Raw genomic sequence first — 55,100 nt, 5'->3', positions numbered from 1 at the left:
GTCTAGACTGCGCTCAGCGGCTCGCTTGCCGGAAAGTGTTGCGCCCGGCCGCCTTGGCCTCGTAGAGCGCGGCATCGGCGCGCGCCAGCAGCTCGGCCGCCGTGATAGTTCCGCCCTGGTGCTGGGCCAGGCCGATACTGGTTGAGACCTGGAGCTGCTGGCCTTGAAGCTCGAACGGCGGGCCCATTACCTCGACGATTTTGGCAGCTACGGTGGTCGGCTCGGCATCGCTGCCCAAGCCTTCAAGGATGATGACGAATTCGTCGCCGGCTAGCCGCGCCACCGTGTCGGTGCTGCGCACGCTGCGCTGCAAGCGGCGCGCGAATTCCTGCAACACCGCGTCGCCCATCGCGTGGCCCAGGCCGTCGTTGATGGACTTGAATCGGTCGATGTCCAGGAAAAGCAGTGCCAGTGCGCTACCCCCACGCTGGGCACGCCGCAACGCCTGGCCCAGCAGTTCGTCGAAGTGATGGCGGTTCGGCAGGCCGGTCAGGCTGTCGTGCCGGGCCAGCAGCTGCAGCTCGCGCTGAACCGATTTCAGTGCCGAGACATCCTGGCTGAGCGTATAGAGGCCTTGCACAACGCCGGAGGAGGCGATGTCCGGCAGGTACTCGTTTTTCAGCGAGCGGCTCACCCCCAGCGTGTCGGACTGCAGCTCGAAGCTGACCGCCTCGCCGGCCAGCGCGCGGCGCAGCCAGGGCGCTCGCTGCGCATACAGCGTCTCGCCGATCACCTCGCGAAGCGGCCGCCCCATCGCCGCGCCGGGCGCGATACCCAGCCAGTCCTTGAAGGTGGCGTTGACGAAAAGCAGGCGCTCCTGCGCGTCGAGATAGCCAATCAGCACTGGCAAGTGGTCGGTGATGTCGTGCAGGCGCTTTTGGGCCGCGCTCAAGGCCTCCTGCGTGTCCAGCATGGCCTGTTCGCGGCGGCGCTCTGCCGTCACATCGCGGCTGGTGATGGCCACGCCGTCGCCTACCGGCACCACCTGGTGCTGCAGCACCAGGCCCGCGGCTGGCGGCGTCTCGATGACGAACTCATTGCGTAGCGGCTGGCCGCTTTCCAGCACCTTGGCATACATCTCGAAAAATCGCGGGTCGCGAGCGGTCTTGAATACCTCGGCGCGGGTGTGCCAGAGAATCTGCTCCTTGGGCCGACGCAGCAGCTCTGCACCGCGGTCATTGCAGTGGGTGAAGCGGAAGTCGAGCAGGCGGCCGTCGGCGGCACGCTCGGCGCGCAGGATCCAGAAAGCGTCCAAGCTAGCATTCGAGGCCGCTTCGAACTGGGCGCGCGCCCGCTCGCGCGAGGACTGGCTGCGCCGCAGCGTGATGGCCGCGAAGCTCAGGCCGCCGAAGGCCAGCATCAGGGCAAGGCTGGCCAGCCCAGTGCCGCGCAGCGCGGCGGCGCGCCGCGCTTGGTAGGGCGCCAGAGCCTCGGGCAGGCTCAGGCCGGTGAAGACCACCATTTGGTACTCCTCCAGCGTCTGGTAGGTCATGCGGCGGTGCACACCGTCGAGCCGGCTGGTGGCAAGGTAGCTGCCCTGGGGCCAGCGCGCCAACTGATGGATCAGGCTGCCCCTGCCGGAGACCTCGCCGAACCAGACTCGCTCACCCGAGCGCCGCGCCCGCAGCACCCAGTCCTGGCCGAGCAGGCCCACGACTCCGTGGTCGCCGAACTGACTGGCGCGGTAGAAGTCGGTAAAGTAATAAGGGTCCATCACAACGCCGACGATGCCGGCAAAGCCACCGTCTGCACGCTGCAGCCGCCGAGTCAGATGAAGGCGCCACGAGGGGTCGCCGGCGATCTGCTCGGGCGTGCCGATATGCAGGCCCCGGCGCTGGCCCTCCCGGTGCACCAGGAAGTGCGGACGGGCCGCGATCTCGCCCGGCGGCTGCGAGCTGCTCAGCAGCCGGCCCTGGGCATCGGCGATATAGAGCGATTTGACGCCCGGCAGATCGTCCAGTCCCAGCCTGAGCAGTCGGGCCAGTCCGGCTTCGGCCGCGGCGCGCTCTGTGCTGCGGCCCAGGCCGCTCTCCAGATCGCTGGCGACAAAGGCGGTGATCTGGTCGATCTGCTGCAAGCTGCGCCGCGTGTGTTCCGAGAAGGTCTGGTTCAGCCCGCTGCCGCGCTGCTCGATCTCGCGCTCGACCAGCGCGCGCTCGCCGTCCAACGTCTGCAGCACCATCCACCAGAGCGCGGCCATGATGGCCAGGCCCAGGGCCGGCAAGGCCCAGATGAGCAAATCAAGCTTGCTGACGGACCGGGCCGGGGATGGCAAGCGCATGAGCGCTCCTGCTGCTGGCGTTGCATCCCTGGCGATGCAGGCTTGGCGAAAGAGTACGACAGCCTGATTTGTGCAATTAGCATACGCCGGCGCCTGAGCGCCGTGAAGTTCGGGCAACAGCCTAGATGGGGGGGAGCGAGCCCCGGCGCCGCGCGGCGAAGTCGCAGAACCAGTCGACACAGCCGGCATTGGCCATCGCATCGCGCTTGAATACCGTCTCGGGCGCCGCACCCAGCAGAAGTTTTTTGACTGGCAGCTCCATTTTTTTGCCCGACAGGGTGCGCGGGATCGCCGCCACCTGCCAAATCTCGTTGGGCAGATGGCGGGCTGACAAGGCGCTCCTGATCGCTTCTCGTAGCCGCTGCGTCAGCGCCTCATCGAGGGTCAAGCCCTCGCGCAGCACGAGGAACAGCGGCATATAGCTGTCGCGCCCCAGGTATTCGAGGTCCACCACCAAGCTGTCCAGCACTTCGGGGAACTTCTCCACCGCGCGGTAGAGCTCGGCCGTGCCCATGCGTATGCCGTGGCGGTTGATCGTTGCATCGGATCGGCCGTAGATGATGGCGCCGCCCTCGGGCGTGATACGCAGCCAGTCTCCGTGGCGCCAGATCCCCTCGCCCTCGGGGCCGCGGTACATCTCGAAGTAGCTCTCACGGTAGCGGCTACCGTCGGCATCACCCCAGAAGCGCAGCGGCATCGACGGCATAGGCCGAGTACAGACGAGCTCGCCGACCGCATCGCTCAAGGCCTGGCCTCGACCGTTCGCATCGGGCTCGCCATAGGCGTAGACCGCGGCGCCCAGGCAGCGGCATTGCATCTGGCCGCGCCGCAGTGGCAGCGTCGGCAGGCCGGCCAGGAAGGCGCCGGCGAAGTCGGTGCCGCCGCAGATGCAGGCGATCCAGATCGGCAGCCCGTCGACCTTGGGCAGGCGTTGCCAGATCCAGTCATAGCTCTCGTCGGCCAGCGGGCTGCCGGTGGCACCGACCGCGCGCAGCGCCCTCAGATCGCCGACCTCCGGCGGCCGCACATCAGCCTTCAGGCAGCTGGCGTAGAAGGCCGCGCCCGCGCCGAACCAGCTGACCTTGGCCAGCGCCGCGAAGCGCCAAAGCGTGCCCCAGTCCGGCCGTTCTCGCGGGCCGCCCGGACTGCCGTCGAACAGGCAGATCGTCGTGCCGCCCAGCAGCGCATTGACCTGGCAGTTCCACATGATCCAGCCGGTCGAGCTGTACCAGTGAAAGCGGTCCTCGGGCCGCAGGTCGTTGTGCAGCACCCCGCCCTTGAGCGCCTCCAGGACGATGCCGCCATGGCCGTGCACGATGGGCTTGGGCAGGCCGGTGGTGCCGCTGGAATAGACGATCCATAAGGGATGATCAAAGGGCAGAGGTTCGGGCGCCACCGGGGCCAGGTCCTTGCGTGAGAGCAGCGTGTTGAAGTTCAGCGCGCCAAACGCGGTCGTGTCCGCCTGCGGGTCCAGCCAGGGCAGCAGCACCAGTTGCTGCAGGCTGGGCAGCCCGGCGCGCAGCTCGCCCAGCAGCGCTCGGCGGTCGACCGCCTGGCCGCCATAGACGTAGCCGTCCACGGCAACCAGCACGGTGGGCTCGATCTGACGGAAGCGGTCCAGCACCGCCATCGCTCCCATGTCCGGCGAACAGACCGACCAGACCGCGCCGAGGCTGGCTGCGGCCAGAAAGGCGATGGCGGTCTGTGGGATATTGGGCATATAGGCGACGACCCGATCGCCACGCTGCACGCCCAGCGCGCGCAGCGCCGCCGCGAAGGCACCAACCTGGCTGCGCAGTTCGGGCCAGCTGAGCTCGGCCACTTCGCCGCGCGACAGCATGGCCTCTGTGCTCCAGACGATGGCCGGCCGCTCAGTGCTGATCTGGGCATGGCGCAGCGCCTGGTCCGCCAGGTTCAGCGTGGCTCCCTCGAACCAGCGCGCGCCGGGCATGCGGTCATCGAGCAGGGCGCGCTCGAACGGCGCCGTCGAGCGCAGCTCGAAGAATTCCCACAGGCTCAGCCAGAAGGCATCGAGCTCGGTGATGGACCATTGCCACAGGTCCTCGTAGCGCTCGAAGGCCAGGCCGCGCGACTCGCGCAGAAATCGCTCGTAGCGGCGGATCTGGGGCTCGGAGCTTGGGCTGTCGTGCGTGTGCATGGGTCGATGATGCCTCTTCAGTCGCGCAGCCGGTGTCATGCAGGTGCCAAGCCCTGCACGAAGCGGCGCGACTGTCACGGCGCCGTCACGCCGCAGCCACAAAGCCTCTCCAGCATGCGGCTCTCGCTCTCCGCCCGCCCATGCCCTCTTCCACCGACGCAGTTCTTCGCAAGACCGACGCCGCCCGGCGCCTGCTGGCCGGGCCACGCCAGGCCTTGCCGGCGGGTCTGCGCATGCTGCTGATCATGGTGGACGGGCGCCGCAGCCTGGGCGAGCTGCAAACCCTGGCCCAGGGACTGGGTCTGGCGCCGCATCAGGCCGTCGAGCGGCTGCTGGCCCAAGGACTGGTGAGCGGGGCGGTATCTGAGCCGGCGGCTGCGCCGGCCGGCGCAGCCGCAGCCGCTCGGTTGATGCGCGCCAAGTTCTTCGCGCTGGACCTGGCCGCTCGCATGCTGGCCGGGCGCGACGCGGCGCTGCGAGAGGCTGCCCGTACGGTGGACTCCGAATCAAGATTCGTCGCCTGGATGGACCACTGCGCAGCCGAGATCGCCCTCGCCGCAGACGCGGAGCGCGCCGCGCTGTTCAGGGAGCGGGTGGGGGCGGTGCGGTGAGGGTCGCCGGGCTCGCTTCAGACATCGCTGCTCAACCGATCTGCACAAACCGCCACCAGTCGCGCGCGAACGGATGGCGCCAAAACCCATGCACTCCGGGCTGGCTGACGTCGGTGCGCAGCGCATGCCAGTGCGGCAGATACGGGACGTAGGCAAGCAGCAGGCGGTTGGCCTCGCGCATCAGGGCCAGACGCTCGGGGCCGTCGGGCAGCGCGCGCTGGGCCTCGTAGAGGCGGTCGTAGGCGGCCAGCTTGAAGCGGGCGTCATTGCTCTGGTCAGCATTGGGGCCGTAGGCCATGCCGAGGAAGAAGTCGGCATCGGGGAAAGAGATGTTCCAGGAGAAGCCCCAGATCTGCAGCTGGCCGGCCAGCGACCTCTTGATCAGCTCGCCGAAGGTGCCGGTCTCGAAGACCATGCGCAGACCGACGGCGTCCATGCGCTTTTTCCACAGCTCGTCGAGCGCGCGCTGGCGCGAGGTGTTGACGCCGGCCATACGCAGCAGCAGCTTGGAGCCGTCAGGGTTCTCCAGATAGCCATCGCCGTCGACATCCTTGTAGCCCCATACATCGAGCAGCGCGCGGGCGCGCGGCAGATCGGGTGTGCTCATCTCGCTCTTGAGCAGCGGGTCGTGGCCATAAACGGCCGCCGGCAGCAGCGACTGGGCCGGCACGCCCTGGCCCTTGTAGACCTGCTGCAGCTCGACTTGGCTGTCATAGGCCAGCGCGATGGCGCGGCGCAGTGCCACCTTTTCCGGCGTGTAGCCGCCGACCTGCGGGTCGTTGAAGTTGAAGAAGGAGAAGCGCACATCGGCGCCCAGCGTGCTGCGCGCTGTCACGCCCTTGCGCTGCAGCGCCGGCGCCAGCCTTCCGCCCGGCAGGGCCAGCGGTGCGACGCCGGGCGGCATCTCGACGACGTCCAGCTCGCCGCCCTCGAAGGCCAGCCAGCGCGGCTGATCCTCCTCGATGATGCTGACCTGCACTTGGTCGACCAGCGGCAGGCGCTTGCCCTTGAGCCGCTCGGCCAGCAACTGCGCGGCCGGGTCGTCGGCTGGGGCCTGGCTGTCGAACCACTGCTCGCGAAACTGCGGGTTACGCGCCAGCAGCACTTGCGAGCCGCGCCGCCAGCTGGCAAGCCGGAAGGGGCCGGTGCCGATCGGATGGGCCATGATGTCGGCGCCATAGGCCTCGACCACCTCGCGGGCGACTGCCGCGCTCAGCCCGGCATTGGCGAACACATAGATGAAACGCGGATCGCTTTGCGCCAGCCGCACTTCGAAGCGGTAGCGGTCCAACGCGCGCAGGCCCGCCACCGGCGTGTCGTAGTCCAGCCCAGTCTTGGCCTGCAGGGCGCGCTGGCGCAGCTCGCTCAGACCCAGGACCTTGGCGCCCTCGAACTGGTAGAGGTGCTCGGTCTTGATGCGCGGGTCGTAGTAGCGCTTGATGCTGTAGACATAGTCCTCGGCCACCAGCTCGCGCGGCTTGCCCTTGAAGGCCGGATCGTCGCTGAAGAGCAGGCCGGGCTTGAGTGTGAAGACGAAGCGGCGGTAGTCGTCGGTGATCTCGGGCAGCGCAGCGGCCGTCTGCGGCCGCAGCTCTACCGGCCGGGCCAGGCAGTCGAAGGTCAGCGGCGACTCGAAGATGTGCGCGTTGATGATGACCGAGGTCTGGTCAGAGACCTGAGGCGGATCGAAGCCGACCTCGGCAGCGTTGAAGGCGGTGCGCAGGGTCTTCGTTTTCTTGCTTACGGGCTGGGCCTGCAGCAGGGCCGGCGCGGCACCCAGCGCGGCGGCCGCGCCCAGCAGATCTCGGCGCTTCATGGCTTCGTGCGCGGCAACACGTCGATCAGATGCCAGAACTCGTTGCGGAACAACGGCCGCCGGTAGCCGATCAGCCAAGGCTGGGCGATGTCGTTGACGATGCGGTGCACATGGGTCTTGGTGGGCATATAGGCGGTCTGCAGGCGCTTGGCCTGCAGGAACAGGGCCTCGCGCTCGGGGCCATCGGGCAGGGCCTGCATGCGCTCGTACAGCGCATCGAACTCGGCGCTTTTGAAGCGCGACAGGTTCTGGTTGCCGGCTTGCGGGCCGTAGAAGCGCTGCAGGGCCTGCAGGCCGTCGGGCGCGTTCGCGGTGGTGCCCATCATCCACAGCTGCAGCTTGCCGGCGCGAGCGGCCTTCAGCTGCTCTGGCCATTTGCCGGCGAAGAACTTGGTGCGGATGCCGACACGCTTGAAGTTGATCGTCCACAGCTCGTCATATTGACGCGACAACGCGTCTGGCTGCGTTGCGACCTCCAGCGCCAGCTGGCCGCCATCGGGTTGGTCGCGCCAGCCGTCACCGTCCTTGTCGACATAGCCATACATATCAAGCAGGGCGTTGGCGCGGGCCGGGTCAAAGTCACCGTTCTCGCTCTTGAACTCAGGGTCGTAGCCGCTGGTGTGAGGCAGCAGCGGCGACTGTGCGGGAATCGCTTGGCCGCGCCGCACCAGGCGAATCTCGCGCTCCACGTCCAGTGCCAGCGACAGCGCGCGGCGCAACGCTACCCGCTCAGGCGTGTAGCCGCCAATCACCGGATCATCCATATTGAAGTAAGTGAAGGCGCTGTCGGCATTGATCAGGCGACTCAGCTGCATGCCCTGCTTGGCGAGGTTGGGCGCCAGCTTGCCGTGCGGCAGCGCCACCGCCACGAACTCGGGCGGCACGCGGTCGATCAGCTCATGTTCGCCGCCCAGAAAGGACAGCCAGCGCGGCTGCGATTCCTCGATGATGCTGACCTCGACGCGATCCACCATCGGGATGCGCCGGCCCTTGAGTTGGGCCAAAATCGCCTGGCCCTCGGCGTCGTCGGCGCGTGGCTGGGCCTCGTAGACGCGCTCGCGGTAGCCTGGGTTGCGCTCCAGAACGATCAGCGAGCTGCGCCGCCAGTCCTTCAGCACATAGGGGCCGGTGCCGACCGGGTGGGCGCTGACTTGCTCGCCATAATGCTGCACCACCTCGCGGGCCACGGCACCGAACAGATCATTGGCGGCCAGCATTTCGAGCAGACGCGGGCGCGGGCTCTTGAGCCTGATCTGCAGCGTGTGGCGATCCAGCACGCTCAGGCCTTCGATGTGGCTGTCGTAGTCGAAAGGGGTTTTGTTCCTCAGCGCGGCCTCGCGCCGCTCGGCCAGGCCCAGAATGCCTCGCTCCTCGACCGACGCCCACATGGGGCTCTTGACGGCCGGGTCGGCAAAGCGCATCAGGCTGAAGACATAGTCCTGGGCTACCAGTTCGCGTCTCTTGCCTTTGAAGGCTGGATCGTCGGCGAAGAAGATGCCGGGCTTGAGCTTGATGGTCCAGCGGGTGAACTCGGCATTGACCTCGGGCAGAGCCGCCGCTGTCAGCGGCACGATCTTGACCGGCAGGGCCAGCGGGTCGTAGCCGTAGAGCGCCTCGAAGATGTGGGGCGTGACGGTGCGCGAGTAGGTGTCGCTGACCTGGGCCGGATCGAAGCCGGTCTCGGCGATCGGGAAGGCATAACGGAAGGTCTTGGGCTCGACGCCGGCCGCCACCTGGCACAGGGCGGCCAGCATGACCAGGACGATGCGCTTGATCATGGGCGTTGGCTGGGGTCGACGTCCACCCACTGCCAGAACTGCTGGCTAAATGGCGGCCGCTTGTAGCCGATCAGCCAGGGCTGGCTGAGGTCGCTGATGACGCGGTGGACCAAGAACTTGATCGGCATATAGGCCGTTGTGAGTTTCTGCGCCTCGCGAAGCAGGGCCAGGCGCTCGGGGCCGTCGGGCAGGGCCTGCATCTGCTCGTAGATCGCATCGAAGCGCGCCAGCTTGAAGCGGCTGAAGTTCTGGCCGCCGGCCGATGGACTGTAGAGCAGCTCCAGACCCGGCTGCACATCGGGCGAGTTGGAGCTGAAGCCCAGCTGCCACAGCATCAGCTGGCCCGCGCGCGCGGCCTTCAGCTGCTCTGGCCATTTGGCCACCTTGACCTCCAGGCGTATGCCCAGCGCGTCGAGGTCGCGCTTCCACATCTCCTCGAAGGAGCGCGAGCGCGCATCGGGCGAGCTGGCATAGCGGATCACCAGCGGCTTGCCGTCCGGCAGATCGCGCCAGCCGTCGCCGTCACGGTCGACATAGCCGAACAAGTCCAGCAGGGCTTTGGCTCGGACCGGATCATGGTCGCTGTTGGGGCTCTTGTACTCGGCATCGAAGCCGAAGGTGTAGGGCGCGACCACGCTTTGCGCCGGTACTGCCTGGCCGCGCCAGACATTGCTGACCTGGCGGCCCACATCGGTGCCAAGGCCGATGGCGCGGCGCAGCGCCACCTTGTCGGGCGTGTAGCCGCCGACCACCGGGTCCTTCATATCCCAGTAGTACATGAAGCGGTCGGAGGCCAGCACGCGCTCTAGCTGCATGCCCCGGCGCGCCAGATTGGGCGCGAGCTTGCCGTGCGGGATGGCCTGGTTGGCGAATGGCGCGGGCAGCACCCACGAGAGTTCGAACTCGCCGTTCAGAAAGGACAACCAGCGGGGCTGGTCTTCCTCAATGATGGCCACCTCGACCCGGTCCACCATGGGTAGACGCCGGCCCTTGAAGCGGGCCAGCAGGGCCTGGCCTGCCGCATCGTCGGCGCTGGGCTCGGCATCATAGAAACGCTCGCGGTAAGCGGGATTGCGCTCGAACACCATCAGCGAGCTGCGCCGCCACTGCTTCAGCACAAAGGGGCCGGTGCCGACCGGATGGGCGCTGATCTTGTCGCCGTAGAACTCCACCACCTCGCGCGCCAGCGCGCCGAACAGGTCGCCGCTGGCCAGCGTGAACAGCAGCCGCGGGCGCGGCGCGGCGAGCTTGAGCTGCAGCGTGTAGCGGTCCAGCGCCCGCAGGCCCTCGACGGGGCGGTCGTAGTCAAAAGGTTTCTTGTACTTCAGCGCGTCCAGGCGCAGCTCGTCCACGCCCAGCATGCCAACGTCCTTGAGCGTCGAATAGATCGGGCTCTTGGTCGCGGGGTCGAAGAAGCGCTTGAGGCTGTAGACGAAGTCCTCGGCCACCAACTCGCGCCTGGCGCCCTTGAACGCCGGGTCGTCGGCAAAGAAGATGCTGGGCCGGATCTTGATGGTCCAGGTCCGGAAGTCGGCCGAGTGCTCGGGCATGCCCTCGGCGACATTGGGGCGTATCTTGTAGGGCCGGGCCAGATAGTCGTACTCGTACAGCCCATCGAAGATGTGGCTGGTCATGATGCGCGAGTACAGGTCGTTGAGCTGGGCCGGGTCGAAGCCTGTCTCGGCCGCGTTCAGCGCATAGCGCAGCACCTTGGGCTCGGCGGCCTGCTGCGCCCGTGCGGGCTGGGCCACTAGCATCACCAGGGCCAAGCCGCCGCCAAGCAGCAGGCGGGCGATCATGGCTTCTTCACCGGCTCGATGTCCACATAGCTCCACCAGTCCTGCTTGAACGGGTGGCGGCGGTAGCCGATCAGTTGGGGCTGGGCCAGATCGGTGATGAAGCGGTGGGCCTTATGCTTGTAAGGCATGTAGGCTGTCATCAGGCGCTCGCTCTCGCGGAACAGGGCCGCGCGCTCGGGTCCGTCGGGCATCGGTGCGGTCCGCTCGAACAGGCGGTCGGCCGCCGGCAGGCGGATGCGCGCGAAGTTCTGGCTGCCGACATAGATGGAGGAGAGACTGCTCAGGAAGTCTTGCGGATCGGGCATCGATGCCGAGGTGGCCAGGCTCCAGATCTGGAACTTGCCGGCCCGCAGAGCCTTGTAGTTTTCGGGCCATTTGCCCGGCTTGAACGTGACCCGCAGGCCGACCTTGGCCAGAGACTTCTGCCACAGCTCATCGATCTGGCGCTGCGAGCCGTCCGGTGTGGTCAGGCTTTCGAGCACCAGCGGCTTTCCATCGGGCTGGTCACGCCAGCCGTCTGCGTCCTTGTCAACATAGCCATACATCTCGAGCAGGGCCTTGGCGCGGGCCGGGTCGTAGTCGCTCATCTCGCTCTTAAATGCGGGGTCGTAGGCGCTGGTGCCGGGCGGATAGATCGACTGCGCGACGATGGCCTGATTGCGCCGGGCCACACGGATCTCCTGCTCCATATCGGAGGCCAGCGAGATCGCACGGCGCAGCGCGATGCGCTCGGGCGTGTAGCCGCCGATCACCGGGTCTTCCAGATTAAAGACCCAGAAACCCACGTCCGGGCTCAGCACGCGGTACCCGTGCATGGCTCTCTTGGCCAGATTCGGCGCCAGTTTGCCGTTGGGCATGGCTTGGCTGATGAACTCGTTGGGCACCCGCTCCAGCAGGTCGAACTCGCCGCCCAGGAATGCCAGCCAGCGTGGTTGACCCTCCTCGATGATGGACACCTCGACGCGGTCGATCATCGGGATGCGTCGGCCTTTAAAACGTGCCAGCAAGACCTGACCCTCGGCATCGTCGGCGCCGGGTTCGGCTTCGTAGAAGCGCTCGCGGTAGCCGGGGTTCTTCTCCAGCACGATGCGCGAGCTGCGCCGCCAGTCCTTCAGTACAAAAGGGCCGGTGCCGACCGGGTGTTCCATGGTCTTGCCCGGATAGGCCTCGACCACCTCGCGCGCCATCGCGCCGTAGAGGTCGGTCTGCGCCAGGGTCTGCGGCAGGCGCGGACGCGGCTTGTCCAGGCGCAGCTGCAAGGTATAGCGGTCCAGGGCGCGCAGGCCCGCGATGGGTCGGTCGTAGTCGAAGTTCTTATTGCCGCCGCGCAGCTCGGCGCGGTACTCGGCCAGGCCCGTGATGCCCAGCGCCTCGACCTCGCTCCAGTGGCTGGAGGCCACCTCGGGGTCGGCCACCCGCTTGATTGCGTAGAGATAGTCCTCGGCCACCAGTTCACGCTTGTTGCCCTTGAAGGCGGGATCGTCGGCGAAGAAGATGCCGGGCTTGATCTTGAAAGTCCAGGTGCGGAAGTCCTCGCTGTGCTGCGGCATACCGTCTGCTGTCAGCGGGATCAACCGGGCCGGCCGCGCCAGATGGTCGTAGCTGTACAGGCCCTCGAAGATATGGGCCGTGATGATGCGCGAATAGATATCGCCGATCTTGGCCGGGTCGAAACCAGTCTCGGCGATCTGGAAGGCGTAGCGCAGGACCTTGGGCTCGGCGGCGAGCGCCGAGCCCGTCATCAACATGGCGGCCAGGGCTGCTGTACCCCAATGCTTCAGTTTCATGATGCGATCTTCTTCTTTTGGCTCGTGTCGATCTCGACGTACTGCCAGAACACATTGCCGAAGATCGGCCGCTTGAAGCCGATCAGCCAGGGCTGGGTCAGGTCATTGATGATGCGGTGCACGACGTATTTTTGCGGCATATAGGCCAGGTTGATCTTCTGGGCTTCGCGCAGCAGGGCTAGGCGCTCGGGTCCGTTGGGCAGGTCGCGCATCTGGCGGTAGATCTCGTCGAAGCGATCGTTTTTGAATCGGCTGAGGTTCTGGCCACCGGCCGAGGGGCCATATAGCAGGTCCAGGCCTGGCTGCACATCGGGTGCGGCGTCGGAGAAGCCCAGCATCCAGATTGGCAGTTGGCCGGCCCGCGCGGCTTTGAGCTGTTCGGGCCACTGGGCCGCCCGAACCTCGATGCGCACGCCCAGTGCATCCATATTCTTCTTCCACATCTCGTCGAAGCTGCGCGACAAATCGTCGGGCTGGCTGGCATAGCCGATCAGCAGCGGTTTGCCGTCCGGGAAGTCGCGCCAGCCATCGCCGTCGGCGTCCTTGTAGCCGTAGATGTCCAGCAATGCCTTGGCGCGCGGCAGGTCGAAGTCGCTGTTCTCGGTCTTCAGCTCGGGGTCATAGCCCCAGGTGCCGGGTGCCACAAAGGTCTGGGCCGGCACGGCCTGGCCGCGCCGCAAGGTTCGGATCTCGCGGCCCACATCGGTGGCCAGCGAGATCGCGCGGCGCAGCGCCACCTTCTCCGGCGTGTAGCCGCCTACCACCGGATCTTCCATATTGAAATAGAACAGCGTGCGGTCGGTGTTGACGATGCGCTGCAGCTGGATGCCTTGCTTGGCCAGGTTGGGTGCCAGCTCGCCCTGCGGCAAGGCTACCGCAGAGAACTCCAGCGGCACCGAGATCAGGTCGAACTCGCGGTTCAAAAAGGCCAACCAGCGCGGCTGGCTGGTTTCGATGATGGAGATCTCGACGCGGTCGACCATCGGCAAGCGCCGGCCCTTGAAGCGGGCCAGCAAGGCCTGACCTGCGGCATCCTCGGCATTGGGCTCGGCGTCGTAGAAGGCCTCGCGGTAGTTGGGGTTGCGCTCCAGGACCAGCTGTGAACTGCGCCGCCAGCTCTTGAGCATGAAGGGCCCGGTGCCCACCGGGTGCTCCATGGCCTTTTCGCCGTAGTGCTCGATGACCTCGCGGGCCACGGCGCCGTACTGGTCTCCGCCGGTGATGGCTTCGATGAAGCGCGGGCGCGGCTCCTTGAGCTTGAATTGCAGTGTGTAGCGGTCCAGGGCTTTCAGACCTTCGACCGGTGCGTTGTAGTCGAAGGGCTTCTTGTTCTTCAGCGCGTTTTGGCGCAGCTCGTTCAGGCCGAGAATGCCTTGGTCGTTGAAGCTGGAATAGCCCGGGCTCTTGGTGGCCGGGTCGAAAAAACGCTTGAACGAGTAGACATAGTCCTCGGCCACCAGCTCTCGCTTGCGGCCCTTGAACGCCGGGTCGTCAGCGAAGAAGAGGCCCGGCTTGATTCGTAGCGTGAAGCTACGGAAATTGTCGGCCACTTCCGGCAACGCGACCGCAGCATTGGGCTTGATCTTGTAGGGCCGGGCCAGGTAGTCGTATTTGTAGAGCCCGTCGAAGATATGGCCGGTGACGATGCGCGAGTACAGATCGCTGATCTGCGCCGGGTCGAAGCCGGTCTCGCCGGCGACGAAGGCATAGCGCAGCACCTTCGGCTCGGTTGGTGTTGTCTGAGCCTGGGTCAGCCCGAGCTGCAGGGCCACCAGGCCGGCCAGGCCGGCGCGCGCGAGAGTGTTGATCATTGTTGCGGGCGTTTGCTGTTGTCGATGTCCACAAACTGCCACCAGTCCTGCCAGAACAGCGGGCGGCGGTAGCCGATCAGCCAAGGCTGGGTCAGGTCCGTCAGCAGGCGATGGGCGTGGTTCTTGTATGGCATATAAGCCACCGCGATGCGCTTGGCCTGCGCGAATAAGTCTAGGCGTTCAGGGCCGTCTGGCATGGCCTGCATGCGCTCATAGAGGGCGTTGAACTCGGGGTCGTTGAAGCGTGACAGGTTTTGCCCGCCAGTGGCCGGGCCGTACAGGCGCTGCAGCGCGTTCTGTCCGTCGGGCCTCGAGGCCGAGGAGCCGACGCCCCAGATCATGAAGTTGCCGCCGCGCGCGCTCTTCAGGTTTTCCGGCCACTTGGCGGTCTTGAACTCGACCCTGAGACCGACGGCTGCCATATTCTTCTGCCACAGCTCATCGAGCTGGCGTGACTGGTTGTCGGGCTGGGTGTTGCGCACCAGGGTCAACGGCTGGCCGTCGGGCAGCTCGCGCCAGCCGTCGCCGTCGCGGTCCAGATAGCCGTACATGTCCAGCAGTGCCATGGCGCGTGCCGGATCGTGGTCGCCCATCTCGGTCTTGAAATCTGCGCTGTAGCCGGTGGTGTGCGGCACGACCGGCGATTGGGCCGGGATCGCCTGGCCGCGCCGTACCAGTCGGATCTCGCGGTCCACATCGATGGCCAGCGAGATCGCGCGGCGCAGCGCCACCTTCTCAGGTGCCAAGCCGCCTACGATGGGGTGGTCCATATTGAAGGTGGTCAGCGTTGCATCGGAGCCAACGACCCGCAGGCCCTGGATGCCGCGCTTGGCCAAGTTTGGCGCGACCCGGCCGTTGGGCAGGGCACTGGCAATGAACTCGGGCGGCACGCGCTCCAGGAAGTCCTTCTCGGCATTGACGAAGCTCAGCCAGCGCGGCTGCACCTCCTCGATGATGGCGATCTCGACGCGGTCGACCATTGGCAGGCGCCGGCCCTTGAAGCGCGCCAGCAAGGCTTGACCCTCTGCGTCATCGGCGGCCGGCTCGGACTCGTAGAAGCGCTCGCGGTAGCCGGGGTTTTTCTCCAGCACGATTTGCGAGCTGCGCCGCCAGTTCTTCAGCTGAAAGGGGCCGGTGCCTACCGGGTGGGCCATCAGCTTGTCGCCGTAGTGCTCGACCACCTCGCGCGCCAGCGCGCCGTAGAGATCGGAGCCGGCAAGCACGGTCTCCAGCAGGCGCGGGCGCGGCTGCTCGGTGCGCAGTTGCAGCGTGTAGCGATTCAGCGCGCGCAGACCTTCAACCGGGGCGTCGTAGTCGAAGGGCTTCTTGCTTGCCAATGCCTTCTCGCGCAGCGCCTTCAGGCCGATGAAGCCGACATCCTCGAAGGTGGCCCAGCCCGGGGCCTTCAACGCCGGGTCGGCAAAGCGCTTGAAGCTATAGACGAAGTCCTCGGCCACCAGCTCGCGCCGGGCGCCCTTGAACGCGGCATCGTCGGCAAAGTGGATGCCGGGCCGGATGCGGATCGTGAAGGTCCGGAAGTCGGGCGAAGCCTCAGGCAGGGCCACCGCGACCAAGGGCTTGAGCTTGACCGGGCGGGCCAGATGGTCATAGGCGTAGAGCGCCTCGAAGATGTGCGCGGTGACGGTGCGCGAGTAGATGTCGGAGAGCTGCGAGGGGTCGAAGCCGGTCTCGGCAATCGGGAATGCGTACTTCAGCACCTTGGGCGGTGGTTTGGCAGGCGCCTGCGCCTGGACCGCTACCGCCACAAGAGCCAGACAGACCCCGATCAAGTAGCGCCGCATCTGGGCCTCTTGTCTCAGGAGCCCTGGCGCTGCTTGGCCAGGGCTTCGGTATCGATGTCCACGTAGCGCCAGAAGTCACGCACGAAGACATTGCGGTCGAAGCCGATCACCCAGGGCTGGGCCAGATCTGTGAACAGGCGGTGCACATGCATCTTGTAGGGCATGTAGGCGATCATCAGCTTGGCGGCCTCCTGCATCACGGCCTGACGCTCGGGACCGTCGGGCAGCATCTTTTGTTTCTGATACAGCGCGTTATAGGCCGGCAGATCGAAGCGCGACTTGTTGGCCGAGCCTTTGGCGCGACCGTCGCCCAGTGCCAGGAAAGTGTCGCCATCCGGCGCGGTGGCGACCCAGCTGACCGACCACATCTGTAGCTTGGCCGCATTGGCGCTCTTCAGGTTCTCGGGCCATTTAGCGGTCTTGAAATCGATGCGCAGCTTCAGCGCATCCATGTTCTTCTGCCATTGCTCGATCAGCTGGCGACTCTGGCTGTCGGGCTGGGTGGCGAGCTCCAGCACCAGCGGCTTGCCGTCCGGCAGATCGCGCCAGCCATCGCCGTCGCGGTCCACATAGCCGTACAAGTCCAGCAGTGCCTTGGCCCTGGGCAGGCTGAATTCGCTCATTTCGGACTTGAAGCCCGGCTGGTAGCCGAAGGTGCCGGGGCCGAAGGGGCTCTGGGCCGGCATGGCCTGGCCACGGCGTGCCAGCAGGATCTCCTTGTCCAGATCGACAGCCAGGCTGATAGCGCGGCGCAGCGCCACCTTCTCGGGCGTGTAGCCACCCACCACCGCGTCCTCCATATTGAAGTAGGTGAAGGCGATCTCGGGGTAGGGGAAGCGCACCGCGCGCATGCCGCGCTTGGCCAGATTGGGGGCCAGCTTGCCGTTGGGTGTGGCGATGCTGACGTACTCCGACGGCACCTCCTCCAGCACATCGGCCTCGCCGTTCATGAAGGACAGCCAGCGCGGCTGGTTCTCTTCGATGATGGCGATCTCGACCCGCTCGGTCAGCGGCAGGCGCCTGCCCTGCAGCTTGGCGGCCTGGGCCTTGAGCACCGGGTCCGCATCGGCCGGCGGCTGCTCGTCATAGAGCTCCTCGCGATAGTTCGGATTCTTGCCGAGCACGATGCGAGAGCTACGGCGCCATTCGGCCAGCCGGTAGGGGCCGGTGCCTACCGGGTGTTCCATGATCTTGTCGCCATAGAACTCGACCACTTCGCGCGCCACCGCGCCGAGGAAGGCCGAGTCGGCGAATTGGTTGATGAAGCGCGGATCTCCCACGCCCAGCTTCACGCGGAAGCTGTAACGGTCGAGCAGCTGCAGGCCCTCGACCTCTCGGTCGTAGTCGAAGGGCTTCTTGGCCGCCATCAGCTCCTTGCGCAGCTCCGACAGCCCGAGGATCTGTACGTTCTCCAGCAGATAGAGATTGCGGCTGTTGAGCTTGGGGTCGTAGTGACGTTTGATCGAATAGATGTAGTCGGCCGCCGTCAGCTCGCGCTTCTTGCCCTTGAAGGCCGGATCGTCGGAAAAGAAGATGCCCGGCTTGATCCGGAAGGTCAGGGTCTTGAAGTCGGGCGAGACCTCGGGCATGGCTGCCGCGGTCGAGGGCCGCAGCTGGTACGGCCGAGCCAGAAAGGCAAAGTCCAGCGGCGCCTCGAAGATGCCGGCGGCGACAGCCTTGGAGTAGCGATCGCTGATTTGAGCCGGGTCGAACCCGGTCTCTGCCACGCGGAAGGAGTAGCGGATCACCTTGGTCTCACCGGCCGCAGGGCCGGTCTGGGCCGGGCTGGCCAGGGAAACACAGGAGAACACGGCGGCGAGGGCCAGTCGTGTGAAGCCAGAACGCATCACGATCACAATCCTTGCAATGACAACGCGCCGCAGGCCTTGTGGGTGCGGCGCGTCAATGGCCCAAGCCGCCACCGGTTCCGGCGCGCTGGGCGAGGTGCGGAGTCTAGGGCCGTTGCCCCCGACAGGCCGCGCATTTTGGCCCAGAAAGGCCGCAAACCCCGTTGAATACGGGGGTTTCCTAGGGCAAACCCGGATCCGACAAGGGCAAATGCCGGTGATTCCGGACGCCGTCTCCATTAGACTCGCGCCTGCTTTCAATATGGAGACCCCCCTCACCACAAGTGAGCGGGGTTTCGCTTTTGTCTACTCAAGACGCTTGGCATGGAGATCCGACAGCGATGGCGGCATACCTGATAAGGCGCTTGTGGCAAATGATTCCCACCTTGCTGGGCGTCGTGCTGCTGGTGTTCTTCCTCTTCAAATACTTCGGTGGAGACCCTGCCGAAATCCTCGGCGGCCTGAACGCCAGCCCCGAACAGATCGACGCCATTCGCGAACAGCTGGGCCTGAACAAGCCGGTCTGGGAGCAGCTGTGGATCTTCATCCAGCAGATCGTCACCTTTGACTGGGGCCGCAGCTGGGCCACCAACGAGTCGGTGGCCAGCCTGTTCACCACCCGCATGCCGGCGACGCTGACGGTGATGGTGCCCATCCTGGTGCTAGAGGTGCTGCTGGCGATTCCATTCGCGATGGCGGTGGCCTATGTGCGCGGCAGCCTGACCGATCGCACGGTGATGATCGTGACGACGGTGGCGGTGTCGATCTCGCTGCTTGTCTATGTGATCGTGTTCCAGTATGTGTTCGCCTTCCGCCTAGGCTGGTTCCCGGTGCAGGGCTGGACCGACAGCTTCTGGACCAATCTGACCACCTATGCACCGCTGCCCATCATCGTGGTGGTGGCGGTGGCGCTGGCGCCATACACGCGGCTGTACCGCACCTTCTTCCTGGACGAGATCGGCCATGACTATGTGCGCACCGCGCGCGCCAAGGGCATGACCGAGAAGACCATCTTGCTCAAGCATGTCTTGCGTAACGCAATGATCCCGATCCTGACGAACATCGCGGTGGCGTTGCCGGGTGTGTTCACCGGCGCCTTCCTGATCGAAGTGTTCTTCTCGATCCCGGGCCTGGGTCGCGAGATCTTGCTGGCGGTCAACCGCAGCGACTACCCGGTCATCCAGGCGTTTGCGATCTATATCGCATTCCTGACCATGGTGATCAATCTTGTTACCGACCTGCTCTACAAGCTGGTCGACCCACGGGTGGTGCTGAAATGAGCGCGGTTCTGTCGAATACTGCAGCGACCAAGGCCGGTGCCCAGCGCTCCGAAGGCGTCTGGGCCGCCTCCTGGCGTCGCATGCGTGCTGACAAGGTCGGCATGGTCTGCATGGCCATCGTGGCTGTGTTCTTGGTGCTGGTGGCCCTGTCGGGCGCCGGCGTGATCGCCTCGGGCTGGCAGAAGGAAGTGGGCGTGCCCAACGCGCCGCCGACCTTCCTAGGCCCGCGCCCGGCCGAGGCCACCGGCGCCATCGCGCAGCCCAAGGGCCCGAATGTCGATCTCAGCGACATTGATCCGCTGGCGCCGCGCTATGCCGAATGGGAAGAGCGCGCCAAGCAGTTCAAGACGGTGGACACGGTCAAGGCCGAGACCCTGACCTTCGGCGCCGACCGGCTGGGCCGCGATGTGCTGACCAAGGCCATCAAGGGGGCCGAAGTCTCCATCATGGTGGGCGTGCTGGCCGCCGTACTGGCGACGCTGATCGGCACCGTGCTGGGCGCGCTGTCGGGCTTCTTCGGCGGCAAGATCGGCGACTTCCTGGAGTGGCTGTACAACGTATTCACCGCCATCCCCGGCATCCTCTTGATCTTCGCGTTCGCGGTGATCTTCGGGCGCGGCGTGATGTCGGTGGCGCTGATCCTGGGTCTGGCGGGCTGGCCCGGCATCTACCGGCTGATCCGTGCCGAGTTCATGAAACATTCGGTGCGCGAGTATGTGCGCTCGGCTGAAGCCATCGGCGCCAGCAAGATGAGCCGCATGTTCAAGCACATCCTGCCCAACGTCTCGCACGTTGCGCTGGTGCAGCTTTCGCTGCATGTGGTGAGCTTCATCAAGAGCGAGGTCATCCTGTCCTATCTGGGCCTGGGTGTCGGCGTGGACCAGGTCTCCTGGGGCACCATGCTGGCCGAGAGCCAGAGCGAGCTGATCCTGGGCTACTGGTGGCAGTTGGTCGGCGTGACGGTGGTGATGGCCGTCTTCGTGACCGCGTTTGCGCTGTTCACCGACGCCTTGCGCGATGCGCTGGATCCGAAATTGAGAGGCCTGGAGTAAAGCCATGCTGCTGAGTATTCAAGACCTGAAGGTCGCCTTCCGCATGGGCAAGCAAGGCGGCCAGATGCAGCGCGCGCTGGCTGTCAAGGGCGTCAGCTTCGATGTGCCGGAGAACTCGACCGTGGCCCTGGTGGGCGAGTCCGGCTCGGGCAAGAGCGTCACTGCGATGTCCATCCTGAACCTGCTGCCGGACAACGCCGAGCGCGAAGGAAAGATCGAATTCCAGGGGCGCGACCTGCTGGGCTGCACCCTGCCCCAGCTGCAAGCCATCCGCGGCAAGGAAATCGCCTGCGTGTTCCAGGACCCGATGACCTCGCTGAACCCGGTGTTCACCGTGGCCGAGCAGATCATGGAGCCGCTGATCAAGCACATGGGCATGAGCCGCCGACAGGCCCTGGTGCGCGCCGAGGAACTGCTCAACGAGGTCGGCATCCCCGAACCCAAGCGCCGCCTGAAGGCCTATCCGCACGAGATGTCGGGCGGTCAGCAGCAGCGCGTGATGATTGCAGTCGCGCTGGCTTGCTCGCCGAAGCTGCTGATCGCCGACGAGCCGACCACGGCGCTGGACGTGACCATCCAGCGCCAGGTGATGGAGCTGATGGCCAAGCTCAAGGACACGCACAAGATGAGCATGTTGTTCATCTCGCATGACCTAGGCGTGGTGGGTGAGATTTCCGACCATGTGGTGGTGATGCGCCATGGCCAGATCCGCGAGAAAGCCCCGGTAGCAGAGATCTTCAAGAACCCGCAGGACGGCTACACCAAGGCCTTGCTGGCCTGCCGACCCAGTTTGACCGAGAACCCGGCGCGGCTGATGGTGATCGACGATCACATCGCCGGTCGCCAAGCTCAAGGCCTAGGCAAGGCCAAGGATCCGAACGCGCCGGTGATCCTGGAGGCGCGCGGCCTGAAGAAGAGCTTCTTCTTCAAGGACGGGCTGTTCGGCAAGAAGGAGTTCAAGGCCGTCAAGGAAGTGAACTTCCAGCTGCGCAAGGGCTATACCCTGGGCGTGGTCGGCGAGTCGGGCTCGGGCAAGACCACCATGGGCCTGACCCTGCTGCGTCTGCACGAGCCTAGCGGCGGCGAGGTCCTGTTCGAGGGCAAGGACCTGCTGAAGATGAGCGGCAACGACTGGCAGAAGATGCGCCGCCGCATTCAGGTCGTGTTCCAGAACCCCTACGCCTCGCTGAACCCGCGGTTCACGATCGGCCAGACCCTGCTGGAGCCGATGGAGATCCACGGCATCGGCACAAGTACGGCCGACCGCCAGGCTCGCGCCAGCGCGCTGCTGCAGAAGGTGGGCCTGGATGATTCGGCGCTGAACAAGTACCCGCACGAGTTCTCCGGCGGCCAGCGCCAGCGCATTGCGATCGCGCGGTGCCTGACGCTGAACCCCGAAGTGTTGGTGCTGGACGAAGCCGTCTCGGCGCTTGATGTCTCGGTGCAGGCGCAGGTGCTGAACCTGCTGAAGGACCTGCAGGACGAGTTCGGCCTGAGCTACATCTTCATCAGCCACGACCTCGCGGTCGTCAAGTTCATCTCCGACGAGGTGCTGGTGATGCAAAACGGCGATGTGGTCGAGCAAAGCGAGACCCAGGCCCTGCTGGCCGCCCCGAAGCAGGAGTACACCCGCCGCCTGCTCGGCGCGGTGCCGCGCGGCTATCAGGAGACGGCGGCTGCGGCTGCTTGACACGGAGGCACGCTGCACCTCGGCCCTAAAGGCGACTACTGCGTAGTCGCCTTTCTTTTGTGATGCTTGGCATAAAATGCGATACATGCCGGCCAAGCCGACCCCCTTGCCGGAAGCCGAGGTTCGACAGCTCGCCGAGTTGGGCGAGCGGCTGCGCCTGGCGCGCCTGCGCCGTGGCCAGACGGCCGCCGCAGTGGCGGCGCGGGCCGGTATCACCCGCGTCACGCTGACACGCCTGGAGCGCGGCGAAGCGGGGGTGACCGTAGGCACACTGATCAAGGTCATGGGCGTGCTGGGGCTGGCGGACGATTTTGAGTGTCTGGCCCGGGACACCGGACATGCCCTGGCAACCGAGCGCCTGGCGCCACGCCGCGTGCCGCCCGGTATCCGCCTGGCCCACTACCCACAGCTGCAGAGCGTGGCCTGGCATGTGGCCGAAGGCCCGGCGGCGGTGCTGACGCCGGCCGAGGCCTTCACGCTGTACGAACGCAACTGGCGCCATATCGAGCCGGCCAAGATGTTGCCCCGCGAACTGGCCCTCTTGGAACGCCTGACGGCCACGGTTGGCAAAGGAGTGCTGCTTGTTTGAGCGTGTTCATCACCAGCGCATTGCCCGTCTGCTCGTCGGCCTGGACGCCGAGTTACTGGTCCGTCAGCGCTGTCTCTTCGGTGGTGGTACGGCCATTGCCTTGTCCCGCGGCGAGTACCGGGAATCCGTCGATGTGAACTTCATCTGCTCATCGGTGGACGGCTACCGCGAGCTGCGCAGCCTGGTGCATAGCAGCGGCATCGCCGGTTTGCTGACTCAATCGTTCAAGCTCGTCCGCGAGCCGCGCATCGACCAGTACGGCATCCGGGCTGCCTTCGAGGTGGACGGCGTGGCCATCAAGTTCGAGATCGTCTTCGAGGGGCGCATCGTGCCCGATCCCCCCAGTGCCGACGAGCGCATCTGCGGAGTCTGTACCCTGGCTGCCGCCGATGGCATTGCCACCAAGCTGATGGCCAATGCCGACCGCTGGGCCGATGATGCCGTGATGAGCCGTGACCTGATCGACCTTGCCATGCTGGCCGACGCCCGGGCCTGCCTGCCGCTGGCGGGCGTCGCCAAGGCCGAACATGCCTACGGGCCCACCATTCGCGATTGCTTCGCCAAAGCGCGGGCCCATTTGCTTGAGCGCCCCGGGCGGCTCAGAAAATGCATGGACGGCCTGGGCATGAGCCTGCCCGAAGCGCGGCTGCGCAGCCGCATCGGCAAGCTGCGACTGGCGCTCTAGCGCCGGCCGCAGCAGCCTGCCCCTTCGGTTCTGCAGTTCGTCGGCCCTGCGTTTGGCGCTCGCACCGGTTCTCCTACAGTGCGGGTCAGATTCAACCTGTATCGAGGAGTCACCGATGAACCGCTTCCCCACCTTCGCCCTGGCCCTGGTCGCCGCTCTCATGTCCACCGCCTGCGTGCTGGCGCCCGGTTCGTCGCGCAGCAGCGATCCGACCGATGTGGCCCGCATGGGCGAGCAGGCCGTCAAGACCTGCGGCGAAGGCCAGGTGAAGGAGGTCAACACGCGCAGCTTCAGCTGCAAGTGAGCGGGGGGCGTTAGCGCCGCAGCAGGGCCCAGATCGCCGGCAGCACCAGCCAGAAGCCTGATGCCGGCATCAGCAGCAGACTCAGCAGGGTCAGGGCCAGCAGGCCCCAGCCGAGCCGGCGCAGCGCCCGGGTCTGGCCGTCGCGTTCCAGCGTCGTCACGGCCATGGCCAGCAGGGCCAGCACCACGCCGAACAGCGTGAACCAGGTCGCCGCGCCGCGCAGCGGATCGGCGCCGACGCTGTCCAGCAATCCGCCCCGCGCCATCTGCAGCAGCACCGGTGCGAACGCCGCGCCCGCAAACACCGTGTGCAGGGCGGCCACGCCCATCAGCCAATGGCCGACCCATGCGCGTGGGCGGGGTGCCGAGAGCGTCGTCGTGTTCATCATCAAATCCAGTCTTGGTGGGTGTTGACCTGGGCCCGCAGCCGGCTCAGCAGATGCACAAGGCCCAGCAGGCTGCGGTCGAAGAAGGGTTGCTCGGCGGGCATGTGCTTGAGGTAGCGCATCGCCAGGCGATGTTGGGCGGCCGGCATGCGGGGCATTGGCGGGTGCTGGCCGAAGTCGTAGCGCGGCGTGCGCCAAGGCAGCAGCAGCCAGTCCAGCAGCGGCGCCAGCGCGGGCAGCAGCTGGCTGCGGAACTCGGCCAGCCCCAGCTCCGTCGCGACCAGGCCCAGGGCCCGATAGGCGGCCAGCAGGCCGGCATCGTCGCCGCGCAGCCGGGCGCGCCAGGTCTGGCGCAGGCTCTCGGCAAAGTCGGGGGTCAGCGTTCGCGTGCAGCCGAAATCCAGCAGTCCTAGCCGGCCGTCCGGCATGAACAGGTAGTTGCCCGGCTGCGGGTCGGCCTGCAGGCGCCGCAGCTCGAAGGCGCCGGCCATGAACAGGTCCAGCAAGATCTGACCCTGGCGGTCGCGCTCGGCCTGGTTCGGGCCGCCGGCCAGCCAGTCGGACAGATGCAGGCCGTCGAGCCGCTCCATCGTCAGCACCCGCGCGCTGCTGAGCGCGGGCAGCGCTCGCGGCAGCACAAAGTCCTGCTCGGGCAGGCGAGCGGCAAACCAGGCCAGTTGCTGCGCCTCCAGTCGGTAGTCCAATTCCTGGAGCAGGGCCTGCTCGATCTGGGCCAGCGTGCGCGCCAGCAGCTCGGGGTCGGGCAGTCCGCCCAAGCCGCCGAGCAGCGCGCGCAGCAGCAGCATATCGCTGCGCACCGTCGCGGCCATGCCCGGGTACTGCATCTTGACGGCCAGGCGGCGACCGTCGGCAGCCAGCGCGCCGTGCACCTGGCCCAGGCTTGCGGCGGCAAAGGCCGCCGGCTCGAAGGCGGCGAACAGCGTCTCCGGCCCCTGGCCGAACTCCTCGCGCAGCAGCTTGCGGATCACGGCGCGGTTCAGCGGCGTGGCGCGGTACTGGGCCTGGGCCAGCTGCTCGCGCACGCCTTCGGGGAGCGAGCCGGCCTCCATGCTGAGCAGCTGCGCGGCCTTCAGGCCCACGCCTTTGAGCTGGTTCAGTGCGCCGAACAGGATGCGCCCGAGCCGGGCCTCCTGTTCGCTTTGGGCCTGTGGGCCGGCCAGGCCCAGGCCCAGAGCCGCCTTGTGGCCCAGCTGGCTGAGCCCGGCCCGGGCCAGTGCGGCGCCAGCCACCGCGCCGCGCGCGAGCCGCCCGGTCGGTGGCGCGGCGCTCACAGCCGGCTCCAGGCCTGCGCCAGGCCCAGCGCATGGACGCCACCGTAGCCGGCGCAGATCAGCGTGCTCCAGATCCAGAATGGTTGGCGCAGCTCGGGCTGCAGCAGCATGGCCGGCCAGGGCGCCAGACCGCGCAGCAGATAGACGGCGGTGATACCCAGCAGCACCCAGCGCAGCCCCGGCAGGCCGCGCAGCGCGGCGCTCCAGCCGCCGGCGCCCAGCGCATAGGCGGCGGCCACCAGCAGTACAAAAGCGATGCCCAGCGTCAAGAGCGCCGGCCACCAATGACCGGCCTGGGCCAGCTTGGCCATGCCCTCGCCGGCACCGAAGCAGCGATACCAGGGGGCGCCGCCGACAATGATGGCCAGATGCAGCGCGGCGGCCATCGCGCTGAGGCTGGCGCCGAGCAGCAGGGCGGGGTTGGCGGCGCCGCTCATCGTGCCGCTCCGGCCACACCGCGCCGCGCCAGCTTGAGCAGGTCCAGCAGGCCGCCGCCGTCCTGCAGCAGGCGCATCAGCTGGCTGCGCAGCACAAAGCCGCCCAGCTCCATCAGTTTGCCGATCACGCCGCTGGCCAGGCTCAGCACCAGCAGCGACAGGCTCAGCTCCAGCAGCTGCGTGGTGTTGCCGAAGTCCTCGCTGTCGTCCTTGAGCCAGTAGCTGATCACGCCATAGGCATAGTCGGCCATCAGCGCGGACAGGCCGGTCCTGAGCAGGGGGCCGCAGGGAGCGATCTCGCTGCGGGCCAGGGCCTCGTCCAGCAGCTCCAGCAGGGCCTGCTGCAGCAACTCGCGGCCTGGCAGCCCGCCGCCCAGCATCAGCAGCGGGGCCCGCTCGACCAGCTCGCGGGCCAGGGCCACGAATTCGCGGTCGGGCAGCAGGCGCTCCAGCAGGCTGTCCATCAGCAGCTGAAGCCGCTCCTGCAGGCTCCATTCGGCCTGGTCGGGCGTGGCGCGCCACTGGGCCAGTGCATCCTCGAAGGCCTGCTCGAAATAGGCCAGCACCAGCTTTTCTTTGCTGGGGAAGTATTTGTAGATGGTCGCATCGCCGACCCCGGCGGCCCGGGCGATCTGCTTCATCGTCGTGGTATCGAAGCCCTGCTGGGTCATCAGGTCCACCGCCGTTTGCAAGATCAGGCGCTTGTTGCTGGCTTGCTGGGTCTTGGAAATGCGCATTTGTATATTTACTTTCTTTTAATCATTATTATTTTTAATTTATTGGATAGCAAGACTTCTTTTAACGGTAGATGAAGGCCAGGTCGATATCGCCCTTCTTGGGGCTTGCGCCCGCGCCTTGCTGACGGATACTTCCCGCCCATGAAACCGCGCCTTGTGATCCTGCTTCTCGGCTTAGCCCTGCTGGGCACGCTGTGGCTGGGCTCGGCCGGTTTTGACGCCGAGCCCATGGCTCAGTCCGAGTCCCACGGCCCCAGCGGACTGCCGGCTCTGGCCCGCATCATGCTGGGCAACGCATCCTGAGCGGCGTCCGAACGTCCCCTCTTTGAGCTTTGCAGCCGGCCCGGCCCCGGGCAACAATGGCCCGACACAGGCGCCGGCCGGACCCGCTCCGGGGACCAGGCTCTCGCCACAGGGAGCGACGCAATGGACAGCTTGCGCAACAAGCGCTTGGAGCAGGCCCTGCATGCGGCCGAGGCCAATTTCCATTACCTGGCCGAGAACCTGCCCGGCGTGGTGTTTCAGTACGCGCTCTGGCCCGACGGCCAGGACGCGGTCTACGAAATGAGCCCGCGCTGCCTGGAGTTGCTGGAGCTGGAGCCGCAACTGCTGGAGCGCGATGTGGGCCTGCTGTGGCGTCTGGTCGAACCGGCCGATTTGCCCCGCCTGCGCGAGTCGATCTGGCGCTCGGCCCGGGAGCTCTCGCCGTGGCATGCCGAGTTCCGCGTCACCACGCCGTCGGGCAGGCGCCGCTGGCTGCAGGGTGCCGGCCGGCCGCAGCGCCGCCTGGACGGGACAGTGCTGTGGCATGCGCTGCTGCTTGATGTCAGCGCGGCGCGCCAGGCTGAGCAGGCGCTGGCCGGCAGCGAGAGCCGTTTTCGCGCCTTGCTGGAAGGGGTCGAGAAGATCTCGGTGCAGGGCTATAACGCCGAGCGCCGGGTGATCTTCTGGAATGCCGCCAGCGAGCAGCTCTATGGCTACAGTCGCGAGGAAGCATTGGGCCGGCCGCTGGAGGAGCTCATCATCCCGGCGCCGATGCGGCCGCTGGTGATCGAAGCCACGCGGCAGTGGCTGGCGGCCGGCGTGGTTTCGACGCCGGCCGAGGAGCTGGTGCTGCAGCACAAGAACGGCAGCCCGGTCCATGTGTTCTCAAGCCACACGATGCAGCGCAACAGCCGCGGCGAAGCAGAGCTCTACTGCGTCGATATCGACCTTAGCGAGCGGGTGCGGGCCGAGGCGCGCCGCAGCGAGCTCGAAGCCCAGCTGCGCGAGGCCCAGAAGCTCGAGGCCATGGGTACGCTCGCCGGCGGCATCGCACACGACTTCAACAACATCCTCGGCGCCATCCTCGGCAATGTGGCACTGGCGCTGGAACAGCTGCCCGCCGAGCATCCGGCCACTGCCCATCTGGGCCTGATACGCATCGGCGGCCAGCGGGCGCGAAGCCTGGTGCAGCAGATCCTGGCCTTCAGCCGGCGCCAGCCGCAGGAGCTGTGCGTTGTGCAGCTGCAGGCCCTGGTACAGGAAAGCCTGGCCTTGCTGCGCACCGCGCTGCCGCCCGGCGTGCAACTGGTGCTGAGCCTGGCAGACCAGCCCCTGCATGTGCGCGCCGACGCCACGCAGATCCAGCAAGTGCTGATCAATCTGTGCACCAATGCATGGCACTCGCTGGACGGCGGGGTCGGTCGGGTCGAGGTGGGGTTGAGTGCGGAGCACCATGCCGGCAGCCCGGCGCGCGCCCATCTTTGGGTGCGTGACGAGGGCAGCGGCATCGACGCCGCCACGCGCAGCCGCCTGTTCGAGCCCTTCTTCACGACCAAGCCGCAGGGCCAGGGAACCGGTCTCGGCTTGGCGGTGGCACATGGCATCGTGCTGGCCCATCAGGGAGAAATCCAGGTCGACAGCCAGCCCGGCGTCGGCAGCTGCTTCCACCTCTATCTGCCGCTGCTGCAAGGCGGGGAGCTGCCGGCCGAGCCCATGCCGGAGCCGGACGTGACTGCGGTCGGGCTAGGGAAGCACATCGTCTATGTCGACGACGACGAGGTCATGCGCCTGACAGTGCAAGGCCTGCTGCAACGCCAGGGCTGGCGCGTCAGTCTGTGTGCCGAGCCGGACCAGGCTCTGAGCATGGCCCAGGCCGGCGGCGTTGACCTGCTGGTGAGCGACTACAGCATGCCGGCCTGCACCGGCCTTGAGCTGGCGCGCCGCCTTGCCCTGATCGCGCCGACCTTGCCGGTGCTGATCAGCTCGGGTCATGTCACCGAGGCCCTGCTGGCCGAGGCGCTCAGCCTCGGAGTGCACGGTCTGATCCACAAGGAGCAGACTTTGGAGGAGCTGGCGCCGCTGGTGAGGCAGGTGCTTGGGGGCGGCGCCGTCTCCTGAGGCCCGCTGACACATCCGTCGGCGCCTGCGACGCCCCATCCGGCGCGGCTTGCAGTTCATCACAAGGTGCTGGAGAGCGTCGCGATCGGCTCCGATACTGACTCCATCGACACAGCAAACCGCTTGGTCGACACCGAGTTAAACCCAAGGAGCCCATCATGCAAGTCCGTCTGATCCAAGTTGCCGCCGCCCTCGTTCTCGCCGCTGTCGGTAGCGCCCAGGCCGCCCCGCAAAAGATTGAGCAGCTGCCGCGCGTCGTCATCACCGGCAAGTCGGCCCAAGCCAGCCAGCAGATCGTGCAACTGCCGCGCGTGGTCATCGAAGGCCGCAGCCTGGCCTCCCAGCCCGCCGTGCAGCTGGCCGCCGCCAAGCCGGCGCGCCGCATCTGATGCGTGCGGTTCTCTGAACGGAGCAGAGCCACGGCCGCATCGTGCGTGCTGCGGTGACTCTGCTCCGCTGCGCTTGTCCCTTATGCTGCCGGGCATCGATGAGGCTCGCGGCGGGAGGCGGCGTGACGATCAAAGTTGTCGGAGTCGTGGGCCTGGCCTTGCTGCTGGGTGCCTGTGGCGGCGGCGGCGGAGCCGCCGATCCTGCACCGCCGCCCGTCGTGCCGCCCGTGAGTGCCAGCTGCGAACCCGGTTCGGTGGCGCGGCTGGCCCGGGAAGTGACGATACAGGCCGGCCGCGCGACCGAGCTGGCTTTGCTGGCCTGTGGCGGTTCGGCCCTGGCCGAGCCGCGCTGGCAGCAGACGGCGGGGCCAGGTCTTGCGCTGCTGTCGGCGCGCTCGCCGGCGCTCAGCATCGAACCGACCTTGCCCGGCAGCTACCGCCTCACTTTGAGTTTCAGGGACGCCCGCGCCGCAAGCCATACGGCCGAGCTGGCTCTCGAAGTGGCGCCGGCCGCCGCCGGGCCGAGCCTGAGCGTGCGCGGCGAGCCCTCGGTCTGGGGTGGCGGCAGCCTGTCTCTGCGGGCCTGGGCGCCGGGCCTGAGCAGCAGTGAGTTGGCTGGCGCGCAGTGGTACTGGGAGCAGCTGGACGGCCCGGCCGCGACGCTGGAGCGCCGCGACTCAGCGCGGCTGGTATTCAAGGCGCCGGCGGTCAGCGTCGACAGCCTGCTGCGCTTGCGCGCCCAGCTGAACCTGGCCGATGGCCGCAGCGCCAGCGATGAATTCACCCTGCTGGTCCAGCCGCCACCGCAGCCAGCCGCCAACCCGCTGTTTGACGGCGACAACCCCGCCAGCCGCGTCTATCCTTGGCTGTCCGACGGCCCCCATGCCCGCGCTCTGAGCGACTGCATTTACCACCCCGGCCTGAGCAGCAGTCCTAACAATCTCTGCACACTGGCCCGTCTGCCGCTGCTGGGCCAGCAGACGGCCGGCGCCGTGCCGACGGTGGAGCAGGTGATGCAGCGGCTGCTGGTCTCGAATGACTGGATGGCCGAGGTTTTTGAGCGCTTCTTGCGCGAGGAAGATCCGCATGGCGACTTCCGCCGCATGCTCAATGCGAGCACGGCGGTGGTGATCGGTGCGCGCGTGCGACCGGCCTTCTACTGGGGCGCTACCGGCGCCATCTATCTGGATGGGGCATACCTCTGGATGACGCCCGAGCAGCTCGACACCCTCAGCGAGAGCCCCGATCCGCGCAGCGCCTACGGTGCCGCGCTGGCCTACAGCACGCCCTGGCGCTATGTGCTGGACAACCGGCATGCCATTCCCGCCTATCCGGTGGCCGAGCGACCCACGCGCACGCTGGCGGCGCTGCGCTACGAGTTGGCCCGCCTGCTTTATCACGAGCTGGCCCATGCGGCGGACTTTGTGCCGCCGCGGGTGCAGATCGGCCTGGGCGGGGCACTGCGGGTCTATGAGGCCAGTCCGGCGCTGACGGCTTCGCAGGATCTGCACCAGCGCTACCCCTTCTTCTCGCAGGAGATGCGAGCGCTGGGCCAGGTGTTGTTCTTCGGCACCGAGGCCAGCGCGCAGCAGAAGGCCTACCGGCCTGAGGACATCGTGCATTTCTTCAGCCAGGACCGCGTCAGCGATGACTACAGCTACTCGGTGCCGGCCGGCCAGAGCGTGCCGCGCGAGGATGCCGCGATGCTGGTGGAAGAGGCCATGATGCAGCTGCGCTACGGCGTGCTGCGCGATACCGCCATCGCACCCCAGTTGGCGGCCGATGCGGGCAGCAGCGCCGATCTACCCGTGGTCTGGGGCCAGCGCGGCCGCATCGGCGAGGCCGCACTGCGACCGCGTGTGCGCCTGGTGCTGGCCGATCTGCTGCCCTGGCTGGAGGCCGATGCAGCGGATCGGCTGGCCAGTCCCTTGTTGCTGAAACCGGGGCTGACTTGGGGCGAGAACCTGGACCAGGCTGCCATCGCCGCCGGCCGCCCGGCGGCGCTGAACGGCGCACAGCGCCTGGCCGAGCAGGCGCAGGGCGCGCGCCAGGCCCGCGAGCGCGAGTCGCGTGTCCGGGCGCAGGCGCTGCACAAGCGCTTGGATCTGCAGCGCTGATCACGGGTCTGGCCGCTCTGCCCCCACTCATCGCCACTGCCCGCACTTCATGCGGCGCCTGCCGCTGCCCATCGCCAAGCGCTGGCGGCGCGCAGCCGTCCTGGCGACACTGAAAGCCTCCACCCAAGCCTCCCATGCCCCGCAGGAGCCCGCAATGCACAGCAGCGCCAAGACCTTTCTGACTGCCCTCTTCGCCGTTGCTGGTGCGGCCACGATGGCCCTGGTGCTGGCCGAGCAGAGCGCGCCGCAGAACCTGCACACCGTGGCGCAGCCGGCCGCAGCGCAGTCAGCGGCGTCGGCCGTGCGCCTCAGCCAGCTCGATTGCACGGACCTGTCGAGCTGCTGATCGTTTCGTCCTGTCGCTCCCAGGGTCGGTTCAGACAGCGTTTTTGCCAGCTTGTCGCGTCGGCCTCGCGCGCCGAGCGGACGACGCCGACACTGCATTCACCGGCCCGCATCAGGCCGGTGTATCAAGGAGTTCAGCATGATGTTCGAGCACAGCCTCACCGAGAAGTCCGTCGCCAGCCTGGTAGCCCTCAGTGTCACGACCGCGCTGCTGGCGCTGATCGACGTCGGCACCACGGCCGAGCAGCCGCTGATGCGGCTGGAGCGGGTGCTGATCGTCGGCAAGAGTTCGGCGCAGCAGCCGTCGCAGCAGCTGGCGCAGTTGGCCTGCGCCGAGACGGCGCAGTGCTGAGGCGCCCGCTCATTTCATCGCATAGTTCAGATTGATGTAGAGATAACGCCCGCGCGGGTCGGTGTAGCTGGGGTCGTAGCCCGACAGGAAGTGGTAGGCCTGATTGGAAAAGGGCGGGCTCTTGTCGAACAGGTTCTGCACCCCGACCCGCAGGCTCAGCGCCGGGCTCGCGCGCCAGGCCAGCGAGCTGTCCCACAGCGAGTAGGCCTTGACACGGTTGGCCGCGACGATGCTGCCGTCGTCGATATTGATGGCCGAGTTTTGGTCCTGATAGGACGAGTAGAAGGTATTGCCCAGCGTCAGCGCGAAGGGCCCGCGCTCCCAGTCCAGGCTCAGGCGGTGGCGCCAGCGCTGCACCGCGCCCTCGGTGACGAAGCGGCCCAGATTGCTGATGTAGGGGTCGCCCGGCGCCGTCTGCAGCTTGGAGTCCAGCATCAGCGTGCCGCTCAGGCGCGCGCCGAACTGGCCCCAGGCGGTCTTCACGCCATGCAGATCCAGCACCAGATCCAGCCCGCTGGCCTTCTGTGCGCCGCGGTTGTCCTTGCGCAGCTCGATGTAGTCGATGTCGCCGTCCTCGTCGCGGTGCACCAGCTCGCCATACTTTGCCAGATTGCCCAGGATCACATCGTCGCCGATCTCGCTGATCAGCTTGCTTCGCTTGATGGTCCACCAGTCGGCACTGAGCGTCCAGTGGTGGTCGGCCTCGAACACCAGTCCCAGCGAGGCCTGGCGGCTGCGCTCGGGCTTGAGGTTCGGGTTGCTGTAGCGGCGGGTGTCCCAGTTGTCGGCGCAGACCGAGAGGTCGTTGTCGTTGGCGGCGCAGGACAGCGGATCGGGCAGGGTCGCGGTGCTGCTGTAGACCGTGGGACGGTAGAGGTCGTTCATCGACGGCGCCCGGAAGCCCGCGCCCAGCGAGCCGCGCAGCAGCAGGGCCTTGCTCGGCGTGTAGCGCAGGCCCAGCTTGGGGCTGCTGGCGCCGCCTATGCCCTGGTAGTGGTCGTGGCGCAGTGCCAGTTGGGCCTCCCATTGCGGCGCAAAAGGCGCCAGCAGCTCGGCGTAGACGGCCCTGACCTTGCGTGAATCGGTGGTCGGGCCGCCGCCCTCGGGCGCGAAGTCGTTGTTGATGTTGTCGCTCAGCAGCAGGGCCGAGGGGCGGAACTGGCTTTTCTCGCGCCGCAGCTCACCGCCCAGGGCCAGCATCAGCTCGCCGCCGGCCAGCCGGCTCAGCGCGCGCGAGGCCTTCAGGTCCAGCGCGTCCATCGTGCCGCGCGCAAAGCGCACCTCGTCATCGACCTGGATGCTGTCGATCAGCGCCTTGCCGGCGGCGCTGGACGGGCCGAAGGGGTTGATGAGGCCGCTGTTGATGCCGGCCATCAATTCGTCGTAGAGCACATAGCCGTGGGTGTCGCGGTCGCGCACGGTGTTGACGCTGTGATTCAGCGCTAGCTCGTAGTCCCAGCCGGCCAGCGTGCCGGACAGGCCGGTGACGAAGCGCCGGCCTTCGCTGGTGAGCTGGCTGCTGCGGCGGCCGGCCTCGTCCAAGCGCATCTGCAGCTGGAGCTCGCCGGGATACTCCTCATCGATCGTCTCCAGCGCGGTACCGGCCAGCTCGGGCACCAGCCGGTAGTCCATATAGCCGGTCACGCGCGCCGACGAGCCGACATACCAGGTGCGGGCGCGCGTCAGCGCCAGCTCGGCGAAGAGCTGGTGCGCCGGCGTCAGCTGCAGCACGCCGCGGCCCAGGAAGCCTAGCTTCTCGGACTTGGGGTAGAGCTCGGTGTCGCGCATGTAGTCATAGGTGCAGGCATCCTCGCCACCGGTGCCGGCCGGCAGATAGAGGTTGGCCGGCGGCGCGCAGTCGGGCGCCGAGAGATTGATCGTGCGGTTGACGATGGGCTTGCCCTTGATCGTGAAGCCGCGGTCCTGCAGATGGTTGCGCTGCGCGCTGCTGAGCCGGATATTGGCCGGGCTGGTAAAGCCCGACAGCAGATGGCCCAGGCGCTCGGGCACCTTCAGCCCGGCGATGAACTCGCGCTGCGAGGTGCTGAGGCGCTCGGTGCGCTGGGCATCGAGCACGCCGAAGACATTGAAGCCGTCGCGCACGATATCGCCGATGCCCGCCGCGACGCTGGCGGTGCGCTTGCCGGCGCCGCCTTCCCGGGTCTTTCCGAGCTGGCTGTTCAGCTCCAGGCCCTGGAAGTCTTTGCGGGTGATGAAGTTGATGACGCCGGCGATCGCGTCGGCGCCGTAAATCGCCGAGGCCCCGTCCAGCAGCACCTCGACCCGCTCGATCGCGGCGGCCGGGATGTTGTTCAGGTCGACCCCGGCATCATCGCCCGGCGAGGCGAAATTGGCCATGCGCCGGCCGTTCAGCAGCACCAGCGTGGACGAGGTGCCGAGACCCCGCAGATTGGCCGAGTTGAACCCCTTCTGGTCATAGCCGCCGACGTTGATGCTGGCGCCGTCGCTCAGCCCGCCCGAACTGGCCGACAGCTGGGCCAGCAGCTCGGAGGCCGTGGTGACGCCAGCCTTGGCGATGTCTTCGCGAGTGATGGTCTGCACCGGCAGCGCACCATCGGCCGCCGGCCGCTTGATCGCCGAGCCGGTGATCTCTACCCGCTCCAGATTATCCGCCGCCGAGGCCAGCTGGCTGGCCAGTAGCAAGGCAGCGACGGTGCTCAGGCGCCGGGTCGGCGGGCAATGGGGCATGGCGGTGGCTCCGGGGTTGTTGGCTGGTGCAAGCACAAGCCAACGCCGCACAGACGGCCGGCGTTGACGCCGTCGCCTCGGTGATTACCCCTGGGCCCCGCTCTCCAGCACCCGCAAGATCTCCCGCCCATAGGCTTCCAGCTTCTTCGCGCCGACGCCGCTGATGCCGGCCAGCTCGTCCAGGCTTTGCGGATGCAGCCGGGCCATCTCGGCCAGCGTGACGTTCTGGAAGATCACATAGGCCGGCAGGCCATGCTCTTTGGCCACCTCGGCGCGCCAGGCCTTCAAGGCCTCGAAACGCTGCTGGGCCTCAAAGTCCAGATCGATCGGCGCGGCGCTGCCACCACGCTTGCCCGGCGCGCCGCGCGTGGTCTTGCCGCGTTTGGGCGCGACGCTGGGCACGCGCAGCAGCAGCTGGACCTCGCCCTTGAGCACCGCGCGGGCGCTGTCGGCAAGCGCCAGCGTGTGGTACTCGCCTTCGCTGACGACATGGCCCAGCGCGATCAGCTGGCGCAGCACGGCGCGCCACTGCTGCTCGGGCAGGTTCGCGCCGACGCCCCAGGTCGACAGGCTCTGGTGGCCGTACTGCGTGACCTTGTCGGTGACCTTGCCGCGCAAGACATCGATCAGATGGCCGGCGCCGAAGCGCTGGCCGCCGTTCTGGTGGAAGCGGTAGATGCAGCTGAGCAGCTTGCGTGCGGCCTCGGTGCCGTCCCAGGTGGCCGGTGGGCTCAGGCAGTTATCGCAGTTGCCGCAAGCGCTGCTGGCCTCGCCGAAATAGCTGAGCAAGCGCACGCGCCGGCAGTCTGTGGCCTCGGCCAGGGCCAGCAGCGCGTCGAGCTTGCCGCGCTGGCCCTGCTTGAACTCTTCTTCGGCCGGGCTCTCGTCGATCATGCGGCGCTGGTTGACCACATCGGCCAGGCCATAAGCCATCCAGGCATTGGCCGGCGCGCCATCGCGGCCGGCGCGGCCGGTCTCCTGGTAATAGCTCTCGATGTTCTTGGGCAGGTCCAGATGGGCGACAAAGCGCACATCGGGCTTGTCGATGCCCATGCCGAAGGCGATGGTGGCCACCATCACGATGCCGTCCTCGCGCAAAAAGCGGTCCTGGTGCTTCTGGCGCACGGCGGCGTCCAGGCCGGCGTGATAAGGCAGGGCCTTCATGCCCTCGGCTTCCAGCCAGGCGGCGGTCTCCTCGACCTTTTTGCGGCTCTGGCAGTAGACGACGCCGGCCTCGTCTTCATGCTCGTCGCGGATGAAACGCAGCAACTGTTCGCGCGGCTTGTCCTTCTCGACAATGGCGTAACGGATATTGGGGCGGTCGAAGCTGCTGATGAAGACGCGCGAGTCCTCCAGCTTCAGGCGCTCGATGATGTCGGCCCGTGTCAGGTCGTCGGCGGTGGCGGTCAGCGCGATGCGCGGCACATCGGGATAGCGCTCGTGCAGCAGGCTCAGGCTCAGGTATTCGCTGCGGAAGTCATGGCCCCACTGGCTGACGCAATGTGCCTCGTCGATCGCGAACAGGCTCAGCAGGCCGCGCTCGTTGAGCGAGTCGAGCTGGGCCAGGAAGCGCGGGTTGGTGATGCGCTCGGGTGCCGCATACAGCATCACCAGGCGCCCGCTCATCATCTCGCGCTCGACATGGGCGGCCTGCTCCGAGCTCAGCGTCGAGTTCAGGAAGGCGGCGTGCACGCCGGCCTCTTCGAGCGCGCCGACCTGGTCGTGCATCAGTGCGATCAACGGGCTGACTACCACCGCCACGCCCTGGCCCTGGCGATGCCGTGCGATCGCCGGCACCTGGTAGCACAAGCTCTTGCCGCCGCCGGTGGGCATCAGCACCAGCGCGTCGCCGCCGCTCACCACATGGTCGACGATGTCAGCCTGCGCGCCGCGGAAGGCGCCGTAGCCGAAGACTTCTTGCAGGATCTGGAGGGGGGCGTGATGATGCATGGAGCCCGCTATTGTCCAGGAGAACCCAATTGACAGCCGACGACCTACGCAGCCAATTGATTCGGAACTTCAATGAGATCCCGCGCGAGCGCTTCGAGCGTGCGCCGCGCTACGAGAGTCTGGTGGGGCCGCTGTCCGGCGGCACGGCAGCGCGTAAGCTGGGATGTGGCATCGACACTGTGCCACCCGGCAAGCAGAGCTGTCCCTATCACTTCCATCACACGCAGGAGGAGATGTTTGTTGTGCTGCAGGGTTTGGGCACTTTGCGCGTGGCAGGCGAACTACTGCCGATCCAGGCCGGCGATGTGATCTTCATCCCTTGCGGCCCCGACTATCCGCATCACATCCTCAACACCTCGGACGCCGACCTGAAGTACTTGTCGATCAGTACCCAGGAGCGACCCGAGGTCTGCGAGTATCCGGACTCGGGCAAGGTGGCCGTTTTCTCTATGGGGCCGGCGCTGATACAACGTCGCGACAACTCACTGGATTACTGGGACGGCGAGGCGTAAGCCGGGGCCGAGGGCGGCTTCTCGCCCCGGTAGGAAATGGAAGCCATGCCCGAGCTGCGTTGCCGGGCCTCGGCCGGGCCCCAGTAGTCCACCGTGCCGACGCCGGAGACGCCGATACCCACTGCGTCGGTGGCCCAAAAGCTGGCGTGGCCGACGCCGCTGATGGAGACCGAGGCCGTGCCGGCCCGCAGCTGCTCGGCCTGTAGGGCGCCCTTGCCCGAGATCGCTGCCTGCATTGTGCGCACCTGGCCGGCCAGGCGGCCCTCGCCGGCACCGGAAATCACGAAGCGCAGGCTGTCGGCCGCCAGCGCGTCGAAGCGTGCCTGGCCGGCGCCGGAGATGGTGACGTCCAGCTGACGCGTCTTCAGCGGCCCGGGCGCATGCAGATCGCTGGCGCCGGAAAGCACCAGTTGGCGCACATTGCGCATCAGTACCTCGATCTGCAGCCGCGAGCCGTCCCAGAACTTCCAGCTTCCAGTCGGCCGGATCACAAGTCGATCCCCGCGCAAGTCCAGTTGCACGTTTTTTTGGGTCTGCGCATTGCCGACGATGAAGACCTGGTCGCGCTCGCCCTGGGCCAGGCGCACCTGGGCGGAGCCGCTGACCTCCAGGCGTTCGAAGGTTCCCGGCGTGTAGAGCTGGCCCTCGGCAGCCTGGGCCGAGGCCGGTTGCGCACCGGCCACCAGCAGCAGCGCGAGCAGGGCTCTCATATCGATTGCTCCCGCAGCTTTTTCGAGACCTCACGGCTGGCGGTGAAGCGCGTGCCGTCGCGCATTTGCACCACCAGCTGCGAGCTCTCGTCGGGCGTCATCGCCTCCACGCAATCGAGATTGACGATGCAGCTGCGCTGCAGCTTCAGAAAGCGTTGCGGGTCCAGGCGCTGCTCGAAGCTGCTGATCGGCAAGCGCACTAGGAACTGGCGACCGCGGCTGGCTATGGCGGTGTACTTGGCGTCGGAGCGCAGGTACTCGATCGCGTCGACATGCAGTGGGAAGATCTTGCCTTGGTCGCGCACCAGGATGCGGGTCAGCGGCGCCTCGGGGGGGTGTTCCAGCGCCTCCAGTGCCGGGTTGAGTGTCGGGTTTGTCGCCGCGCCATCGAGCCGCTCCAGCACTTGCAGCGCATGCTCGACCGCCTCGACAAAGCGATCGTGCGAGAAGGGCTTGAGCAGGTAGTCCACCGCATGCAGCTCGAAGGCGGTCAGCGCATGCTCGTCATAGGCGGTCGTGAAGATCACCGCCGGGCCGCTCGTGTTGGGCTGCTGCGCCAGCGCGCGCAGCACCTGCAGGCCGGTCATACCCGGCATCTGGATGTCCATCAGCACCAGGCCCGGCTGCAGCGCGCGGATCTGGGCCAGTGCACTGGCGCCGTCATTGCAGACCGCCACCAGCTCCAACTGCGGCAGTTGCCCCACCCACTCGGCCAGGCTTTCGGCGGCCAGCGGCTCGTCCTCGGCGATCAGGGTGCGTATTCGGGGGCTGTGGTCGCGGTTCATCATCGTCATGCTTGCGGTATCCAGAGGTCGACGCGGAAGCCCGCGCCGGGGGCGGTGTGGATCTTGAAGCGCGCACGGCCCTCGAAGTCCAGCGCGAAGCGCCGGCGCAGCGCCGACAGGCCGATGCCGCGTCGTGCGCTGCCTTTGCCGTCGGCCTCGGCACCGGGTTCGATCCGCGCCGGGTCGCAGCCGGGACCATCGTCTTGCACAGTCAGGGCCAGGCCAGCGTTGAGCGCATCGCGGCGCGCGCTGATGCTGATGCAGCCGCCCCCGGTGCGCGGCGCGATGCCGTGCAGGATACTGTTCTCGACCAGTGGCTGAAGCGTCAGGACCGGCAGTTCGTCGTCCAGTGTGGCCGGGTCCAGCTGCCAGGCGATGTGCAGCCGCGGGCCTAGGCGCAGCGACTCCAGCGCCAGATAGTCGCGCACAAAATCGACCTCGTCCTGCAGGCTGACGCGGTCGCTGGCGCCGCGTTTGCTGTCCAGCACATACCGCAGCATGCCGGCAAAGCGCAGCAGCGCATCCTCGGCGGCCTTGGGGTCCTTGCGGGTGAGCGCGATCAGGGTGTTGAGCGTGTTGAACAGGAAGTGCGGATTCAGCTTGCCGCTGATGGCGGCCAGCTCTGCGCGCGCCAGCGCCGACTCGGCCTGGGCCGCCGCCACCGCGCTGGCACGGGCGCGGCGCGCTTGCAGCACGGCGGTGAAGCCGGCCACCAGTGCGATGTAGACGAACACGCCCCAGATCGCCCGCCATAGCACCAACTGCTGCAAGGTGGCCTGGGCATGGTCGGCACCGAACAGCCACCAGGCGGTCAGGAACTCAAGCCCCTGCCACAGCGCGGCGAACAGAAGGGCTGCCAGCGCATGCAGGCTCAGGCTGGCTGGTGCCCCCAGGCCGCGGCGCTGCAGCCAGCCCACCCAGGGCAGCACGGTCACACCCAGCAGCATCGGCGGCCACAAGCTCAGCGTGGCCTGGTAGACCCCACCCCAGAGCTGCCAGATGCCGCGCTGCAGCTCGGTGCCGGCCATCGCATAGAGCATCCAGCTCAGCAGGCACAGGCCGGCATAGGCAAGCCAGAGCTTGTGATTGCTGTCGGCGGGGCGGGGGCTCGATCTGGGCATGGCGCCATCTTAGGATGCCCCCGCCCAACGGTTGCGGCGGCGAGGATCAAGTGCAGGATCGCGGGCACGAGGCGCAAGTTGGAGGGCGGCGGTCGACAGCGGCATAATCCATCTCCACTCACGAACAAACGCCAGCGGAGCGCATCATGGCCTCGGTCAACAAAGTCATTCTCATCGGCAACCTCGGGCGCGACCCCGAGTTGCGCTACAACCCCAGCGGCGTGGCCTTCTGTACCATCAGCCTGGCGACCACGCGCAACTGGAAGAACCGCGAGTCCGGCGAGAAGCAGGAAGAGACCGAATGGCACCGTGTCGTGTTCAACGACAAGCTGGCCGAGATCGTCGGGCAATACTGTAAGAAGGGCCGCCCGCTCTATGTTGAAGGCCGTCTGCGCACCCGCAAATGGCAGGACAAGGAGGGCCGCGACACCTACACCACCGAGATCATCGCCGACCAGATGCAGCTGCTGGGCGGCCGTGACGGTGGTGACGAGGGCGGCGGCGGTGGCAGCAGCTACAGCGGCGGCCGCAGTGCTGGAGGTGGTGGCCGTGGTGCCGACCGTGGCGATGACTTCGACGCTCCGGCGCCGGCCCCCCGTGCCGCCGCACCGCGCCCCCCGGCCCCGCGCCCGGCACCGGCCCCGAAGTCTTCGACCGGCTTCGATGATATGGATGACGATATTCCGTTCTAAATAGCACCTTGTTGGTTTTCTGTTGATTCAAGGCCCGTGGCGCTTTGCGCCACGGGCCTTCTTGCGAGTGGATGGCTGTTGCGCGGGGCGGCCTCAAGGCTCTGCCGCCCCCTCGAGCAACCGTCTGCAACTGCCGCAGGCCAGCCTGTGTCTCGACCCGCTGGCCCGCCTGCTTGTGGCGGCTCGCGAGAGGCGCGTTGCCGTCCAGGCGCTGAAGCCGGGGGCCCGGCAGGACTGGGAAGCCTGTCGCGAGGTCGAGCGCAACTAGCTCAGCCCAGCCAGGCCTTGATGCGCCGCGCCAGCGCTTCGCGGCTGATGCCGTAGCGCTCGTGCAGGGTCGGCAGCGCGCCGGCGTCGAGGAACGCGTCGGGGAGGCCGGCCAGTTGGAAGCCGGCCGGCTGCACGCGGTGGCGAAGCAGCGCGCTTGCCACGGCCTCGCCGAGCCCGCCCACCACCGAATGGTTCTCGGCGACGACGACCAGGCGGTGCTGGTAGCGCACGGCCTCGACAATGGTGGCCTCGTCCAGCGGCTTGATCGTCGGACAGTGCAGCACGGCCACGCCAACGTTATCGGTGGCCAGGTCCTGCGCCGCTTCCAGTGCCCGCATAGTCATGAAGCCACTGGAGATCACCAGCACATCGGCGCCGTCGCGCAGCAGCTTGGCGCGGCCGAGCTCGAACTGGTAGTCGTACTCGTCCAGCACCAGCGGCACGTTGCCGCGCAGAAGTCGCATGTAGACCGGGCCCTTGTGCGCGGCGATCTGCGGCACGGCCTGCTCGATGTCCAGCGCGTCGCAGGGGTCGACGATCGTCAGGCCCGGGATACCGCGCATCATCGCGATGTCCTCTGTGGCTTGGTGGCTGGGGCCATAGCCGGTGGTCAGGCCGGGCAGCGCGCAGCAGATCTTGACGTTCAGGTTCTCCTCGGCAATCACCTGGTGGATGAAGTCGTAGGCGCGGCGGGTGCCGAAGACCGCATAGGTAGTCGCAAAAGGCATCAGGCCTTCCTTGGCCATGCCGCCGGCGGCGGCCATCAGCAGCTGTTCGGCCATGCCCATCTGGTGAAAGCGGTCCGGGTAGGCCTGGGCGAACAGGTGCAGGTCGGTGTACTTGGCGAGGTCGGCGGTCAGCCCGACGATCTCCGGGCGGCTGGCCGCGAGTTCGACCAGGGCCTTGCCGAAGGGCGCGGCCTTGACGCGCTGCCCCTCGCTGGCGATCGAGGCGATCATTGCCGAGGTGGTCAGGCGGGGCTTCTTGTCTGTGACGGTGTTCATGCCAGGGCTCCTTCGCGAGCTGTGGATGGATTGGCCGCGTCCAGCACCGCAAGGGCCTGCTGCCACTCCGGCGGATCGACGCGAATGAAGTGGTTCTTCTCGCGCTGCTCTAAGAAGGGCACGCCCTTGCCCATCAAGGTGTCGAAGAGGATCACACGCGGCTTGGCCTCGGTCAGCTGCCGTGCGGCATCGAAGGCCTTCAGCACGGCCTTTAGGTCGTTGCCATCGACGCGCTGCACATGCCAGCCGAAGGCGGACCATTTGTCTGCCAGTGGCTCGAAGCCCAGCACTTTGCCCGAGGGGCCATCGGCCTGCTGGTTGTTGACATCCACCAGGCAGATCAGGTTGGCAAGACGATGGTGGGCCGCGCCCATTGCCGCCTCCCAGGTTGATCCTTCGTCGAGCTCGCCGTCGGACATCGAGTTGTAGACGAAGGCCGGGTTGTTCTTCTGGCGTAGACCCAGCGCCATGCCCACGCCGATGGCCAGACCCTGGCCGAGCGAGCCGCCGGAGACTTCCATGCCTGGCGTGTAAGCGGCCATGCCGGACATCGGCAGGCGGCTGTCGTCGCTGCCATAGGTTTCGAGCTCGCTCTCTGGGATCACACCTGCTTCGATCAGGGCCGCATAGTGGGCGATGGCGTAGTGGCCATGCGATAGCAGGAAGCGGTCGCGGCCCTCCCATTCGGGCTCCTCGGGGCGCAGGGTCAGCGCATGGCAGTAGGCCACGGCCAGCACATCGGCCCAGCCGAGTGCTTGGCCGATATAGCCCTGGCCCTGTACCTCGCCCATGCGCAGGGCGTAGCGGCGGATGCGGTGGGCGGCTTGCGCCAGGTCCGAGACGCAGGCGGCGGTGTCGGTCATGGTAAATCTCCTTGAGAACCTAGAGAAAAAGACGGGGCGCGCTGTTCAGCGCAGGATGCTGGCGGGCACATAGGACACGAGGGCCAGGACGCCGAAGGCCACCAGGTAGAACGGGCCCAGCTCACGCACGGTCTGGCCGACCTTGACCTTGGCCAGTGCGCTGGTGATGAAGAGCGTGGTGCCTACCGGCGGGGTGTACAGGCCGATGGCCAGGTTCACGACCATCATGATGCCCAGCTGGGTCATGTCCATGCCTATGCCCTGGGCCAGCGGCACGAAGACCGGCGTCAGCAGCAGCACGGCGGCGGGCAGATCGATGAACATGCCCAGCATCAGCATCATCAGGTTCATGATCAGGATGACCAGCCACTTGGCATGCACGTTCTGCTGCACCCAGGCCGCGATACCCTGTGGCATCTGGTCGAAGGTCAGCAGCCAGCCGATTGCCGCCGACGCCATGATGACAAGCAGCACCACGCCCGTGGCTAGGCCGGCGTGGACGATGGCCGCGTTGAGCCGCGGCCAGCCCAGATCGCGGTAGATCACCGCGGACACCAGGCCGGCATACAGGGTCGAGAGCACGGCCACCTCCGTGGGCGTGGCGATGCCGAAGCGCAGGAAGATGATGATCAGCACCGGCAGCACGATGGCTGGACTGGCATAGGCCAGGTGCTTGCGAAAGGCCGGGCCATCGAAGGGGGTGGTCTCTCGGGGGAAGTTGCGGCGCTTGCCGACCCACCAGCAGGCTGCCATGAAGCCGCCACACATCAGCATTCCCGGCAGCACGCCGGCGATGAACAGCGAAGCGATGGACGCATTCGAGCTCAGCGCGAACAGGATCATTGGGATCGATGGCGGGATCAGGATGTCGATGGTGGCGGCGGCGGCCAGCGTGGCGGCCGAGAACGCCGCCGGGTAGCCCAGGCGCTTGTGCCAGGGGATCAGCAGCGAGCCGATCGCCGAGGCATCGGCGACGGCCGAGCCGGACACGCCGCCAAACAGCGTGGAGGACAGCACGCCGACCTGAGCTGGGCCGCCGTGAAAGCGTCCGATCAGCGTGGACAGCACGCCGATCAGGGCCTCGCCAAGCCGGCCGCCCATCATCAAGGTGCCGGTCAGCATGAAGAAGGGAATGGCGATCAGCGGAAAACTCTGCACCTGGGCGACCATCTGCTGCACCAGCAGATCCAGCGGCACCCGGTCGGAGGTTGCCGCAGCGGTCATCGCGGCCACCAGCAGCGCGTGGGCAATCGGCATCGCGGCGACGGCGGCGACGAGGAAGACGGCAAGAATGAGTGCACTCATGGGAGGCTCCTGATGAGGGGGCTGAGGCGGCTTACCAATGGGCCACCGGTACCGGCGATTCCTCGCTGCTGGGCGCCGGCACGGGCGGCGCGAACGCCGTTTGCCAGGCCGACTGCAGGGCCAGTACCGCGAGCAGCAGCATCCCGCCCATCACGCAGGCGTAGGTGATGGAGCCGGGCAGCTGCAGGATGGGTGACTTCTCGTCGTGCACGATTTCCAGCATCCGGAAGGTGGCCAAGGCCAGCGTGCTGTAAAGCCCGGCCACTACCAGCCAGCCCAGCGTCGTCACGGTCCGGCGCACCCGGGTCGGCAGGGTGTCCATCAGAAAGCTGGTGGTGATGTGGGCGCCGTGTACGGCCGCCAGTACGACGCCGGCCATCACCAGCCAAGGGAACAGCAGCTCGGGCACCTCGTTGGCCCATTGCACGCTGGAGCCGGTGGCGTAGCGCAGCACGGTGTTGACCACCAGGATGCCGAAGATCACCACCGTGGACAGCCACAGCACCCCGCGGCACAGGCTGACGACAGCGCGATCCAGGGCGCTGCGTTGCGTATCGTTCATGTTTGTCTCCTTCGGGGCCCGCGCTGGGCAGGCCCCGCCAGTCGTGGGTGACTCTGGCGGTCAGTGCGGGATTCAGTTGCCGCGCGCGGCAGCAATGACCTTCTTGACGTAGGGACCGATGGGACCTGCCGCCCATTTGTCGTCGACGCTGGCAGTGGCCTTGACGAAGGCCGCCTTGTCGGGCGTGGTCACCAGCACGCCCTTGGCTTTGAGGTCTGCCAGCAGTTTGTCGTCGGCTTCCTGTGACAGCTTGCGCTGCAGCGCCGTTGCTTCGACCGCGGCCTCGCTGACCGCCTTGCGGTCGACCTCGCTCAACCGGTCCCAGCTGCGTTTGCTCATCAAGAAGGGCGTCATCTGGAACATATGGCTGGTCAGCGCCAGGTGCTTCTGCACTTCGTAGAGCTTGCTGGCATGGATGTTGACCAGCGGGTTTTCCTGCCCATCGACCACGCCCTGCTGCAGCGCCACGTAGAGCTCGGCGAACTTGATCTGCTGCGCCTCGGCGCCCAGCGATTGCATGATGTCGACCAGCACCGCGTCCGGCGGCGTGCGCATCTTCAGGCCCTTCATGTCCTCGACTTTGGTGATGGCGCGCTTGCCGCTGGTCATGTGGCGGATGCCGTTATCCCAGTAGCCGAGCACGACCATGCCCTTGTCGGCGGATTTGTCGGCAAGCTCCTTGCCCAGCGGACCGTCGAGCAGCTTGAAGGCCTGGGCTGGTGTTGAGAACATGAACGGCATGCCATAGGCTGCGTACTCTGGCACCGCATTGGCCGCGGCGCCCTGGGAGTTGGCCGACATATCAAGCGCGCCGGTGCGCAGCGCGGTCACCATCGCGGCGTCATCGCCCAACTGGGCCGAGGGTGCCACCTGCACCTCGATGCGGCCCGCCGTCTTGGCCTTGAGGACCTCGGCGAATTTCATGGCCGCTTCGTGGCGCGGATTGCCGGGCGCGGCGCCGTGGCCCAGTGTCAGCTTGACGGCCTGCGCCTGCGCCGCGAGCGGGGCGACCAGGATCATGGCGGCGAGGGCCAGCAGTGTGCGGGTGAAGGTGGTGCGTTGCATTGGGTTTTGTCTCCGGATTGAATGAAGAGTGCCTCTGTGGGCCTCGGGTCGTTCAGCAGTGGATCAGTGAATCAACATGCCGCCGTTCACATCGAGCGTGATGCCGGTGCAGTAGGCCGATAGCGGGCTGGCGAGAAAGACACAGGCCCCCGCCACATCGTCGGCGCGGCCCAGGCGGGCCAGCGGGATCGTGTCCTCGATTTCCTTCTTGCGCTCCGGGCTCAGCTTGCCCTGGGTGATGTCGGTCTCGATCAGGCCCGGGGTGATGCAGTTGACGCGGATGCCCTCGATGCCGAATTCGCGCGCCATCGCCCGCGCCAGTCCCAGCACGCCGGCCTTGGCCGCCGAGTAGTGCGGCCCGCCGAAGATGCCGCCGCCACGCTGGGCCGAGACCGAGGAGATGCAGACGATGGCGCCGCTCTTGTGCTCGCGCATTGCCGGCAGCACCGCCTGCGACATGTACAAGGTGCCGCGCAGGCTCACGTCGAGGACGCGATCGTAGTCGGCGCCGCTGATGTCCAGCGTCTTGACAGGCTGAGTGATGCCGGCGTTGTTGACCAGAATGTCGATACGGCCGAGCGCCTTCAGCACCCGGGCTGCCGCTGCCTCGCAGGAGGCCTTGTCGGTCACGTCCGCCACCAGGCCGAGGTGACCCTCGCCCAGCCGCGCCGCAGCGGCGGCCGGGTCGGCGCGCTCCAGGTCGAGGATTGCGACTCTCGCGCCCTGCGCAGCCATCAGGCGTGCGGTGGCGAATCCCAGGCCGTTGACGCCGGCGCCGCCGGTGATCACGGCAACTTTGTCTTTGAGCAGCATGTGCTTTGTCTCCTGTGTTGTTGACCTAAATAGTCGGCGCTACGTGGCATGACAACAAGCGAAGTCTCGTCAGGCTAAGATGACAGTTCGTCATCTAACCAGAGGGTTCCCCCTATGGCCGGCGTTCCACCCTTGGCCAATCTGCTGGCCTTCGAGGCGGTTGCGCGGCGCCGCAGCTTTGCGCTTGCGGCTGCCGAGCTGCACCTGACCGCCTCGGCGATCAGCCATCAGGTCGCTAGGCTGGAGGCCCATCTGGGCGTGCGCTTGTTTGAGCGCAGTGCGCACGGCGTGCGACTGAGCACGGCCGGCGATCACTACCTGGGGCGCGTCGGCGGCGCCTTGTCGGCGCTGACGGCAGCCACTGAGGACCTGAGGCAGGGCGTCAACAACAGCCTTTATGTGCACTCGGCGCCCAGCCTTGCGAGCCTGTGGCTGATGCCACGCCTGCGGGCATTCGCCCAGGCGCATCCGGATATCTCGCTGAATCTCTCGGCGGCGCACACGCACAGCGATTTCGCGCTGGGGCAGGCCGATATCGACATCCGCTACGGTGTGCCGCAGTGGCCGGATCTTGTGGTCGAGCCGCTGTTCGAGGAGCGCATCGTGCCGCTTGCCAGCCCGGCCTTCATCCAGGAACACCGGCTCAAGCGGCCCGAGCATCTGCTTGATGTGCCGCTGATACAGAGCACGGTCAGCATCGTCCAGTGGCAGGACTGGTTTGCCGAATTTTCCGATCAGCGGGCACCTGAGCGCTTTGCCGTGCGCTTCGACCGCGCGCAGATGTCACTCGACGCGGCGACCCAGGGGCTGGGCGTCGCGCTGGAGAGCGCGACGAACGCCGGCCGCCACATCACCGAGCGCAAGCTCAAGCCGATCTTCGGGCTCGACAAGTCGATCAAGGTCAAGGCGCACTTCGCCGTCTATCCGGCACGCCATGCCAAGCGGCCGCCGGTTGAGGCCTTCCTCACCTGGCTTCATCAGCAGGCCTCCAAAGGGTAGCCTCGGCCTCAGAGGCCCGTCAGCGCGTGCCGCAGCAGCAAGGCTGACAGCACCCACATGGTCAAGCCGATGAGGCTGTCCAGCACCCGCCAGGCCCGTGGCCGTGCGAACCAAGGCGCCAGCCAGCGAGCGCCGAACCCCAGCAGCCCGAACCAGATGGCACTGGCGAGCGCAGCGCCGGCGATGAAGTAGGCGCGCAGCTCGGCCGGCTGTTGGGCGCCGATGCTGCCCACCAGCAGCACGGTGTCCAAATAGACATGCGGGTTCAGCAGCGTGAAAGCCGCCGCCTGGGCCAGCGCCGCTGTCCGGCCCAGGCCTTCGCCGCCTGCCGCCGCCCGCAACTGCCCCGCATGCCGGGCGCGGCGCAGCGCAAGCCCGCCGTAGACCGCCAGAAACAGCGCGCCAGCCAGGGCGAGCGCGCGCGCCAGGCCGGGGCGCTCGCCCAGCGCCTGGGCCATGCCCAGCACGCCGGCCATGATCAGCAGCGCATCGGCAGCGGCGCAGAACAGCACCACCGGGCCGACGTGCTCGCGGCGCAGGCCCTGGCGCAGCACAAAGGCATTCTGGGCGCCGATGGCGACGATCAGGCCCAGGCTCAGCGCCAGACCCTGCAGCAGTGCGGCCGGTGCGGCGGCCAGGTTTGAAGTGATCATGGGCTGAGCTTGCCAGTCCTCTCAAATGAAGCCAAACTAACTAATCTAAGTTGAGTTTAGAAAAACTAATCAGATGTTGGACTACGCCGCGCTGTCTGCCCTGGCCGCCGTGATGCGGGAGGGGAGTTTTGAACGCGCGGCGCGCGCGCTCCATGTCACCCCCTCGGCCATTTCTCAGCGCATCCGCCTGCTGGAGGAGCGTGTCGGCTGCGCGCTGGTGATACGGGAGCAGCCCTGCCGGGCGACGGAGACGGGACGCCGGCTGTGCCAGCATGTGGATCAAGTGCGCCTGCTGGAGCAGGAGCTCCACACGGCGCTGCCGGCCCTGTCAGCGGACGCCCCAGCGCGCGTCCCGCTGCCGATCGCTGTGAACGCCGACAGCCTCGCGACCTGGGCCGCAACGGCGCTCGCCAGCTTCGCGGCGGACAACCCGGTGCTGCTGGAAGTGCTGGTGGATGACCAGGATCACACCAGCGAGCGCCTGCGCAGCGGCGCAGTGCTGGCCGCCGTGACGGCGTCGGCGCGGCCCGCCGCCGGCTGTAACAGCCGGCCGCTGGGCGCGATGCGCTACCGCGCCACCGCGAGCCCCGCCTTCATACAGCGCTACTTCGCCGACGGCGTCGGCGCGGGCACCCTGGCATTGGCGCCCAGCCTCGTCTTCAATACCAAGGACGAGCTGCAGGCCAGCTGGGCACGGCGCCTGTGCCACCGGCACGTGGAATTGCCACGGCATACCCTGCCGTCCTCCCACGCTTTTGTGAGTGCCGCAGCGGCAGGCATGGGCTGGGGTCTGCATCCGGAGTCCATGATAGCCCGTCAGCTCAGCGAGGGCAGCCTCGTCGAGCTGGTGCCCGATACGCCGCTGGACGTCGCCCTCTATTGGCAGCACGCTCGCGCGGCTTCGGGGCTGCTGGACCGCCTGACCGGTGCGGTGCTGTCGGCCGCCCGCGAGGCCTTGCTGGCGCCCTGACGGACGCCGTGAAGGGCGCGGCTTGCCTCAGGCGCCCAGCACGCGGCGGATATGGCCGGCAATGGCGTCGTCCTGGCAATTCGTGAAGAACAGCTCTTGGAACTTCTCGCCCGACACGGTGGCCTTCAGCAGGTCCTGGTCGACCGTCTTCAGCACGCTCAGCATGTCCTTGCACGAGGCGGCCTTGAGGTCTTTCAGGATGCCTCGGTTCTTGGCCATGATGGCAGCGCGCTCCTTCGGGTAGCCCACGCCGCGCTCGTGCTCGAACAGCTTGCGGTAGCAGTCCTGCAGATTCAGTTCGGCCGCCCAGCCGAAGCCCTTGGCATAGGGCATGGACAGGCAGTTGCCGTCGTTGATCTGGCCGAACAGGAAGGCATCGGTCGGGTCGATCACCAGGCCACAGAACACGCCGGGCATGGCGTTGCAGGCCAGCATCGAGCCCATGCCGGTGCCGCAGCCGGTGACGACGAAGTCGGCCGCCTTGGAGTTCAGCAGGATACCGGCCAGCAGGCCGTTCATCACATAGGTCAGCGAGGCCTTGTCCTCGGGGGTGTACATACCGTAGTGGTGCACGCTGTGCCCGAGCGGCTGTGTGACGGTCTTCAGCGCATTGAAGACGGTGTCGGACTTGGCCGCTTGGCTGTTTTCGATGATGAGCGCGATTTTCATGAGGGGTGACTTTCTGAGTCGAACGAACGGGAGCAGGCGAGCATCGCCTGGTGCATGGGCCGCTACACCACAGGCCAGAGGGCCTGGGCGCGGGCCGTCATGCCAGGTGCAATCCCAGGGAAGGGCAAGACTGCATGGTCAGAAAGTTCCACCTGGCTAACCGCGCACCTCTGCCAAAGGCGAGGCGCTGGCGCTGGCATCATTGTGCCGTTCTTATGCGGCTCTTGCTGCGGGCGGTGCTCGGACCATTTGTCATTTATGGCCGTTACATTGCTGAGTCACACCGCGAACACGGGGAGCGCAAGCCCTGATTGCGAGCCTGCGCTTGCCGTGGAATAGTCGTTGGCTCAGTTTTCAATTTGTCATGTCACGATCCCCTGTCTTTAATTCGTCACATATTCCAGCCAAGCGGCGTGGCGGCTTCACCCTGCTGGAGCTGCTGGTGGTGATGGTCATCATCGGCCTGCTGGCCGGCTATGTAGGCCCGAAGTTCTTCGGCCAGATCGGCAAGTCCGAGGTCAAGGCAGCGCGAGCGCAGATCGACGGCCTGTCCAAGGCGCTGGACCAATACCGCATTGAGGTGGGCCGCTACCCGAGCACCGAGCAGGGCCTGGCGGCCCTTGTCACCAAACCCGGCGAAGAACCGCGCTGGGGGGGGCCCTATCTGAGCAAGGCAGTGCCCAAGGACCCCTGGCGCAATGACTACCAGTACCGCTCGCCGGGCGAACATGGCGACTACGATCTGTTCTCGCTGGGCCGCGACGGCCGCCCCGGCGGCGAAGGCGAGGATGCCGATCTGACCAGTTGGTGAGATCGCTCGCGCCCTCCATGCCGCAGTACCAGATCCGTATCTTCCATCCCCAACTGGGGGTGCAGTCGCGGCGCATCGAGGCGCCGGATCGACAGTCGCTGGCCGGCCTGGCCGGTGTGGCGCCCCAGCATCTGCTGGAGGTCGAGGAGCTGTCGGGCGGCGCCGAGCGCCCCAAGCTCGGCGGCCGCGGCAAGCGCTTTCCTCTGCAGCTCTTCAGCCAGGAGCTGGCCGTGCTGCTGGACGCCGGCATCGCACTGCTGGAGGCGCTGACCACGCTGCGCGAGAAAGAGGCCAACCCGGCCGTGCGCGTGGCCTTGGACGGTGTGATCGATGCGGTCCAGCAGGGGCGGCCTTTGTCGGCCGCGATGCAGGCCCAGCCCCAGGCCTTCGACGAGCTGGTCTGCGCCATCGTTGCGGCCAATGAGCGCACCGGCCAGCTCAGCGCGGCGCTGGCCCAGCACGCGCGCTACCTGGCCTGGGTCGAGAGCCTGCGCTCGCGCCTTATCGCGGCCTGTGTTTATCCGGCGATGTTGCTGCTGGTTGGTGGCGCGGTGATCCTGTTCTTGCTGCTCTTCGTGCTGCCGCGCTTTGCGGGCATCCTGGACGGTCTGGGCAATGAGCTGCCCTGGGCCTCGCGCGCGCTGATCACCTTTGGCCAGACGGCCGGAAGCCAGCCGCTGCTGGTGCTGGGAGGCCTTGCGGTGATTCTGGGGTCGGGCCTCGGGCTGTGGCGCCACGCCGGCCTCAGGCAGCGCCTGCAGGCCTCGCTGTGGACCCTGCCGGGCCTCGGGCCTAGATTGCGCGTGCTGGCGCTGGCGCGCCTGTACCGCAGCATGGGCATGCTGCTGGGCTCGGGCGTGCCGGTGCTGGCGGCGCTGCGCATCGTCGAGGGCGTCGTAGCCCTGCCCTGGCGTGCGGCGGTTACCGCAGCGGCCGAGCAGGTGGCGCAGGGCGGACGTTTTTCGGATGCGCTGGAGGACCAGGGCCTGGCGACGCCAGTGGCGCGTCGCATGGTGCGGGTGGGCGAGCGCAGCGGTGAGCTGCCTGCGATGCTGGAGCGCGCGGCAGCCTTTCATGATGAGGAGGCGGTGCGCCTGACCGAGCTGTTGACCCGGGCCATCAACCCGGCGCTGATGCTGGTCATGGGTGTCTTGATCGGCGGGATCATTGTCTTGATGTATCTGCCGATCTTTCAGTTGGTGGAGCAAGTCCAGTGACGGCTGTCGTTCATTCCCTCAGCGACTTCCTGCCGGCTGACCGTGGCCCCTGGCATCTGGACTTCGAACGCTGGCCGCAGGCCCAGGCACAGCGCTGGCGGGCGGTGCTGGCGGTCGGTGCGGGGGGCCGCGCAATGCTGTTGGCCGAGCGCGACCCTGATGCGCTGCTGCTGCAAAGCATAGAGACGAGGCTGCAGCAGCCGGTGCGCTGGCTGCGCTGCGAGGCGGCCGCGGTCGAGCATTGGTTGGGTGCAGGTGAGGCGGACTTCCGCGCGCTGTCCGATGTCGAGGAAGAGGTGGCCACCGGCGAGGCCGGTGCCGGCACAGAGGAGCTGTCGGCGCTGCGCATGTCCGAGCAGGCCTCGCCCGTTGTGCGCCTGCTCAACGCCACCTTGTACGACGCACTGCAGGATGGCGCCAGCGATGTGCATATCGAGTGCACGGTGCGCGGCGCGGTGATACGTTTCCGTATCGACGGGGTGATGGCCATGGTGCGCACCGTCGAGGGCGCGGCGGTGGCCGAGCAACTGGTGTCGCGGTTGAAGGTGATGTCCGAGCTGGACATCGGCGAGCGCCGCTTGCCGCAGGATGGCCGCTTCAAGCTCAAGGTGCAGGGTCGCGAGGTCGACTTCCGCCTCTCCATCATGCCCAGCGTGTTTGGCGAGGACGCGGTTGTACGCGTACTAGACCGCGCCCGCATCGAGCAAGCGGGCGGCCAGCTGACCCTGGATGCGCTGGGCTTCGATGCCGACGAACGCGCGGCGATACGCGCCCAGGCGCGTCAGCCGCACGGTATGCTCCTGGTGACTGGCCCGACCGGCAGCGGCAAGACCACCACCTTGTACGCCACGCTGGCCGAGATCCACACCGGCACCGACAAGATCATCACGATCGAGGACCCGGTCGAGTACCAACTGGCCGGGGTCGTGCAGATCCCCGTCAACGAGAAAAAGGGCCTGACTTTCTCGCGTGGCCTGCGCTCCATCTTGCGTCACGACCCCGACCGGGTGATGGTGGGCGAGATCCGCGATGCCGAGACAGCCCAGATCGCGGTGCAGGCGGCGCTGACCGGCCATCTGGTGTTCTCGACTGTCCATGCCAACAATGCCTTTGACGTGATCGGCCGCTTCATGCATATGGGGCTGGACCTGTACAACGTGGTCTCGGCGCTGAACGCGGTACTGGCCCAGCGCCTGGTGCGGCTCAATTGCAGCCATTGCGCCCGGCCCTACGAACCAGAGGCAGCGACCCTGGCCCGCCATGGCTTGAAGCCCGACGCCGGCCATCGCTTCATGCGCGGCGAGGGCTGTGGCCATTGCCGCGGCAGCGGCTATCGCGGGCGGCGCGCGGTGGCCGAGCTGCTGAAGCTCGACGACGGCCTGCGCGACCTGATCGCGGCGCGCGCGCCGATGTCGCAGATCAAGGAAGCCGCACGTGCGCGCGGCATGAAGCCGCTGCGCGCGATGGCGCTGGAGGCGGTCTGCCGCGGCGTCACCACTTTCGAGGAACTCGAGCGTGTCACCCTCGATGAATAGGGCTCCCGGACTCAAGGGTCAGGTCTTGCGTTGGCGCCGTGGCCTGGGTGCTCGCGTGGCCAAGCCCAGCCTGTTGTGGCTGACGGCCGAAGGCCTGGACCCCGCCGCCCATGCCGGCCGGGCGCTGGAACTTGTGGCCTCCGAGCATCTGCTGCAGCATCTGATCTGCGAGCCGGGTCTGCCGCTGGCCGACGAGGCCGCGCTGCAGGCTTATGCGCGCCAGCTCTTCGGCCACTATTTCGGCGCGGCCGCGCAGCGCTGGGCGCTGGCCGGCTGGCGCATGCAGGGCGCGACGGGTGTCAGCGCCCTGCACGGGCTGGACCTCCAGGCCTTGCGCCAGGGACTTGATGCGCATCAGGTCAGCCTTCGCGGCCTGCGCCCGGCCTGGGCTGCGGTGCTGCAAGGTGTTTCGGCCGAGCAGCCCGACTGGCTGCGCGCACCGCAGGCGGCGCTGGCTTGGGTCGAGGGCGGCCTGCTGACCTGGCTGGCGCTACGTGCCGGTGTGGTCCATGAGCTGCGCCATCAGCGCCTGGCCGGACCCACTGTGCAGGCTCTGCATGAGGCGCTGGCGGAGATCAAGGGGGAGGCCAGCAATGCGGCGACGCAAGTGCTGGTGCAGGGCTATGGGCTCGATGCCGCCCAGATGCCGGCGCTGCCGGGTGTGCGCCAGTTGGCGCCGCTGGATGCTGCCACGCCCAAGCCCGCCTGGTTCGAGCCGCTGGCGCAGCCCATTGCCGCGCTTGCGCACCCCGACTTCGCCGCCGACATCGCGCCGCGCTCTCGTCTGGGCTGGCCGCTGGCGCTTTGCGGCGCGCTGGTGCTGGCCACCGCCCTGTGGAGCGCCTGGGACAGCCGCGAGCAGTTGCGCGCCGCGCAGCAGCGGGTGGCCGCGCTGTCGGCCCAGCTGCAGCGCCAGCCGCCCCCGCCGCGACTCGACTTGGCCGCACAGCGCGGTGCCGCGCGGGCCAGGGCCGTGTTGGACCAGGAGCGCCTGCGCGTCGCCACCGAGGTGCAGTCGCTGCTGCAAACGCCCTGGGGGCCGCTACTGAGCCATGTGGAGCAGGCCGGCATGGGTGAGCCGCCAGAGCAGGGCATCAGCTGGCTGGGCATGGACTACTCGGCGCTGCGCCGCGAGCTTCGCCTGGACGGGCTGGCCGGCGATCAGGCCCTTGCCTTGCAGCTGGTCGAGCGCCTGAGCGCCGCGCCGGGCTGGACCGATGTGGTGCTGAGCCGCTTCCAGACCGCCGGCGAGGGCCTGGCGGGCCAGCGCTTCGATCTTGGCGCCAAGCTGCAGCCCGAGCTGCTGCGCGACGACCTGCCGCGCGTCTCGCGCTCCAAACCGGTGGCCCAGCCATGAAAATGACCATCGCCTCGATGCAGCGATCGCTGCGCGCGCTGCGCTGGCCCGGCCTGCTGGGGCTGGCCGCGCTGGCGCTGGCGGCGCTGCTGGAGCTGGGCCTGACCCAGCGCTGGCAGGCCCAGAGCGACGTGTTGCAGGCCACGGCCGAGCGCTTGCAACGCCAGCTGCGGGTTCAGCGCGCCAGCGGCGCCGGCCCCGAAGCCACGCTGCAGACCTGGCAGATGGCCCTGCCCGATGCCGACCAGCGCCAACAGCGCCTGGCCGATCTGCTGGAGCAGGGCCTGCGCGCGGGCCTGCTCAGCAGTCGCACCGAACACCGCCTGAGCATCGATGCGACGGCCGGGCTGGAACGGCTGCGCGTGAGCATGCCGGTGCAGGGCGGCTATGCCCAGCTGCGCGGCTTTATCGAAGCAGCGCTGCGCCAGGACCCGGCGCTGAGCCTGGATAGCCTGAAGCTGCGCCGTGCTAGCCCTACGGCTGCGCAGATCGATGCCGAGCTGGTCTGGTCGCTGCATGCGCGGCATGACCGTGTGGACGGGAGCAAGCCATGAGTGGCCCCAGTAAATCGGTGACGCCGCGCCAGGTGCTGCTGGGCGCCGCGCTGGCGGCGGCCCTTGCCGCGACCATGTGGGCGGCTCAGATCGAAGAGATGGCCGAAGAGCCGGCTGCGCTGGCGCGCCCGAAAGCGGCGGCGGCACCAGCAGCCGCCAGCGCGGCGCCGGCGCCGGCGCGCCGGGCACAGGCCTGTCCCTTATTCACATCTCCGAGCCCACGAGACTAGGCATGATCTCGGATGCCG

At 67.3% G+C, this 55,100-nt stretch carries 50 protein-coding genes (1 of these 50 running past the window's edge); 24 read left to right on the top strand and 26 right to left on the bottom strand.

The window, feature by feature from the left end; all coding sequences use genetic code 11:
* Nucleotides 1-6 carry the 3' portion of a carbohydrate kinase family protein gene (locus tag OOZ63_RS09325; RefSeq protein ID WP_266005165.1) on the top strand. It extends 927 nt beyond the left edge of the window, so only the last 6 of its 933 coding nucleotides appear in the window; the start codon falls outside the window, past its left edge; the stop codon is at nt 4-6.
* A gap of 7 nt (nt 7-13) precedes the next feature.
* Here the strand turns inward: OOZ63_RS09325 and OOZ63_RS09320 are convergent, their stop codons facing one another.
* On the bottom strand, nt 14-2,281 hold the full coding sequence (locus OOZ63_RS09320) for a diguanylate cyclase domain-containing protein (protein ID WP_266005164.1): 2,268 nt from the start codon (nt 2,279-2,281) through the stop codon (nt 14-16).
* A gap of 121 nt (nt 2,282-2,402) precedes the next feature.
* Nucleotides 2,403-4,439: an acetoacetate--CoA ligase gene (locus OOZ63_RS09315; protein ID WP_266005163.1), complete on the bottom strand. Its 2,037-nt coding sequence runs from the start codon at nt 4,437-4,439 to the stop codon at nt 2,403-2,405.
* A 140-nt stretch (nt 4,440-4,579) separates the two neighbouring features.
* On the opposite strand from OOZ63_RS09315, the gene OOZ63_RS09310 reads away from it, so the two are divergent.
* Nucleotides 4,580-5,050, top strand: coding sequence for a hypothetical protein (locus OOZ63_RS09310; protein ID WP_266005162.1), 471 nt, complete (start codon nt 4,580-4,582; stop codon nt 5,048-5,050).
* Between the two features lie 31 nt (nt 5,051-5,081).
* On the opposite strand, the gene OOZ63_RS09305 is transcribed toward OOZ63_RS09310, so the two are convergent.
* Genes OOZ63_RS09305 through OOZ63_RS09275 form a run of 7 tightly spaced genes read right to left on the bottom strand, consistent with a single transcriptional unit; the run spans nt 5,082 to nt 17,690 of the window.
* Entirely contained in the window at nt 5,082-6,866 is a 1,785-nt protein-coding gene (locus OOZ63_RS09305) for an ABC transporter substrate-binding protein (protein ID WP_266005161.1), read from the bottom strand.
* Nucleotides 6,863-8,644, bottom strand: coding sequence for an ABC transporter substrate-binding protein (locus OOZ63_RS09300; RefSeq protein ID WP_266005160.1), 1,782 nt, complete (start codon nt 8,642-8,644; stop codon nt 6,863-6,865). Before OOZ63_RS09300 ends, OOZ63_RS09305 begins: the two co-directional genes overlap by 4 nt.
* Complete coding sequence (locus OOZ63_RS09295; RefSeq protein ID WP_266005159.1) at nt 8,641-10,443, bottom strand: ABC transporter substrate-binding protein; 1,803 nt, start codon at nt 10,441-10,443, stop codon at nt 8,641-8,643. The genes OOZ63_RS09300 and OOZ63_RS09295 overlap by 4 nt, the downstream gene beginning before the upstream one ends.
* A complete protein-coding gene (locus OOZ63_RS09290; RefSeq protein ID WP_266005158.1) occupies nt 10,440-12,230 on the bottom strand; it encodes an ABC transporter substrate-binding protein in 1,791 nt (596 codons plus the stop codon). The genes OOZ63_RS09295 and OOZ63_RS09290 overlap by 4 nt, the downstream gene beginning before the upstream one ends.
* Nucleotides 12,227-14,041, bottom strand: a complete 1,815-nt coding sequence (locus OOZ63_RS09285) for an ABC transporter substrate-binding protein (protein ID WP_266005157.1) — start codon at nt 14,039-14,041, stop codon at nt 12,227-12,229. The genes OOZ63_RS09290 and OOZ63_RS09285 overlap by 4 nt, the downstream gene beginning before the upstream one ends.
* The gene (locus OOZ63_RS09280) at nt 14,038-15,843 is read right to left on the bottom strand and encodes an ABC transporter substrate-binding protein (RefSeq protein ID WP_266005156.1); all 1,806 of its coding nucleotides are present in this window, start codon (nt 15,841-15,843) and stop codon (nt 14,038-14,040) included. Before OOZ63_RS09280 ends, OOZ63_RS09285 begins: the two co-directional genes overlap by 4 nt.
* Nucleotides 15,844-15,857: 14 nt before the next feature.
* Nucleotides 15,858-17,690 carry an ABC transporter substrate-binding protein gene (locus OOZ63_RS09275; RefSeq protein WP_266005155.1) on the bottom strand — a complete coding sequence of 611 codons (1,833 nt, stop codon included), beginning with the start codon at nt 17,688-17,690 and terminating at the stop codon, nt 15,858-15,860.
* 341 nt (nt 17,691-18,031) lie between these two features.
* On the opposite strand from OOZ63_RS09275, the gene OOZ63_RS09270 reads away from it, so the two are divergent.
* The 6 genes from OOZ63_RS09270 to OOZ63_RS09245 all read left to right on the top strand — a co-directional run bounded on the left by OOZ63_RS09270 (nt 18,032) and on the right by OOZ63_RS09245 (nt 23,290).
* Nucleotides 18,032-18,970, top strand: coding sequence for an ABC transporter permease (locus OOZ63_RS09270; protein WP_137942516.1), 939 nt, complete (start codon nt 18,032-18,034; stop codon nt 18,968-18,970).
* On the top strand, nt 18,967-20,022 hold the full coding sequence (locus OOZ63_RS09265) for an ABC transporter permease (RefSeq protein ID WP_266005154.1): 1,056 nt from the start codon (nt 18,967-18,969) through the stop codon (nt 20,020-20,022). The genes OOZ63_RS09270 and OOZ63_RS09265 overlap by 4 nt, the downstream gene beginning before the upstream one ends.
* Before the next feature lie 4 nt (nt 20,023-20,026).
* A complete protein-coding gene (locus OOZ63_RS09260; RefSeq protein ID WP_266005153.1) occupies nt 20,027-21,712 on the top strand; it encodes an ABC transporter ATP-binding protein in 1,686 nt (561 codons plus the stop codon).
* Between the two features lie 85 nt (nt 21,713-21,797).
* Nucleotides 21,798-22,301: a helix-turn-helix domain-containing protein gene (locus tag OOZ63_RS09255; RefSeq protein WP_266005152.1), complete on the top strand. Its 504-nt coding sequence runs from the start codon at nt 21,798-21,800 to the stop codon at nt 22,299-22,301.
* A complete protein-coding gene (locus OOZ63_RS09250; RefSeq protein ID WP_266005151.1) occupies nt 22,294-22,986 on the top strand; it encodes a nucleotidyl transferase AbiEii/AbiGii toxin family protein in 693 nt (230 codons plus the stop codon). Before OOZ63_RS09255 ends, OOZ63_RS09250 begins: the two co-directional genes overlap by 8 nt.
* 115 nt (nt 22,987-23,101) lie before the next feature.
* Nucleotides 23,102-23,290, top strand: coding sequence for a hypothetical protein (locus tag OOZ63_RS09245; RefSeq protein WP_266005150.1), 189 nt, complete (start codon nt 23,102-23,104; stop codon nt 23,288-23,290).
* A gap of 10 nt (nt 23,291-23,300) precedes the next feature.
* Here OOZ63_RS09245 and OOZ63_RS09240 read toward each other — a convergent pair whose 3' ends face one another.
* Genes OOZ63_RS09240 through OOZ63_RS09225 form a run of 4 tightly spaced genes read right to left on the bottom strand, consistent with a single transcriptional unit; the run spans nt 23,301 to nt 26,141 of the window.
* On the bottom strand, nt 23,301-23,675 hold the full coding sequence (locus OOZ63_RS09240; RefSeq protein ID WP_266005149.1) for a DUF6463 family protein: 375 nt from the start codon (nt 23,673-23,675) through the stop codon (nt 23,301-23,303).
* Between the two features lie 2 nt (nt 23,676-23,677).
* Nucleotides 23,678-24,967: an ABC1 kinase family protein gene (locus OOZ63_RS09235; RefSeq protein WP_266005148.1), complete on the bottom strand. Its 1,290-nt coding sequence runs from the start codon at nt 24,965-24,967 to the stop codon at nt 23,678-23,680.
* Nucleotides 24,964-25,404, bottom strand: a complete 441-nt coding sequence (locus OOZ63_RS09230) for a hypothetical protein (RefSeq protein ID WP_266005147.1) — start codon at nt 25,402-25,404, stop codon at nt 24,964-24,966. Before OOZ63_RS09230 ends, OOZ63_RS09235 begins: the two co-directional genes overlap by 4 nt.
* Nucleotides 25,401-26,141 carry a TetR/AcrR family transcriptional regulator gene (locus OOZ63_RS09225; RefSeq protein ID WP_266005146.1) on the bottom strand — a complete coding sequence of 247 codons (741 nt, stop codon included), beginning with the start codon at nt 26,139-26,141 and terminating at the stop codon, nt 25,401-25,403. Before OOZ63_RS09225 ends, OOZ63_RS09230 begins: the two co-directional genes overlap by 4 nt.
* A gap of 141 nt (nt 26,142-26,282) precedes the next feature.
* On the opposite strand from OOZ63_RS09225, the gene OOZ63_RS09220 reads away from it, so the two are divergent.
* The 6 genes from OOZ63_RS09220 to OOZ63_RS09195 all read left to right on the top strand — a co-directional run bounded on the left by OOZ63_RS09220 (nt 26,283) and on the right by OOZ63_RS09195 (nt 31,726).
* Nucleotides 26,283-26,444 (top strand): hypothetical protein, encoded by a 162-nt coding sequence (locus OOZ63_RS09220; protein WP_266005145.1) that lies wholly within the window; start codon nt 26,283-26,285, stop codon nt 26,442-26,444.
* Between the two features lie 123 nt (nt 26,445-26,567).
* Nucleotides 26,568-28,523: a PAS domain-containing sensor histidine kinase gene (locus tag OOZ63_RS09215; RefSeq protein ID WP_266005144.1), complete on the top strand. Its 1,956-nt coding sequence runs from the start codon at nt 26,568-26,570 to the stop codon at nt 28,521-28,523.
* Between the two features lie 158 nt (nt 28,524-28,681).
* Entirely contained in the window at nt 28,682-28,912 is a 231-nt protein-coding gene (locus tag OOZ63_RS09210; protein WP_266005143.1) for a hypothetical protein, read from the top strand.
* Between the two features lie 122 nt (nt 28,913-29,034).
* Nucleotides 29,035-31,029, top strand: coding sequence for a hypothetical protein (locus tag OOZ63_RS09205; protein ID WP_266005142.1), 1,995 nt, complete (start codon nt 29,035-29,037; stop codon nt 31,027-31,029).
* A gap of 49 nt (nt 31,030-31,078) precedes the next feature.
* The gene (locus OOZ63_RS09200; protein WP_266005141.1) at nt 31,079-31,375 is read left to right on the top strand and encodes a hypothetical protein; all 297 of its coding nucleotides are present in this window, start codon (nt 31,079-31,081) and stop codon (nt 31,373-31,375) included.
* Between the two features lie 138 nt (nt 31,376-31,513).
* Entirely contained in the window at nt 31,514-31,726 is a 213-nt protein-coding gene (locus OOZ63_RS09195) for a hypothetical protein (protein WP_266005140.1), read from the top strand.
* Between the two features lie 9 nt (nt 31,727-31,735).
* Here OOZ63_RS09195 and OOZ63_RS09190 read toward each other — a convergent pair whose 3' ends face one another.
* Nucleotides 31,736-34,435 (bottom strand): TonB-dependent receptor, encoded by a 2,700-nt coding sequence (locus OOZ63_RS09190; RefSeq protein ID WP_266005139.1) that lies wholly within the window; start codon nt 34,433-34,435, stop codon nt 31,736-31,738.
* Between the two features lie 84 nt (nt 34,436-34,519).
* Nucleotides 34,520-36,385 (bottom strand): DNA helicase RecQ, encoded by a 1,866-nt coding sequence (gene recQ / locus OOZ63_RS09185; RefSeq protein WP_266005138.1) that lies wholly within the window; start codon nt 36,383-36,385, stop codon nt 34,520-34,522.
* Nucleotides 36,386-36,414: 29 nt separating this feature from the next.
* Between recQ and OOZ63_RS09180 the strand changes: the two genes are divergently transcribed.
* Nucleotides 36,415-36,897: a cupin domain-containing protein gene (locus OOZ63_RS09180; protein ID WP_266005137.1), complete on the top strand. Its 483-nt coding sequence runs from the start codon at nt 36,415-36,417 to the stop codon at nt 36,895-36,897.
* Here OOZ63_RS09180 and OOZ63_RS09175 read toward each other — a convergent pair.
* Genes OOZ63_RS09175 through OOZ63_RS09165 form a run of 3 tightly spaced genes read right to left on the bottom strand, consistent with a single transcriptional unit; the run spans nt 36,876 to nt 39,513 of the window.
* Entirely contained in the window at nt 36,876-37,607 is a 732-nt protein-coding gene (locus OOZ63_RS09175; protein ID WP_266005136.1) for a head GIN domain-containing protein, read from the bottom strand. The two genes, OOZ63_RS09180 and OOZ63_RS09175, sit on opposite strands and share 22 nt — an antisense overlap.
* Nucleotides 37,604-38,401 (bottom strand): LytR/AlgR family response regulator transcription factor, encoded by a 798-nt coding sequence (locus OOZ63_RS09170; RefSeq protein ID WP_266005135.1) that lies wholly within the window; start codon nt 38,399-38,401, stop codon nt 37,604-37,606. Before OOZ63_RS09170 ends, OOZ63_RS09175 begins: the two co-directional genes overlap by 4 nt.
* The gene (locus OOZ63_RS09165; protein ID WP_266005134.1) at nt 38,398-39,513 is read right to left on the bottom strand and encodes a sensor histidine kinase; all 1,116 of its coding nucleotides are present in this window, start codon (nt 39,511-39,513) and stop codon (nt 38,398-38,400) included. The genes OOZ63_RS09170 and OOZ63_RS09165 overlap by 4 nt, the downstream gene beginning before the upstream one ends.
* A 146-nt stretch (nt 39,514-39,659) precedes the next feature.
* Here OOZ63_RS09165 and ssb point away from each other — a divergent pair, with 146 nt between their 5' ends.
* A complete protein-coding gene (gene ssb, locus OOZ63_RS09160; RefSeq protein ID WP_266005133.1) occupies nt 39,660-40,205 on the top strand; it encodes a single-stranded DNA-binding protein in 546 nt (181 codons plus the stop codon).
* Between the two features lie 269 nt (nt 40,206-40,474).
* Here the strand turns inward: ssb and OOZ63_RS09155 are convergent, their stop codons facing one another.
* The 6 genes from OOZ63_RS09155 to OOZ63_RS09130 all read right to left on the bottom strand — a co-directional run bounded on the left by OOZ63_RS09155 (nt 40,475) and on the right by OOZ63_RS09130 (nt 46,087).
* Entirely contained in the window at nt 40,475-41,479 is a 1,005-nt protein-coding gene (locus OOZ63_RS09155) for a transketolase family protein (RefSeq protein WP_266005132.1), read from the bottom strand.
* Entirely contained in the window at nt 41,476-42,342 is an 867-nt protein-coding gene (locus tag OOZ63_RS09150; protein ID WP_266005131.1) for a transketolase, read from the bottom strand. The genes OOZ63_RS09155 and OOZ63_RS09150 overlap by 4 nt, the downstream gene beginning before the upstream one ends.
* Before the next feature lie 45 nt (nt 42,343-42,387).
* Entirely contained in the window at nt 42,388-43,647 is a 1,260-nt protein-coding gene (locus tag OOZ63_RS09145; protein ID WP_266005130.1) for a TRAP transporter large permease, read from the bottom strand.
* Nucleotides 43,648-43,678: 31 nt separating this feature from the next.
* Nucleotides 43,679-44,209: a TRAP transporter small permease gene (locus OOZ63_RS09140; RefSeq protein ID WP_266005129.1), complete on the bottom strand. Its 531-nt coding sequence runs from the start codon at nt 44,207-44,209 to the stop codon at nt 43,679-43,681.
* Nucleotides 44,210-44,281: 72 nt separating this feature from the next.
* Nucleotides 44,282-45,274, bottom strand: a complete 993-nt coding sequence (locus tag OOZ63_RS09135; RefSeq protein ID WP_266005128.1) for a TRAP transporter substrate-binding protein — start codon at nt 45,272-45,274, stop codon at nt 44,282-44,284.
* A gap of 63 nt (nt 45,275-45,337) precedes the next feature.
* The gene (locus OOZ63_RS09130; protein WP_266005127.1) at nt 45,338-46,087 is read right to left on the bottom strand and encodes an SDR family NAD(P)-dependent oxidoreductase; all 750 of its coding nucleotides are present in this window, start codon (nt 46,085-46,087) and stop codon (nt 45,338-45,340) included.
* Between the two features lie 114 nt (nt 46,088-46,201).
* On the opposite strand from OOZ63_RS09130, the gene OOZ63_RS09125 reads away from it, so the two are divergent.
* Complete coding sequence (locus OOZ63_RS09125) at nt 46,202-47,086, top strand: LysR substrate-binding domain-containing protein (protein ID WP_266005126.1); 885 nt, start codon at nt 46,202-46,204, stop codon at nt 47,084-47,086.
* 8 nt (nt 47,087-47,094) lie between these two features.
* Here OOZ63_RS09125 and OOZ63_RS09120 read toward each other — a convergent pair whose 3' ends face one another.
* Nucleotides 47,095-47,739 carry a LysE/ArgO family amino acid transporter gene (locus tag OOZ63_RS09120; RefSeq protein WP_266005125.1) on the bottom strand — a complete coding sequence of 215 codons (645 nt, stop codon included), beginning with the start codon at nt 47,737-47,739 and terminating at the stop codon, nt 47,095-47,097.
* Nucleotides 47,740-47,812: 73 nt separating this feature from the next.
* Here OOZ63_RS09120 and OOZ63_RS09115 point away from each other — a divergent pair, with 73 nt between their 5' ends.
* Nucleotides 47,813-48,709, top strand: a complete 897-nt coding sequence (locus OOZ63_RS09115; RefSeq protein WP_266005124.1) for a LysR family transcriptional regulator ArgP — start codon at nt 47,813-47,815, stop codon at nt 48,707-48,709.
* 27 nt (nt 48,710-48,736) lie between these two features.
* On the opposite strand, the gene OOZ63_RS09110 is transcribed toward OOZ63_RS09115, so the two are convergent.
* Nucleotides 48,737-49,378, bottom strand: a complete 642-nt coding sequence (locus OOZ63_RS09110) for an RpiB/LacA/LacB family sugar-phosphate isomerase (RefSeq protein ID WP_266005123.1) — start codon at nt 49,376-49,378, stop codon at nt 48,737-48,739.
* A gap of 364 nt (nt 49,379-49,742) precedes the next feature.
* Here OOZ63_RS09110 and gspG point away from each other — a divergent pair, with 364 nt between their 5' ends.
* The 6 genes from gspG to OOZ63_RS09080 are packed head-to-tail and all read left to right on the top strand — an operon-like array spanning nt 49,743 to nt 55,082.
* The gene (gspG, locus tag OOZ63_RS09105) at nt 49,743-50,189 is read left to right on the top strand and encodes a type II secretion system major pseudopilin GspG (protein ID WP_323055736.1); all 447 of its coding nucleotides are present in this window, start codon (nt 49,743-49,745) and stop codon (nt 50,187-50,189) included.
* A gap of 17 nt (nt 50,190-50,206) precedes the next feature.
* A complete protein-coding gene (locus tag OOZ63_RS09100) occupies nt 50,207-51,406 on the top strand; it encodes a type II secretion system F family protein (protein WP_266005122.1) in 1,200 nt (399 codons plus the stop codon).
* A complete protein-coding gene (locus OOZ63_RS09095) occupies nt 51,403-52,941 on the top strand; it encodes a GspE/PulE family protein (RefSeq protein WP_266005121.1) in 1,539 nt (512 codons plus the stop codon). Before OOZ63_RS09100 ends, OOZ63_RS09095 begins: the two co-directional genes overlap by 4 nt.
* Nucleotides 52,934-54,298 (top strand): hypothetical protein, encoded by a 1,365-nt coding sequence (locus OOZ63_RS09090; RefSeq protein ID WP_266005120.1) that lies wholly within the window; start codon nt 52,934-52,936, stop codon nt 54,296-54,298. The genes OOZ63_RS09095 and OOZ63_RS09090 overlap by 8 nt, the downstream gene beginning before the upstream one ends.
* Nucleotides 54,295-54,852: a GspMb/PilO family protein gene (locus tag OOZ63_RS09085; RefSeq protein WP_266005119.1), complete on the top strand. Its 558-nt coding sequence runs from the start codon at nt 54,295-54,297 to the stop codon at nt 54,850-54,852. The genes OOZ63_RS09090 and OOZ63_RS09085 overlap by 4 nt, the downstream gene beginning before the upstream one ends.
* The gene (locus OOZ63_RS09080; RefSeq protein ID WP_266005118.1) at nt 54,849-55,082 is read left to right on the top strand and encodes a hypothetical protein; all 234 of its coding nucleotides are present in this window, start codon (nt 54,849-54,851) and stop codon (nt 55,080-55,082) included. The genes OOZ63_RS09085 and OOZ63_RS09080 overlap by 4 nt, the downstream gene beginning before the upstream one ends.
* Nucleotides 55,083-55,100 lie beyond the last annotated feature (18 nt).

It is taken from the genome of Paucibacter sp. PLA-PC-4 (assembly GCF_026241155.1).
Lineage (GTDB): Bacteria > Pseudomonadota > Gammaproteobacteria > Burkholderiales > Burkholderiaceae_C > Roseateles_E.
The sequence above is the reverse complement of the archived record's forward strand: the minus strand, read 5'-3'. Positions and strand labels throughout refer to the sequence as shown.

Coding starts and splice junctions, on each gene's coding strand:
- OOZ63_RS09320 (WP_266005164.1), bottom strand. CDS start 2,281: ATGCGCTTGCCATCCCCGGCCCGGTCCGTCAGCAAGCTTGATTTGCTC.
- OOZ63_RS09315 (WP_266005163.1), bottom strand. CDS start 4,439: ATGCACACGCACGACAGCCCAAGCTCCGAGCCCCAGATCCGCCGCTAC.
- OOZ63_RS09310 (WP_266005162.1), top strand. CDS start 4,580: ATGCCCTCTTCCACCGACGCAGTTCTTCGCAAGACCGACGCCGCCCGG.
- OOZ63_RS09305 (WP_266005161.1), bottom strand. CDS start 6,866: ATGAAGCGCCGAGATCTGCTGGGCGCGGCCGCCGCGCTGGGTGCCGCG.
- OOZ63_RS09300 (WP_266005160.1), bottom strand. CDS start 8,644: ATGATCAAGCGCATCGTCCTGGTCATGCTGGCCGCCCTGTGCCAGGTG.
- OOZ63_RS09295 (WP_266005159.1), bottom strand. CDS start 10,443: ATGATCGCCCGCCTGCTGCTTGGCGGCGGCTTGGCCCTGGTGATGCTA.
- OOZ63_RS09290 (WP_266005158.1), bottom strand. CDS start 12,230: ATGAAACTGAAGCATTGGGGTACAGCAGCCCTGGCCGCCATGTTGATG.
- OOZ63_RS09285 (WP_266005157.1), bottom strand. CDS start 14,041: ATGATCAACACTCTCGCGCGCGCCGGCCTGGCCGGCCTGGTGGCCCTG.
- OOZ63_RS09280 (WP_266005156.1), bottom strand. CDS start 15,843: ATGCGGCGCTACTTGATCGGGGTCTGTCTGGCTCTTGTGGCGGTAGCG.
- OOZ63_RS09275 (WP_266005155.1), bottom strand. CDS start 17,690: ATGCGTTCTGGCTTCACACGACTGGCCCTCGCCGCCGTGTTCTCCTGT.
- OOZ63_RS09270 (WP_137942516.1), top strand. CDS start 18,032: ATGGCGGCATACCTGATAAGGCGCTTGTGGCAAATGATTCCCACCTTG.
- OOZ63_RS09265 (WP_266005154.1), top strand. CDS start 18,967: ATGAGCGCGGTTCTGTCGAATACTGCAGCGACCAAGGCCGGTGCCCAG.
- OOZ63_RS09260 (WP_266005153.1), top strand. CDS start 20,027: ATGCTGCTGAGTATTCAAGACCTGAAGGTCGCCTTCCGCATGGGCAAG.
- OOZ63_RS09255 (WP_266005152.1), top strand. CDS start 21,798: ATGCCGGCCAAGCCGACCCCCTTGCCGGAAGCCGAGGTTCGACAGCTC.
- OOZ63_RS09245 (WP_266005150.1), top strand. CDS start 23,102: ATGAACCGCTTCCCCACCTTCGCCCTGGCCCTGGTCGCCGCTCTCATG.
- OOZ63_RS09240 (WP_266005149.1), bottom strand. CDS start 23,675: ATGAACACGACGACGCTCTCGGCACCCCGCCCACGCGCATGGGTCGGC.
- OOZ63_RS09230 (WP_266005147.1), bottom strand. CDS start 25,404: ATGAGCGGCGCCGCCAACCCCGCCCTGCTGCTCGGCGCCAGCCTCAGC.
- OOZ63_RS09225 (WP_266005146.1), bottom strand. CDS start 26,141: ATGCGCATTTCCAAGACCCAGCAAGCCAGCAACAAGCGCCTGATCTTG.
- OOZ63_RS09220 (WP_266005145.1), top strand. CDS start 26,283: ATGAAACCGCGCCTTGTGATCCTGCTTCTCGGCTTAGCCCTGCTGGGC.
- OOZ63_RS09215 (WP_266005144.1), top strand. CDS start 26,568: ATGGACAGCTTGCGCAACAAGCGCTTGGAGCAGGCCCTGCATGCGGCC.
- OOZ63_RS09210 (WP_266005143.1), top strand. CDS start 28,682: ATGCAAGTCCGTCTGATCCAAGTTGCCGCCGCCCTCGTTCTCGCCGCT.
- OOZ63_RS09200 (WP_266005141.1), top strand. CDS start 31,079: ATGCGGCGCCTGCCGCTGCCCATCGCCAAGCGCTGGCGGCGCGCAGCC.
- OOZ63_RS09195 (WP_266005140.1), top strand. CDS start 31,514: ATGATGTTCGAGCACAGCCTCACCGAGAAGTCCGTCGCCAGCCTGGTA.
- OOZ63_RS09190 (WP_266005139.1), bottom strand. CDS start 34,435: ATGCCCCATTGCCCGCCGACCCGGCGCCTGAGCACCGTCGCTGCCTTG.
- recQ (WP_266005138.1), bottom strand. CDS start 36,385: ATGCATCATCACGCCCCCCTCCAGATCCTGCAAGAAGTCTTCGGCTAC.
- OOZ63_RS09175 (WP_266005136.1), bottom strand. CDS start 37,607: ATGAGAGCCCTGCTCGCGCTGCTGCTGGTGGCCGGTGCGCAACCGGCC.
- OOZ63_RS09170 (WP_266005135.1), bottom strand. CDS start 38,401: ATGACGATGATGAACCGCGACCACAGCCCCCGAATACGCACCCTGATC.
- OOZ63_RS09165 (WP_266005134.1), bottom strand. CDS start 39,513: ATGCCCAGATCGAGCCCCCGCCCCGCCGACAGCAATCACAAGCTCTGG.
- ssb (WP_266005133.1), top strand. CDS start 39,660: ATGGCCTCGGTCAACAAAGTCATTCTCATCGGCAACCTCGGGCGCGAC.
- OOZ63_RS09155 (WP_266005132.1), bottom strand. CDS start 41,479: ATGAACACCGTCACAGACAAGAAGCCCCGCCTGACCACCTCGGCAATG.
- OOZ63_RS09150 (WP_266005131.1), bottom strand. CDS start 42,342: ATGACCGACACCGCCGCCTGCGTCTCGGACCTGGCGCAAGCCGCCCAC.
- OOZ63_RS09145 (WP_266005130.1), bottom strand. CDS start 43,647: ATGAGTGCACTCATTCTTGCCGTCTTCCTCGTCGCCGCCGTCGCCGCG.
- OOZ63_RS09140 (WP_266005129.1), bottom strand. CDS start 44,209: ATGAACGATACGCAACGCAGCGCCCTGGATCGCGCTGTCGTCAGCCTG.
- OOZ63_RS09135 (WP_266005128.1), bottom strand. CDS start 45,274: ATGCAACGCACCACCTTCACCCGCACACTGCTGGCCCTCGCCGCCATG.
- OOZ63_RS09130 (WP_266005127.1), bottom strand. CDS start 46,087: ATGCTGCTCAAAGACAAAGTTGCCGTGATCACCGGCGGCGCCGGCGTC.
- OOZ63_RS09125 (WP_266005126.1), top strand. CDS start 46,202: ATGGCCGGCGTTCCACCCTTGGCCAATCTGCTGGCCTTCGAGGCGGTT.
- OOZ63_RS09120 (WP_266005125.1), bottom strand. CDS start 47,739: ATGATCACTTCAAACCTGGCCGCCGCACCGGCCGCACTGCTGCAGGGT.
- OOZ63_RS09115 (WP_266005124.1), top strand. CDS start 47,813: ATGTTGGACTACGCCGCGCTGTCTGCCCTGGCCGCCGTGATGCGGGAG.
- OOZ63_RS09110 (WP_266005123.1), bottom strand. CDS start 49,378: ATGAAAATCGCGCTCATCATCGAAAACAGCCAAGCGGCCAAGTCCGAC.
- gspG (WP_323055736.1), top strand. CDS start 49,743: ATGTCACGATCCCCTGTCTTTAATTCGTCACATATTCCAGCCAAGCGG.
- OOZ63_RS09100 (WP_266005122.1), top strand. CDS start 50,207: ATGCCGCAGTACCAGATCCGTATCTTCCATCCCCAACTGGGGGTGCAG.
- OOZ63_RS09090 (WP_266005120.1), top strand. CDS start 52,934: ATGAATAGGGCTCCCGGACTCAAGGGTCAGGTCTTGCGTTGGCGCCGT.
- OOZ63_RS09085 (WP_266005119.1), top strand. CDS start 54,295: ATGAAAATGACCATCGCCTCGATGCAGCGATCGCTGCGCGCGCTGCGC.
- OOZ63_RS09080 (WP_266005118.1), top strand. CDS start 54,849: ATGAGTGGCCCCAGTAAATCGGTGACGCCGCGCCAGGTGCTGCTGGGC.